This window comes from Metasolibacillus sp. (assembly GCF_025291715.1).
Lineage (GTDB): Bacteria > Bacillota > Bacilli > Bacillales_A > Planococcaceae > Metasolibacillus > Metasolibacillus louembei.
This window is the reverse complement of the sequence record NZ_JAMBIZ010000017.1, coordinates 1-57671: the sequence shown is the minus strand read 5'-3', so window position 1 is coordinate 57671 and position 57671 is coordinate 1. Positions and strand designations below refer to the sequence as shown.

General features: G+C 40.5%; 57 protein-coding genes, 1 pseudogene and 3 riboswitches (1 of these 61 running past the window's edge). Of the genes and pseudogenes, 37 read left to right on the top strand and 21 right to left on the bottom strand.

Annotation, left to right across the window (positions count from 1 at the left end):
• From M3Z76_RS11995 to M3Z76_RS11860, 28 genes are all read left to right on the top strand, one after another.
• Nucleotides 1-518 carry the 3' portion of a hypothetical protein gene (locus tag M3Z76_RS11995; protein ID WP_293927306.1) on the top strand. It extends 328 nt beyond the left edge of the window, so only the last 518 of its 846 coding nucleotides appear in the window; the start codon falls outside the window, past its left edge; its stop codon occupies nt 516-518.
• Nucleotides 519-1001: 483 nt separating this feature from the next.
• Complete coding sequence (locus tag M3Z76_RS11990) at nt 1002-1328, top strand: ArsR/SmtB family transcription factor (protein ID WP_293927304.1); 327 nt, start codon at nt 1002-1004, stop codon at nt 1326-1328.
• On the top strand, nt 1321-2376 hold the full coding sequence (arsB, locus tag M3Z76_RS11985; protein WP_293927302.1) for an ACR3 family arsenite efflux transporter: 1056 nt from the start codon (nt 1321-1323) through the stop codon (nt 2374-2376). Before M3Z76_RS11990 ends, arsB begins: the two co-directional genes overlap by 8 nt.
• A 15-nt stretch (nt 2377-2391) precedes the next feature.
• Nucleotides 2392-2811, top strand: coding sequence for an arsenate reductase (thioredoxin) (gene arsC, locus M3Z76_RS11980; RefSeq protein WP_293927300.1), 420 nt, complete (start codon nt 2392-2394; stop codon nt 2809-2811).
• A gap of 97 nt (nt 2812-2908) precedes the next feature.
• Nucleotides 2909-4270, top strand: a complete 1362-nt coding sequence (locus tag M3Z76_RS11975) for an NAD(P)-binding domain-containing protein (RefSeq protein ID WP_293927297.1) — start codon at nt 2909-2911, stop codon at nt 4268-4270.
• 59 nt (nt 4271-4329) lie between these two features.
• The gene (locus M3Z76_RS11970; RefSeq protein WP_293927295.1) at nt 4330-4815 is read left to right on the top strand and encodes a GNAT family N-acetyltransferase; all 486 of its coding nucleotides are present in this window, start codon (nt 4330-4332) and stop codon (nt 4813-4815) included.
• A gap of 111 nt (nt 4816-4926) precedes the next feature.
• Complete coding sequence (locus M3Z76_RS11965; protein WP_293927292.1) at nt 4927-6243, top strand: IS1380 family transposase; 1317 nt, start codon at nt 4927-4929, stop codon at nt 6241-6243.
• Nucleotides 6244-6455: 212 nt separating this feature from the next.
• Nucleotides 6456-7439, top strand: coding sequence for a zinc-dependent alcohol dehydrogenase family protein (locus M3Z76_RS11960; protein WP_293927289.1), 984 nt, complete (start codon nt 6456-6458; stop codon nt 7437-7439).
• A 158-nt stretch (nt 7440-7597) separates the two neighbouring features.
• Nucleotides 7598-7775: riboswitch (cobalamin riboswitch) on the top strand.
• A gap of 132 nt (nt 7776-7907) precedes the next feature.
• A complete protein-coding gene (cobJ, locus tag M3Z76_RS11955; protein WP_293927286.1) occupies nt 7908-9548 on the top strand; it encodes a precorrin-3B C(17)-methyltransferase in 1641 nt (546 codons plus the stop codon).
• 11 nt (nt 9549-9559) lie between these two features.
• Nucleotides 9560-10333 (top strand): precorrin-6A reductase, encoded by a 774-nt coding sequence (cobK, locus tag M3Z76_RS11950; protein WP_293927283.1) that lies wholly within the window; start codon nt 9560-9562, stop codon nt 10331-10333.
• Entirely contained in the window at nt 10320-10997 is a 678-nt protein-coding gene (locus M3Z76_RS11945) for a precorrin-8X methylmutase (protein WP_293927280.1), read from the top strand. The genes cobK and M3Z76_RS11945 overlap by 14 nt, the downstream gene beginning before the upstream one ends.
• Nucleotides 10984-12114: a cobalt-precorrin-5B (C(1))-methyltransferase gene (locus M3Z76_RS11940; protein WP_293927277.1), complete on the top strand. Its 1131-nt coding sequence runs from the start codon at nt 10984-10986 to the stop codon at nt 12112-12114. Before M3Z76_RS11945 ends, M3Z76_RS11940 begins: the two co-directional genes overlap by 14 nt.
• On the top strand, nt 12089-13276 hold the full coding sequence (cbiE, locus tag M3Z76_RS11935; RefSeq protein WP_293927335.1) for a precorrin-6y C5,15-methyltransferase (decarboxylating) subunit CbiE: 1188 nt from the start codon (nt 12089-12091) through the stop codon (nt 13274-13276). The genes M3Z76_RS11940 and cbiE overlap by 26 nt, the downstream gene beginning before the upstream one ends.
• 1 nt (nt 13277) lies before the next feature.
• The gene (cobI, locus tag M3Z76_RS11930) at nt 13278-13985 is read left to right on the top strand and encodes a precorrin-2 C(20)-methyltransferase (RefSeq protein WP_107839734.1); all 708 of its coding nucleotides are present in this window, start codon (nt 13278-13280) and stop codon (nt 13983-13985) included.
• Entirely contained in the window at nt 13985-14767 is a 783-nt protein-coding gene (gene cobM / locus M3Z76_RS11925) for a precorrin-4 C(11)-methyltransferase (RefSeq protein WP_107839733.1), read from the top strand. Before cobI ends, cobM begins: the two co-directional genes overlap by 1 nt.
• Nucleotides 14760-15881, top strand: coding sequence for a cobalt-precorrin 5A hydrolase (locus tag M3Z76_RS11920; RefSeq protein WP_293927271.1), 1122 nt, complete (start codon nt 14760-14762; stop codon nt 15879-15881). Before cobM ends, M3Z76_RS11920 begins: the two co-directional genes overlap by 8 nt.
• Before the next feature lie 11 nt (nt 15882-15892).
• Complete coding sequence (locus tag M3Z76_RS11915) at nt 15893-17251, top strand: cobyrinic acid a,c-diamide synthase CobB (RefSeq protein ID WP_293927268.1); 1359 nt, start codon at nt 15893-15895, stop codon at nt 17249-17251.
• Complete coding sequence (locus M3Z76_RS11910) at nt 17248-17886, top strand: precorrin-2 dehydrogenase/sirohydrochlorin ferrochelatase family protein (protein WP_293927265.1); 639 nt, start codon at nt 17248-17250, stop codon at nt 17884-17886. Before M3Z76_RS11915 ends, M3Z76_RS11910 begins: the two co-directional genes overlap by 4 nt.
• Complete coding sequence (gene cobA / locus M3Z76_RS11905) at nt 17883-18647, top strand: uroporphyrinogen-III C-methyltransferase (RefSeq protein ID WP_293927262.1); 765 nt, start codon at nt 17883-17885, stop codon at nt 18645-18647. Before M3Z76_RS11910 ends, cobA begins: the two co-directional genes overlap by 4 nt.
• A complete protein-coding gene (locus tag M3Z76_RS11900; RefSeq protein ID WP_293927259.1) occupies nt 18644-19207 on the top strand; it encodes a nitroreductase family protein in 564 nt (187 codons plus the stop codon). The genes cobA and M3Z76_RS11900 overlap by 4 nt, the downstream gene beginning before the upstream one ends.
• 200 nt (nt 19208-19407) lie before the next feature.
• Nucleotides 19408-19947 carry a cob(I)yrinic acid a,c-diamide adenosyltransferase gene (locus M3Z76_RS11895; RefSeq protein WP_293927257.1) on the top strand — a complete coding sequence of 180 codons (540 nt, stop codon included), beginning with the start codon at nt 19408-19410 and terminating at the stop codon, nt 19945-19947.
• Entirely contained in the window at nt 19947-21455 is a 1509-nt protein-coding gene (locus M3Z76_RS11890) for a cobyric acid synthase (protein ID WP_107839726.1), read from the top strand. The genes M3Z76_RS11895 and M3Z76_RS11890 overlap by 1 nt, the downstream gene beginning before the upstream one ends.
• Nucleotides 21451-21632, top strand: a riboswitch (cobalamin riboswitch). Its footprint overlaps the gene before it by 5 nt.
• 250 nt (nt 21633-21882) lie before the next feature.
• Nucleotides 21883-22722, top strand: coding sequence for a class I SAM-dependent methyltransferase (locus M3Z76_RS11885; RefSeq protein ID WP_293927251.1), 840 nt, complete (start codon nt 21883-21885; stop codon nt 22720-22722).
• The gene (locus tag M3Z76_RS11880) at nt 22719-23771 is read left to right on the top strand and encodes a FecCD family ABC transporter permease (RefSeq protein WP_293927248.1); all 1053 of its coding nucleotides are present in this window, start codon (nt 22719-22721) and stop codon (nt 23769-23771) included. Before M3Z76_RS11885 ends, M3Z76_RS11880 begins: the two co-directional genes overlap by 4 nt.
• The gene (locus M3Z76_RS11875) at nt 23771-24556 is read left to right on the top strand and encodes a heme ABC transporter ATP-binding protein (RefSeq protein WP_293927245.1); all 786 of its coding nucleotides are present in this window, start codon (nt 23771-23773) and stop codon (nt 24554-24556) included. The genes M3Z76_RS11880 and M3Z76_RS11875 overlap by 1 nt, the downstream gene beginning before the upstream one ends.
• A 3-nt stretch (nt 24557-24559) precedes the next feature.
• On the top strand, nt 24560-25540 hold the full coding sequence (locus tag M3Z76_RS11870) for an ABC transporter substrate-binding protein (RefSeq protein WP_293927242.1): 981 nt from the start codon (nt 24560-24562) through the stop codon (nt 25538-25540).
• A 21-nt stretch (nt 25541-25561) separates the two neighbouring features.
• Complete coding sequence (locus M3Z76_RS11865) at nt 25562-26251, top strand: precorrin-3B methylase (RefSeq protein ID WP_293927239.1); 690 nt, start codon at nt 25562-25564, stop codon at nt 26249-26251.
• Nucleotides 26248-27459: a CbiX/SirB N-terminal domain-containing protein gene (locus tag M3Z76_RS11860; protein WP_293927236.1), complete on the top strand. Its 1212-nt coding sequence runs from the start codon at nt 26248-26250 to the stop codon at nt 27457-27459. Before M3Z76_RS11865 ends, M3Z76_RS11860 begins: the two co-directional genes overlap by 4 nt.
• A gap of 285 nt (nt 27460-27744) precedes the next feature.
• Here M3Z76_RS11860 and M3Z76_RS11855 read toward each other — a convergent pair whose 3' ends face one another.
• Together M3Z76_RS11855 and M3Z76_RS11850 are read right to left on the bottom strand one after the other, a co-directional pair.
• Nucleotides 27745-28236 (bottom strand): PaaI family thioesterase, encoded by a 492-nt coding sequence (locus tag M3Z76_RS11855; protein ID WP_293927233.1) that lies wholly within the window; start codon nt 28234-28236, stop codon nt 27745-27747.
• 384 nt (nt 28237-28620) lie between these two features.
• Complete coding sequence (locus M3Z76_RS11850; protein ID WP_293927231.1) at nt 28621-28791, bottom strand: DUF2197 domain-containing protein; 171 nt, start codon at nt 28789-28791, stop codon at nt 28621-28623.
• Nucleotides 28792-29356: 565 nt separating this feature from the next.
• Between M3Z76_RS11850 and M3Z76_RS11845 the strand changes: the two genes are divergently transcribed.
• The 6 genes from M3Z76_RS11845 (at nt 29357) to M3Z76_RS11820 (ending at nt 34943) form a co-directional block, all read left to right on the top strand.
• Nucleotides 29357-29686, top strand: a complete 330-nt coding sequence (locus M3Z76_RS11845) for a DUF485 domain-containing protein (protein ID WP_293927228.1) — start codon at nt 29357-29359, stop codon at nt 29684-29686.
• Nucleotides 29683-31233, top strand: a complete 1551-nt coding sequence (locus tag M3Z76_RS11840; protein WP_293927225.1) for a solute symporter family protein — start codon at nt 29683-29685, stop codon at nt 31231-31233. Before M3Z76_RS11845 ends, M3Z76_RS11840 begins: the two co-directional genes overlap by 4 nt.
• 970 nt (nt 31234-32203) lie before the next feature.
• On the top strand, nt 32204-32524 hold the full coding sequence (locus tag M3Z76_RS11835) for a DUF485 domain-containing protein (RefSeq protein WP_293927223.1): 321 nt from the start codon (nt 32204-32206) through the stop codon (nt 32522-32524).
• 8 nt (nt 32525-32532) lie between these two features.
• Nucleotides 32533-34077: a solute symporter family protein gene (locus M3Z76_RS11830; protein ID WP_293927332.1), complete on the top strand. Its 1545-nt coding sequence runs from the start codon at nt 32533-32535 to the stop codon at nt 34075-34077.
• A 156-nt stretch (nt 34078-34233) separates the two neighbouring features.
• A complete protein-coding gene (locus M3Z76_RS11825; RefSeq protein WP_293927221.1) occupies nt 34234-34773 on the top strand; it encodes a ribonuclease FAU-1 family protein in 540 nt (179 codons plus the stop codon).
• On the top strand, nt 34770-34943 hold the full coding sequence (locus tag M3Z76_RS11820; RefSeq protein WP_293927218.1) for a hypothetical protein: 174 nt from the start codon (nt 34770-34772) through the stop codon (nt 34941-34943). Before M3Z76_RS11825 ends, M3Z76_RS11820 begins: the two co-directional genes overlap by 4 nt.
• Before the next feature lie 223 nt (nt 34944-35166).
• Here the strand turns inward: M3Z76_RS11820 and M3Z76_RS11815 are convergent, their stop codons facing one another.
• The 5 genes from M3Z76_RS11815 to parE form a co-directional block, all read right to left on the bottom strand.
• Complete coding sequence (locus M3Z76_RS11815; protein ID WP_293927216.1) at nt 35167-35589, bottom strand: DUF1801 domain-containing protein; 423 nt, start codon at nt 35587-35589, stop codon at nt 35167-35169.
• A gap of 12 nt (nt 35590-35601) precedes the next feature.
• Nucleotides 35602-36504, bottom strand: a complete 903-nt coding sequence (locus M3Z76_RS11810) for a DMT family transporter (protein WP_293927214.1) — start codon at nt 36502-36504, stop codon at nt 35602-35604.
• A 16-nt stretch (nt 36505-36520) separates the two neighbouring features.
• Nucleotides 36521-37708 (bottom strand): MFS transporter, encoded by a 1188-nt coding sequence (locus tag M3Z76_RS11805; protein WP_293927212.1) that lies wholly within the window; start codon nt 37706-37708, stop codon nt 36521-36523.
• Between the two features lie 163 nt (nt 37709-37871).
• Nucleotides 37872-40295: a DNA topoisomerase IV subunit A gene (gene parC, locus M3Z76_RS11800; protein WP_293927209.1), complete on the bottom strand. Its 2424-nt coding sequence runs from the start codon at nt 40293-40295 to the stop codon at nt 37872-37874.
• Nucleotides 40296-40298: 3 nt separating this feature from the next.
• A complete protein-coding gene (gene parE, locus M3Z76_RS11795) occupies nt 40299-42266 on the bottom strand; it encodes a DNA topoisomerase IV subunit B (protein ID WP_293927206.1) in 1968 nt (655 codons plus the stop codon).
• A gap of 270 nt (nt 42267-42536) precedes the next feature.
• Between parE and plsY the strand changes: the two genes are divergently transcribed.
• Nucleotides 42537-43139, top strand: coding sequence for a glycerol-3-phosphate 1-O-acyltransferase PlsY (plsY, locus tag M3Z76_RS11790; protein ID WP_293927203.1), 603 nt, complete (start codon nt 42537-42539; stop codon nt 43137-43139).
• Between the two features lie 118 nt (nt 43140-43257).
• On the top strand, nt 43258-43551 hold the full coding sequence (locus M3Z76_RS11785) for a HesB/YadR/YfhF family protein (protein ID WP_293927200.1): 294 nt from the start codon (nt 43258-43260) through the stop codon (nt 43549-43551).
• 43 nt (nt 43552-43594) lie between these two features.
• Here the strand turns inward: M3Z76_RS11785 and M3Z76_RS11780 are convergent, their stop codons facing one another.
• From M3Z76_RS11780 to M3Z76_RS11770, 3 genes are all read right to left on the bottom strand, one after another.
• Complete coding sequence (locus tag M3Z76_RS11780) at nt 43595-44008, bottom strand: group-specific protein (RefSeq protein ID WP_293927198.1); 414 nt, start codon at nt 44006-44008, stop codon at nt 43595-43597.
• Nucleotides 43992-44930, bottom strand: coding sequence for a homoserine O-acetyltransferase MetA (gene metA / locus M3Z76_RS11775; protein ID WP_293927196.1), 939 nt, complete (start codon nt 44928-44930; stop codon nt 43992-43994). Before metA ends, M3Z76_RS11780 begins: the two co-directional genes overlap by 17 nt.
• A gap of 94 nt (nt 44931-45024) precedes the next feature.
• Nucleotides 45025-45131, bottom strand: a riboswitch (SAM riboswitch).
• 136 nt (nt 45132-45267) lie between these two features.
• Complete coding sequence (locus tag M3Z76_RS11770) at nt 45268-46008, bottom strand: SH3 domain-containing protein (protein ID WP_293927194.1); 741 nt, start codon at nt 46006-46008, stop codon at nt 45268-45270.
• 121 nt (nt 46009-46129) lie between these two features.
• Between M3Z76_RS11770 and M3Z76_RS11765 the strand changes: the two genes are divergently transcribed.
• The gene (locus M3Z76_RS11765; protein WP_293927191.1) at nt 46130-46651 is read left to right on the top strand and encodes a GNAT family N-acetyltransferase; all 522 of its coding nucleotides are present in this window, start codon (nt 46130-46132) and stop codon (nt 46649-46651) included.
• 25 nt (nt 46652-46676) lie between these two features.
• On the opposite strand, the gene M3Z76_RS11760 is transcribed toward M3Z76_RS11765, so the two are convergent.
• The 11 genes and pseudogenes from M3Z76_RS11760 to M3Z76_RS11710 all read right to left on the bottom strand — a co-directional run bounded on the left by M3Z76_RS11760 (nt 46677) and on the right by M3Z76_RS11710 (nt 57551).
• Nucleotides 46677-47678, bottom strand: coding sequence for an LLM class flavin-dependent oxidoreductase (locus M3Z76_RS11760; protein ID WP_293927189.1), 1002 nt, complete (start codon nt 47676-47678; stop codon nt 46677-46679).
• A 93-nt stretch (nt 47679-47771) separates the two neighbouring features.
• The gene (locus M3Z76_RS11755; protein WP_293927186.1) at nt 47772-48617 is read right to left on the bottom strand and encodes a patatin-like phospholipase family protein; all 846 of its coding nucleotides are present in this window, start codon (nt 48615-48617) and stop codon (nt 47772-47774) included.
• Nucleotides 48604-49305, bottom strand: coding sequence for a nucleoside-diphosphate sugar epimerase (locus M3Z76_RS11750; protein WP_293927182.1), 702 nt, complete (start codon nt 49303-49305; stop codon nt 48604-48606). Before M3Z76_RS11750 ends, M3Z76_RS11755 begins: the two co-directional genes overlap by 14 nt.
• A gap of 9 nt (nt 49306-49314) precedes the next feature.
• Nucleotides 49315-53037, bottom strand: a complete 3723-nt coding sequence (locus M3Z76_RS11745; protein ID WP_293927180.1) for a DEAD/DEAH box helicase — start codon at nt 53035-53037, stop codon at nt 49315-49317.
• Between the two features lie 93 nt (nt 53038-53130).
• On the bottom strand, nt 53131-53556 hold the full coding sequence (locus M3Z76_RS11740) for an acyl-CoA thioesterase (protein ID WP_293927178.1): 426 nt from the start codon (nt 53554-53556) through the stop codon (nt 53131-53133).
• Nucleotides 53557-54042: 486 nt separating this feature from the next.
• Nucleotides 54043-54546 (bottom strand): annotated as a pseudogene (locus M3Z76_RS11735) (peptidoglycan recognition protein family protein); the annotation flags it as partial.
• Complete coding sequence (locus tag M3Z76_RS11730) at nt 54543-54947, bottom strand: phage holin family protein (protein WP_293927175.1); 405 nt, start codon at nt 54945-54947, stop codon at nt 54543-54545. The gene M3Z76_RS11730 and the pseudogene M3Z76_RS11735, both read right to left, overlap by 4 nt.
• Nucleotides 54948-55070: 123 nt before the next feature.
• Nucleotides 55071-55265: a hypothetical protein gene (locus M3Z76_RS11725; protein WP_293927173.1), complete on the bottom strand. Its 195-nt coding sequence runs from the start codon at nt 55263-55265 to the stop codon at nt 55071-55073.
• 16 nt (nt 55266-55281) lie between these two features.
• Nucleotides 55282-56994 carry a phage tail protein gene (locus tag M3Z76_RS11720; protein ID WP_293927171.1) on the bottom strand — a complete coding sequence of 571 codons (1713 nt, stop codon included), beginning with the start codon at nt 56992-56994 and terminating at the stop codon, nt 55282-55284.
• Between the two features lie 98 nt (nt 56995-57092).
• Nucleotides 57093-57245, bottom strand: coding sequence for a hypothetical protein (locus M3Z76_RS11715; protein WP_293927168.1), 153 nt, complete (start codon nt 57243-57245; stop codon nt 57093-57095).
• 30 nt (nt 57246-57275) lie between these two features.
• Nucleotides 57276-57551, bottom strand: a complete 276-nt coding sequence (locus M3Z76_RS11710) for a hypothetical protein (RefSeq protein ID WP_293927165.1) — start codon at nt 57549-57551, stop codon at nt 57276-57278.
• Between the last annotated feature and the right edge of the window lie 120 nt (nt 57552-57671).

Here is a 57671-nt window from a genome sequence, read left to right as displayed (position 1 = left end):
CATTGATTATTTGTAATAACAAAGAAAACTATTTGAATAAGATTGAGAACTATACGTATTTTTCAAGATTTTTCAAGCTTCCAGAACTGGTATATCAAGATGATAATAAATATCAATTGATAGAAAAATATATTAATTTTCAAAGGCAAAGTCATCAAGATAATCCATTCATATTGAAAAGCATTTATGATGATTATACTAATTATTTTTCAACTATTAACCGTGAATCACAACCAGCTTATTATACATTGAACGATCTTTTAAAAACCAGCTCTAATGCAATTCATGTAGAACGTTTTAAGCACATAGTTAACAATATAGATACTCAATTATTTGAAGCTGAGTTTCCATTTATCAAACTTCATGGTGATTTATGGACAGCAAATATTCTTTATAAATGTCCGCATCGAGATGTACATTTTTGCTTGTCTAAGCATGTACACTTTCGCTCAAAATGTACTTCTCTATTCATGTGTATGAATAATTACAACTTGACTTGGAGACCTCTACTCGCATGAATCGGCAGCCAAAACCCAGCTACTACAAGGGCTGGCTAGCCGAAAAAGGCTATCATGCTCGCCACTCCAAGTAAAGTTGTAATATACATTGGTGAGCAAAAATGTACATGGTTATACGAGCGTTTTTGTACGTACTTATAAGCGCATTTATAGACAAGAACCTCCCTTTATGGATATTTCAAATTAAACAATGTGATTCTTATCTAACACTGCTGTTCAAAATGGATTTACACAGCCGATAAGATTCATAAAACTATACTCATACATTACAAAGAGATACGATACCATAAGGGAGGCTTTATAGAAAGATTTTGAAGTAGCAAAAAAATAAATTTTCAAAAATGAGGAAATAGTCATTGCATTTATTTTCAAGTTCACATAATATAAGTGTATAGTTATATACAAATGTAATCATCTAAATCAAAAGGTGATTTTATTTTAAATCATATATAAGTAAATACTTATATAAGGAGTGCAGATAGGATGGAAAACACACTAATTGAAAAACAATTAAAAGCAGCAGCTGATTTGAATCGGATTAAATTGCTTGCATGTATGAAAAATGGGGAGGTATGCGTATGTGATTTTGTCGAGGTTTTAGGAATTTCCCAGCCAGCGGTAAGTCAGCATTTACGAAAATTAAAGGAGGCCGGCATTATTACGGAACGAAAGGTTGGCACGTGGAAGCATTATCGTTTAGTGGAGGAGCAAACCCCCTTAATGAAAGGCATTTTAGAGCAAATTCAGCCTTTAACGGGATGCAATTGCGAAACAGATTGTTGCCATGTAGGGGGAAATAGTAATGAGTAATGAATCATTAACAAAACAACTTTCTTTTCTAGATCGTTATCTCACGCTTTGGATATTTGTCGCAATGGGGATTGGTGTTTTATTAAGTGTGACAATGCCTGATATCGGAAAAGCATTAGAGTCCATGTCGATTGGTACAACATTCATACCAATTGCCATAGGGTTAATTGTCATGATGTACCCACCATTAGCGAAAGTAAAATATGAAGAAATGTGGCGCGTGTTTAAGGACTGGAAAGTGCTTTTATTATCGCTTTTTCAGAACTGGTTACTTGGTCCATTCCTAATGTTCTTTTTAGCAATCATCTTCTTGCACGATTATCCAGAGTACATGGCTGGACTCATCATGATTGGTTTAGCCCGATGTATCGCCATGGTCATTGTATGGAATGATTTAGCACGTGGGGATCGTGAATATGTGGCTGGTTTAGTTGCCTTTAACTCCATTTTCCAAATCGTGACATATTCAATCTTTGCTTACTTTTTCTTAAATGTGTTACCTGGGTGGTTTGGTTTAGAGAATTTCCATGTATCGATTTCCATGTGGGAGATTACAAAAAGTGTACTTATTTACTTAGGTATACCATTTGCTGCAGGCTTCCTCACACGTTGGATAGGGATTAAAACAAAAGGGAAAGCGTGGTATGAAGAAAAGTTCTTACCTAAGATTTCACCACTAACTTTAATCGCGCTTCTGTTTACGATTGTCATGATGTTTGCCCTGAAAGGTGAACAATTAGTTGAACTGCCACTTGATGTAGTACGTATAACGATTCCATTGTTTATTTATTTTGTGGTCATGTTTGCTGTTTCATTCTTTTCTTCTCGTAAAGCAGGTGCATCGTATCCCGTTACAGCAGCGCTTTCATTTACAGCTGCAAGTAACAACTTTGAACTAGCGATTGCCGTAGCCGTAGGTGTGTTTGGATTGCACAGTGGTGTGGCATTTGCCGCTGTTATTGGCCCACTTGTCGAAGTACCTGTGCTCATCGGACTTGTATGGGTTGCGTTACGATGGCAGAAAAAATACTTTAAAACTAGTAATTGATAAGGAGTAACTAAGATGACAAAAACACTCTATTTCTTATGTACAGGGAACTCTTGCCGTAGTCAAATGGCTGAAGGATGGGCAAGAAGGTTACTACCTGCTGATTGGGTAGTGAAAAGTGCGGGTATTGAGGCACATGGGGTGAATCCAAAAGCCATTAAAGCGATGGCAGAGCTAAATATTGATATATCGAATCATACATCAGATTTAATTGACGTTGAAACGTTAAACAACGCAACGTTAGTTGTAACGCTATGTGGGGATGCAGCAGATAAATGTCCTATAACACCTCCGCATGTCCGCCGGGAGCATTGGGGCTTTGAAGATCCAGCAAAAGCGTCTGGTACAGAAGAGGAGCAGTGGGCTGTTTTCCAAACCGTACGTGATACCATTGGTAAGCGCATAGAGCGATTTGTGACAGAGGAAACAAACTAAGGAATAAATTGCGCCTAGCTTTATGCTAGGCGTAAAAAATAACTTATATATAAGTAAATGCTTATATTATAATTCAAAGAAAGAAGAGAATTTACTTATGAAAACACTTAAGGTAATTCAACCAACTGGCTCTTGCTGTACCACTGTTAAAACCAAGAGTACCAAAGAGCATATGACTGCAAATGCTAGCAATAAAAATTTACCGATTGCCATCATCGGCGCTGGACCAATCGGGTTAGCCGCGGCTGCTCATCTAGTCGAACAAAAACAGGCATTTATTCTACTAGAAGCAGGAAATGAAGTCGCCTACAATATTCGTAGTTGGGGGCATGTCACATTGTTTTCTCCATGGCGATATAACATTAATAAAGCCGCAAAAGCTTTATTAAATGAGACAAACTGGCAAGAGCCAAACTTAGACGCGTTACCAACAGGGCATGAATTAATTGATTTTTATTTAAAGCCTCTAGCAGAATTAGCACAAATCAAATCGAGCATTCAATTAAACGCAAAGGTAGTTGGCATTTCTAAGCAATTTAATGATAAAATGAAGTCGAAAAATCGAGTAGATCAAGCCTTTCACCTATATGTTGAACAGGGGAATGACCTACATATCATTGAAGCAAGAGCGGTCATTGATGCGACAGGTACATGGGGAAATCCAAACCCAGCAAATACTGCAGGCGTATGGTTAAAAACTGAAAAAGCATTAGCAAACCAGATCGAATATGGTATTCCAGATCTTAATATGAATGTGGAGAAATACGCAAATAAGAAGATTGCCGTCATCGGGGGCGGTCATTCAGCGATAAATACGTTACTATCGCTTGCCGAATTACAAGAAGAAAACCCTTTAACTCAACTCGTTTGGATTATGCGTAAAAAGTCTGTAGAGGAAGCCTATGGTGGTGAGGAAAAAGACGCTTTAGAAGCACGTGGTACATTAGGAATCCGCATTCATGAATTAGTAGACACTGGTAAGGTGGAGGTCATCACGCCTTTTTATGTTTCCCAGGTGAAAAGGGACGAAAATATTCATATTATTGGGACTGTAAATGATGAACAAAACGTATTAACGGGATTCGATGAATTGATTGTCAATGCAGGGAGCCGTCCTGATTTTACAATGAACAGTGAGCTACGTCTTTCGATTGACACAGTAACAGAAAGCGTGCAAGCATTAGCATCGCTTATTGACCCAAATGAACACAGCTGTGGGACAGTACGAGCGCATGGTGAAGAAATACTTCGACAACCCGAAAAGGACTTTTATATAGTTGGTGCAAAGAGCTATGGACGCGCACCTACATTTTTAATGGCAACAGGCTATGAACAAGTCCGTTCCATCACAGCCTACTTAGCTGGCGATAAAGAGGCTTCAAAACGAGTGGAATTGAAGTTACCTGAAACAGGTGTATGTGGAATTAATCTAGCGGACAAATCAAAGTCATGTTGTTAATTCATTGACTGCTAGCGAAAGCTAGCAGTCCTTTTAAAATACGAAAGGGGTAACAAGATATGGATAAACTGATAATTCGCGAAATGGAACAGAAAGACTTAAAAGAGGTATTAGCGATTTATAAAGAAGGAATCGACACAGGAATGGCAACCTTTGAAACGAATGTACCAAGTGAGCCAATATGGGATGAAGGGCATCATGCCGTTTTGCGCTTTGTAGCAGAAGAAAACAATCGAGTGGTTGGTTGGATTGCCATTTCACCCGTTTCTACCCGTGCAGTTTATTCTGGCGTTGGGGAAGTAAGTGTTTATATATCGAGTGAGAGCAAAGGTAAGGGAATTGCTTCCAAGCTATTTCATGTATTAATTAAAGAAAGTGAAAAAGCAGGATTTTGGACACTTCAATCATCCATTTTCGCTGTTAATACTGCAAGCATTGAATTACATAAAAAGATGGACTTTAGGGTTGTGGGAACAAGAGAAAAAATTGCTCAGTTAAATGGAAAATGGCATGATACTGTGATAATGGAAAAACGTAGCCTTTAAAAATAAAGTTGCAATAAAATACTTCATCCTAGATTATTCACCGACCAACACAAAATCCATTCTGATATGGTTAAATCGACTAAGAACTAACCAAAAGAAAGGATTCTTCTCATGATTAGATTACCGCAAACGACGCTTAATTTCAATCACCGACTGAAATTATCCAATGATGGTGGTGAATTATCTTCCGATACAGGCCAATTTTTATTCCGTGAGTTTGACGAAAAAATTGGCTTCTCACAAACAATCGCCAAACATCTTCATTTAAAAGATGAGCGCTCTTTTTGTATTCATCCAAATGAACAGCTACTTCGTCAAAAAATATATCAATTAATCGCTGGCTATCACGAGGATGACGCAGCGGATCAACTCACATATGATCCCGTCTTTACACAAGTTCTTGGTACACCAGCACTTGCCTCACAACCATCCTTATCGCGTTTTTTCAAACGCTTTGACCCGCAGGCACTTGACCAACTTCAAGCGGCAAATCAAGAACTACTTGACCGAGTTCATCATGCCCGACAATCTAAAACGCTGATTTTCGATTTAGATTCGACGCATGCGGATACCTACGGCAATCAAGAAAAGTCCTCTTATAATGCGCATTACCGGACGCTCGGATTTCATCCACTTGTCGCATTCGATGGGCTAACAGGCGATTTTTTAAAAGCTCAGTTACGACCTGGTAGTGTCTATACGTCGAATGGTGTTGTTGAATTTATGCGTCCTTTCATCGAACACTACAACGAAACATTCCCTGAAATCTCTACCCTTGTACGAGGTGACAGTGGTTTTGCGGTGCCTGGGCTTTACGAACTGTGTGAAAAGGAATCGGTTTATTACATCATCCGTTTAAAATCGAATCCCAAACTGAAAGCACTCGCCGAAGAACTTCATCCGACACATGAAATTCGTGATGTGTCCGTGACAGAAAGCTATGTCGAGGATTCTATTTATCAAGCGTCCTCTTGGTCCATGCCACGTCGCATCATCATTCATTCCATAAGACCCGCTGGCGAACTGTTCTTTTCACATGCGTTTTTCGTGACAAATCTCAGTGAAAGTTTCTCGCCACAAGCGATTGTTACATCGTACAAAAAGCGAGGTACGATGGAAAATTTCATCAAAAAGGCGAAGGATGGATTTGGCTTTGATCAAATGAAAAGCCATGATTTCCTCGTAAACGAAGCACGCATGATGTTGAGTCTACTCGCTTACAATTTAACCAATTGGCTACGTACACTTAGTTTTCCAGTCGCAGTGAAAGGTATTCAAATCCAAACGATTCGTACACGTCTGATTAAAGTAGCAAGTAAATTAGTGAAGTCTGGGCGCTCTCTTCATTTCAAATTATCGTCGAGCTTCGTCTACACCGGCTTCTTTTGGGATGTCCTGACCAGGGTGCAACAATTAAAGTTTAACTAAATGGTCCTTTTTAAAAAAAACGAACCCGCACCAAGGGAGGAGTCTGCCCAAAAATCAGTTCTCTCGAGGCGATGACTGAAAAGATTCTACCGTTATTCAATTTTCACCTCAACATGACCTTTATTGGATGAAAACACGTGACATCTTTTAAATTGTCGATAGCTGTGAATAATTCAGGTTCTTATAAAAATATAAAATTACACTAACGTTGCATGATGAATAAATATGCTATATTCCATCAGTTTGGTAAGCCACAAGAGGTATTGGAGATTCACTGTACAGCAGTTAAGCAACTGGCAAGGGATGAAATTTTAGTACGCATGTTAGCAAGACCAATTAATCCTTCTGATTTAATCCCGATTAGAGGCTCTTATGCACATCGTATTTCTTTACCGACGATTCCTGGCTATGAAGGCGTTGGCATCGTAGAGGAGGTTGGTGCTGCCGTTTCTAAAAGCTTAATTGGTCAACGTGTCTTACCATTAAGAGGTGAAGGTACTTGGCAAAAATATGTGAAAGCACCAGCGAATCTCGCCATCCGAGTTCCACAAGCGATTGACAATTTCACAGCAGCGCAAATGTATATTAACCCAGTAACCGCATGGGTCATTTGTACAGACATATTAAACTTAAAGCCGTCAGATGTGTTGGTCGTTAATGCTTGTGGCTCTGCAATCGGACATGTTTTCGCTCAATTATCAAAGGGGCTCGGCTTCCGTTTAATCGCGATTACGCGCAATGCTATACATACGAAGCAGTTACTGGCATTAGGGGCTTCTGACGTCATTTGTTCAGAGGATGCTGTGGGTGAAAAGGTGCTGACTTTAACAAACGGATTAGGGGCAAGTGCTGCAATTGATTCAATCGGTGGCACAGCAGGCACAGAGCTAGCATTTTCTTTACGCCCAGAGGGACAATTTTTAACGATTGGGTTGCTATCAGGCATCCAAGTTGACTGGACAAAGATTGCAAAGGAAGCTCAAGTAAATGCGGCAATTTTCCATTTGCGTCATTGGAATAAAAGGATATCCATCACACATTGGCAAAATACCTTTCAACAGCTCATTACATTAATTGAACGACAACAATTAACATTCATGCCAGCAACTGCCGAGTACAATTTAGTCGATGTAAAAGAAGCAGTACGGCATGTGGAAAGCGTGAAAAATCGACTAGGTAAGGTTTTTTTAGTTTGAGCAGGTAAGTTTTGAATGCGCTCAATGCTTGTTGCTATAAGAAAAGCTTTATAAACAAAAATGATTATGATATAGTTTGAAAATACATAGTAAAAATTAGTTTCAGATTAAAAGGGTAGACAAGCTATTTTACTATATTATTAATATTTAACTAATTTCATATTTGAAACATAGAAAGTGCTCACAATCGTGTGAGGTAAAAGGGAAGCCAGTTAGATTCTGGGACAGCCCCCGCTACTGTAATTGCAGATGAAATCACAAAGCCACCTTTGTCGGGAAGGCGTGAGAGTAAAAGGAAGCATAAGTCAGGAAACCTGCTTTGTATGAAGATACCAACTTTTCGGAGGGAGAAGTTTTGGCGAGACAGGGTTTTTCTGTACTGTCTGTTAAGTGAATTTATATGCCAAAAGCTTTTGCTCTAGAAAGGAGCAGAGGCTTTTTTGTTTGTATAAGAAGGAGGTTAGGGCATTGAAAAAGGGAAAAATCTTTGTTGTAGGCTTTGGACCTGGAGACTATGAGCATATTACGAAGCGTGCAATTGATGCATTGCAGCAGAGCGATTTTATTATTGGTTATAAAACTTATGTGGAGCTAATTGAGCATTTAGTGACGGCGAAATCCATTGTCAGTACAGGGATGACGGAGGAAGTGTCACGTGCACAGGAGGCGGTAAGACAGGCAGAAGCAGGTCATATTGTTTCGGTTATTTCGAGTGGTGATGCAGGAGTTTACGGGATGGCAGGGCTTGTCTATGAGGTATTGATTGAGCTTGGCTGGACAGAAAAAGAGGGAATTGCCGTTGAGGTTGTGCCTGGGATTTCTGCGATTAATTCCTGTGCGAGCTTGCTTGGAGCGCCTGTTATGCATGATGCATGTACGATTAGCTTGAGCGACCATTTAACACCTTGGACAATTATTGAAAAGCGCATAGAGGCAGCTGCGATGGCTGATTTTGTCATTGCCTTTTATAATCCGAAAAGTGGTCGTCGGACGCGTCAAATTGTGGAGGCACAGCGAATTTTATTACAATATCGCAATCCAGCGACACCTGTAGGGCTTGTAAAAAGTGCCTATCGTGAGAAGCAAAATATTGTCATGACCACACTTGCGGAAATGTTAAATCATGATATCGGAATGCTGACAACAGTTGTTGTCGGAAATTCGTCCACATTTTTCTATGATAATAAAATGATTACACCACGTGGCTATCAGCGTAAATATACACTTGGTGAGGAAAAGCAACCACTGCGTCCACATCAACGCTTGAAAAAGGAAGCGGAGCCATGGGCATTGGATCAAGAGACAGGTATTGCAGCAACAGGTTACGAAGAGCTAGAAGTGAAGAAGCAAGTACCAGAGCAAATTGTACCGAAAAAATCATCCTTCGAAATGGCAACATTGGCACTATCACTTGTGACAAAGGAAGTGCAACCAACACCGACATTTATCGAACAAAAAATGGAAGCTATTTTTGAAGTAGCAGTAAGTCCTGGTGTAGCAAATAAGTTTTTCACACCTGAGCAGATGCGGACTTTAGCAGATCTGACAGGTGATGGCACGATGGAGTATACACCTGACCATCAGATTGTCTTAAAAATTCCAACAGACAATCCACAACAAATTGTCGAGCGTTTGGAGGAGGTAGATTTCCTCGTAGCACCAGTTGGGGACGTCCTCAATGTCAAGGCTTGTGATTTTTGTTATGGCGAGAAGGCAGATAGTATCCCCTATGCGGAGGCACTGCAAGCGGAATTTGGCGGAATGAAGCTACCAAAGCAATTGCATGTCGGCTTTAATGGTTGCGGGATGGCTTGTTATAAAGCGGTTTTTGATGATATTGGGATTGTCTACCGTAAAAGCAAGTTTGACTTGTTTATCGGTGCAAAGCCTGTTGGACGGACGGCACATGCGGCACAGCCTGTTGTTGAAGGGCTGGCGCCAGAAGAGCTTGTACCGCTTGTTAGACAGATTGTAGAGGAATATAAGGCCAATGCCCATCCAAATGAGCGTTTATTCAAATACTTTAAACGCGTGAAGAAAATTTTGAATTTTGACTATGTCGATATGGCAACCAAAATTGAAATAGAACCTGCGCCTTGCGGGGATTAGAGGTGGTTTGAATGATTTTATTTTTAGCTGGAACAAGCGATGCACGAGATTTAGCAATCAGGCTTCAACAGGAAGGGCATCAATTGCTGGCAACGGTTGTCACACCTTCAGCGGCAGAAAGCTTGCAACAGGCGAGTATTCCACATCGCATTGGGCGCTTAACAGCCGCGCAAATGGTAGACATCATTAAAACAGAAGGTGTGCATTTACTTGTAGATGCCTCACATCCTTTTGCGGAAGAGGCTTCAAAGCAGGCGATGGTGGCAGCACAAGAAGCGGATGTCCCATATATTCGTTATGAGCGTGCGCGAGAGGACTATGCACACCCTTTGATTACAACAGTGGCGAGCTATGAGGCAGCGGCACAACTAGCGAAAGATAAAGGCGGCACGATTATGCTGACAACGGGAAGTAAAACGTTAGCTACTTTTACAAAGGTTTTGTTACCAGTAGAAGGTATCCGTGTCATTGCCCGTATGTTACCGAATCTTGAAAATATGGAGAAATGTGCAGCATTAGGTGTAGCACAAAAGGATATTGTCGCGATTCAAGGACCCTTTACGAAGGAGCTAAACCATGCACTCTATACGCAGTATGGGGTGACACTCATGGTGACAAAGGCGAGTGGAAAAGTCGGCTCTGTTGATGAAAAAATTAGTTCCGCACTAGAACTAGGTATTGAAATCATTATGATTGATCGCCCGAATATTTCATATGGGCAACAGTTTTCAACATTTGAAGAAATTAGTCAACTTGTAGGAGGAATAGAAGATGACAGGAAATAAAAACTTTAATACGGATTTTACACCGCTAACGGTAGACCCAGATAAAATTTATGATTACAGCTTTTCGATTATTGCTGAGGAAATGGGTGAGCACAATTTCTCAGAAGACCAATGGAAGGTTGTACGCCGCGTTATTCATGCATCTGCGGATTTTGAGCTAGGACGTAGTGTGATGTTTACACCTGATGCGATTGAAGCAGGTGTTCAGTCGATTTTAGCAGGTCGCCATGTGGTAGCAGATGTGCAAATGATTGAAAGTGGTTCAGGTCGCAAGCGATTCCAAAAGCACGGTGGCGATTTGCATTGTTATATCGCAGACCCAGACGTATGGAAAGAGGCGAAGGAACAAAGTACAACGCGTGCAGTTGTGTCGATGCAAAAGGCAGTGCGTGAAAATGAAGGCGGCATTTATGCAATTGGTAATGCGCCAACCGCTTTATTAGAATTAATTCGCCTTATTAAAGAAGGCATTGCGAAGCCTGATTTAATTATCGGGATGCCTGTAGGCTTTGTATCGGCGGCAGAATCCAAAGAGGAGCTTGCTAAATTAGAAGGAATTCCATTTATTACAAATGTCGGACGTAAAGGCGGTAGTACAGTCACAGTGGCGGCATTGAATGCGATTTCCATTTTAGCGGATGAACGAGCGAATGGAAAAGCCTAAAAAAGACCCGAAGGAAATGCGGCATGGCTATACGACAGGAGCTTGTGCAACGGCTGCGACAAAAGCAGCCTTGACCGCCTTGTTAACGAAAGAGGAGCAAGAAACAGCGACAATCCATTTGCCTGTTGGTAAAGATGCCACCTTCACAATGGATGTCTGTGTGTTTGAACAAGAAAGTGTACGCTGTGAGACGATTAAAGATGCAGGGGATGACCCAGATGCAACACATAAGGCACGCATTGTGAGCACAGTCAGATTGGTGGAAAAGCCAGGAATTCATTTAGATGGGGGCGTCGGCGTTGGTCGTGTGACAAAACCAGGGCTGCCTGTTGATGTAGGGCTTGCCGCCATTAACCCTGTGCCGCGTAAGATGATTATAGGCGTTGTCGAAGAACTTATACAGGAGTTTTCGATTACATGCGGTGTCGAAGTGATTATTTCTGTACCAGATGGCGAGGAAATTGCCAAAAAAACGTTGAATGGTCGTCTCGGTATTGTTGGCGGGATTTCCATTTTAGGGACACGTGGAACGGTCGTACCGTTTTCGACTTCTGCCTATATGGCAAGTATTGTACAGGCCATTAGTGTAGCAAAATCCGCTGGCTGTAGGCATGTTGTGATTACAACTGGTGGGCGCAGCGAGAAGTATGGAATGGCAGAGTACCCCGATTTGCCAGAGGAAGCGTTTATTGAGATGGGCGATTTTGTCGGCTTTACTTTAAAGCATTGCAAGCGTCTTGGCATTGAACGTGTCTCACTTGTTGGCATGATGGGGAAGTTTTCAAAAGTCGCACAAGGTGTCATGATGGTGCATTCGAAAAGTGCGCCGATTAATTTTGAATTTCTTGCACAATTAGCAAAAGCAGCGGGGGCAGATGAGGCAACGCTTGCAGAGGTGCTAGAGGCCAATACTGCCTCGCATGTTGGCGATATGATGCTAGAGCGTGGTTTGCATGACTTCTTTTATCAAATGTGTAAATGCTGTTGCTATGCCTCACTTGACCATATTAGAGGAGGCTTAACGCTATCTACCTCATTGTATTCAATGAAGGGTGAACTATTAGGGAGGGCTGAGAATATTGCCACAGTCAATGAAGATGATTGGTATCGGGGATAGCGTCGAAGGATTGCTTCCGCAATACAAAAAATGGATTGAAACATGTGAAGTGCTTGTTGGTGGGGAAAGAGTATTGGATTTCTTCCCTGATGTACAAGCTGAGAAAGTTGTGATTAAAGGTGGCTTATCTGCACTTGTCACACGTCTGCAAAGCGAAACGCGTGAGGTGGTCGTTTTGGCATCAGGTGACCCGCTATTTTACGGGATTGGTAGCTATTTAGCGAAAAAGCTACCGCTTGAAATTTATCCGTATATGAGTTCAGTACAGCTTGCTTTTTCAAAAATGAAGGACAGTTGGCAGGATGCATACATTGTCAGTGTGCACGGTCGCTCTATGAAAGGGTTAGCGCAAAAGATAGATGGCAGACCGAAAGTCGCACTGTTAACGGATAAGGAAAATAGCCCAAATGCTATTGCCCGTTATTTAAAGGAATTTGGCATGCATGAGTATGAGGCATTTGTAGCGGAAAATCTCGGTGGGGAGACGGAGAAATACGGCTTTTACACACTGGATGAATTAGCAGCAGCAACTTTTTCACCGTTAAATGTGGTCATTTTGCGTCAAACAGTGACACCAAAAACATATACGCTCGGCATTGACGATGAGGAATTTGCACAGCGCAAGCCAGAAAAGGGCTTAATTACGAAAAAGGAAATTCGCACATTAAGCATTCAAGCACTTGCCTTACATGAGAAAAGCATTATGTGGGATATTGGCACATGCACAGGCTCTGTTGCCATTGAGGCAGGGAAAATTGCACGAGAAGGTGCGATTTATGCGGTGGAGAAAAATGAAGGCGATCTTGAAAATTGTCTGCAAAACCAGCGTAAATTCCGCGTAGATTTTACGGCGATACATAGTAAAGCGCCAGCAGGATTGGAAGACTTTCCAAGCCCAGACGCTATTTTCATCGGTGGCTCAGGTGGCGAGATGCAGGAGTTACTTGCTCTTTGTGTGGAGAAATTAAAAGCAGATGGTCGTCTTGTGATGAACATTGCAACGATTGAAAATTTATATGAAGCGGTTACAGCGTTGAAACAGAATGGCTGTCAAGTTGAAATTTTACAGGCACAGCTATCACGCAGTAAGCCCATTTTAAATATGACAAGATTTGTACCGCTAAATCCAATTTATATTGTGACGGCGAGAAAAGGAGTTTAACATGACAAAGCTAGGTGTTTTATATGGTTTAGGCGTTGGTCCTGGAGATCCAGAACTTATTACAGTAAAGGCATTTCGTAAAATTCAAGAATCGCCTGTTATTGCCTATCCCAAAAAATTAAAAGGCAGCAAAAGCTACGCACATCGCATTGTCGATGTTTATATTAATCCTGCTGAAAAAGAGATGCTGGGGCTTGTTTTTCCAATGACGAAGGACGAGGCGATATTAGAGCGTGAGTGGACAAAATCAGTCGAGCTTGTCTATGAACAATTACAACAGGGCAAGGATGTTGCGTTTGTAACGGAAGGCGATCCACTGTTGTATAGTACGTTTATTCATATGATGCATTTAATGCAGGACAAGCATCCTGATGTAGACATTCAAGTTGTACCAGGAATTTCTTCGTTAAACGGAGCAGCATCTCGCTTAGGTATTGCGCTGGCAGATGGTGACGATCATGTAGCGATTATTCCAGCACATGATGATTATGAGGCGATGAAAAAAGCCATTGTTGAGCACGATGCCATTATTTTTATTAAAGTAGCGAAAGTTATCGATTTAATGTTGTCGATTTTACGTGAGCTCAACTTATTGGATAAAGCATCTGTTGTCACAAAGGTCACTTCTGATGAGGAAGTCATTTGGGATGTGCAACAGCTCGACGGTGTGGATTTAGAATACTTAACATTAATGGTGGTGCGCAAATAATGAAGAAAATATGGATTATCGGTGCTGGTCCTGGTGACCCTGATTTAATTACGGTCAAAGGGTTACAGCATTTGCAAACGGCTGATGTCGTGATGTATACAGATTCCTTAGTGAATGATGAGCTGATTGCGAAAGCAAAGCCAGATGCTGAAGTGATTCGCACAGCAGGCATGCATTTAGAAGAAATGGTCGAGGTCATGGCATCGCATATTTTAGCTGGGAAAAAGGTTGTGCGTATGCATACAGGTGACCCTGCGATGTATGGAGCAACGATGGAGCAAGTGGCATTATTAAAGGCACGTGGTATTGATTATGAGGTCATTCCAGGGGTAAGCTCGGTGTTTGCTTCTGCTGCGGCTGTTGGTGCAGAGCTAACGATTCCAGATTTAACGCAAACATTGATTTTAACGCGTGCTGAAGGGCGTACACCTGTACCAGAATTCGAAAAATTACGTTTATTAGCAAGCCATCACTGCACAATTGCTTTATTTTTAAGTGCGACCTTAACGAAGAAAATTGTCAAGGAGTTGCAGGAAGCAGGATGGGCAGATGATACACCAGTAGCGGTTGTCCAGCGCGCGACATGGCCAGACCAGAAAATTGTTCGTACAACCTTAGTCGAGCTAGATGAAGCAATGCGCACAAACGGCATCCGCAAGCATGCCATGATTTTAGCAGGGTGGGCTTTGGACCCAGCAATTCATGATAAAGAATACCGCTCGAAATTATATGATGCGACGTTTACACATGGCTTTAGAAAAGGTGTGAAAGCAGATGATTGAGCTACAGGAAGGGGTTATTCCTGAAATTGAGGTGCGCAAGCCCTATGCACTTGTGGCGATTACAAAGCATGGTGTGGCGATGGCACGCGACTTACAGCAAAAGTTTCCACAGGTCGATTTATATTATATGGCGAAATTTGAGCAAGGGGATGAGCAAGACAGAGGCATCCAGCTATTTACAGGAACAGTGCGTCTCCTATTGCCTGCGTTGTTCAAGCAATATAAAGGCTTAATTTTGATTATTTCATTGGGTGCTGTTGTACGAATGATTGCGCCGATTTTAGTTGATAAAAAGACAGATCCAGCCGTTGTTGTTGTCGATGATAAAGGGGAAAATGTCATTAGCGTGCTTTCGGGGCATTTAGGCGGAGCAAATGCTTTAACGCATGAGGTCGCAGAGGCAATGCAAGCACGGGCGATTATTACTACTGCCTCCGATGTACAAAAAACGATTCCTGTCGATTTATTCGGTGCACGCTTCGGCTGGCGCTGGGATGCTGAGGATAAATTAACACCTGTCAGCGCCTCTGTTGTCAATGAGGAGCAAGTGGCAATTATTCAAGAAACGGGCGAGAAAAATTGGTGGATGCATGATACACCTATGCCACCAAGCATAGTCGTCTATCCGTCTATACAACAAGCAATCGATGTGAAACCACAGGCGGCATTAATTATTACAGATCGCCTGTTAACAGAGAGTGAATCGGTCTTACTTGAAAACGGTGTTGTCTACCGCCCGAAATCAATTGTGCTTGGCATGGGCTGTAATCGAGGAACTTCGTTAGAGGAAATCGAGGCAGTGATTGATGAAGCATTGCAGGAGCTTCAGTTATCGAAAAAAAGTGTCAAAGCATTGTGCACGATTTCGATTAAACAAGATGAAGTATGCTTCCAGCAAATCACGAATAAATACGGTTGGGAATTTATTACGTACACACCAGAACAATTAAATGAAATGCCATTACCAAACCCGTCTGAAACGGTATTTAAATTTACAGGAGCGTATGGTGTGAGCGAGCCTGCTGCCATGCGTTATGCGAAAACGACAGACTTGTTATTAACGAAAAAGAAAAGCGGCAATGCGACGATTTCTGTTGCACGTTTAACATTTTAGGAGGTGAGCATATGACAAAGCGTTTTGTTATTGCAGGCACAGGAAGTGGTGTCGGCAAAACGACATTTACAATCGGCTTGATGCAAGCATTAAAAAATAAAGGACTGGTTGTACAAGGCTTTAAATGTGGACCAGATTATATCGATCCGACCTATCATAGTGCTGTCACAGGACGTATTTCACGCAATATCGATAGCTGGATGCTGACACATGACACAGTAACGACGATTGTCAGCCGTGCAAGTCGTGGAGCAGATGTCGCTGTGATTGAAGGCGTCATGGGCTTTTATGATGGTAAAAGTCCACTAAATGATGCAGGCTCAACGGCAGAAATCAGTGTCATTACTCAGTCACCTGTTGTGTTAATTGTCAATGCCGCGAGCATGGCAAGAAGTGTAGCCGCTGTTGTCAAAGGCTTTCAAACATTATCGACAGCGCCAAATATTGTCGCAGTCATCGTCAATCAAGTTGGCAGTGTCAGCCATTTTGAGCTAGTCAAAGCAGCGATTGAGCAAGAATGCCAAATTCCTGTGATTGGCTATTTGAAAAAAGACGCGACACTTTCTATGCCAAGCAGACATCTAGGCTTAGTTCCTGCGGTTGAACGTGGAGAATTAACGACATTTTTTGAGCATTTAGGTGAACTGATTGCGGAAACGGTTGATGTAGAGCGTTTACTTGCTTTAACGGAAGCACCTCAACTTGAGGAAACAAGTCGTTTATTTGAACCAGAACCTGCACAACATGTGACGATTGCTGTGGCGAAGGATGCGGCATTTAATTTTTACTATGAAGAAAATTTAGAATTACTAAGGGCTAAGGGAGCCGAAATTGCGTATTTTTCACCGCTTCGCAATGAACCTGTGCCAAGTGAGGCAGATGGGCTGTATTTAGGTGGTGGCTTCCCTGAGGAGTTTGCTGCACAGCTTGAACAATGCACAGCAACGAAAAAATCAGTTCAAGAGACAATCGCACGTGGTGTGCCAACATTAGCTGAATGCGGCGGTTTTATGTATTTGACTGAAGCCATTACAACAACAACGGGGGCGCGTTATCCAATGTTAGGCATCATTCCTGGTGAAGTCAAAATGCAAACAAAGCTAGCTGCGCTTGGCTATCGTGAAATTACAGGGGCAACGGACAATTTCCTTATTCGTCAAGAAGGCCAAGCGAAGGGACATGAATTTCATTACTCCGTATATGAGGGGCAGCATGATTGTCCTGCCTATAAGACAAAAGGGCGCTTTGGGCAAAAGGAAGAGGGCTACACGACAGGCAATTTAGTAGCAGGCTATACGCATTTCCATTTCGCTTCGAATCCAGCGCTTGTTGAGCAATGGCTTGAAGCATGTAAGAAGGTGAAGGCATGACATATTTTCCAGCATTATTAAACATTGATTACAAAAAAGTAGTCGTTGTAGGAGGTGGCAATGTGGCGGCACAAAAAGTGCGTGCGCTACTACCAACAAAGGCGAACATTCATATTATTAGCCCTGATTTAATAGCAGAACTGGCTTCCTATGTACAAGAAGGGCGTGCCATTTGGCATGAAAAACAATTTGCACCGCATGATGTCGATGATGCTGTTTTAGTTTTTGCGACGACAAATAGCGAGGCAGTCAATGATGCGGTAGAGGAAGCAACACAACACTGGCAGCAATTTTCACGTGCAGATATGAAGGGGCGTGTGGATTTTATTAATCCAGCGGTTGTTAGACGAGGCGAATTGATACTCGCTGTTTCAACATCAGGTGCAAGCCCAGGCTATACACGCAAGTTGAAAGCGGAGCTAGAGGAGCAGTTTGATGAAAGTTACGCACAGTATATTGCTTTTTTAAAGCATTGTCGCCAGCAAATTAATGCAACATTGACGGACAAGACCGCTAAGCGCAAAGCATTGCAGCAAACATTGCGCCCTGAAATTTTTGACTGGCTGCAGCAAGGTGATGTACAACAATGTGAAGTTTTTTTACAAAATTTACTAAACGGAGAACGATCGACATGAGCGGAAAAGTATTTTTAGTCGGTGCAGGGCCTGGTGATCCCAAATTAATTACGGTATATGGCTTACAATGCATTCAGCAGGCAGATGTCATTGCCTATGACCGCCTTGTCAATCAGGAGTTGCTATCACATGCCAAGCCAGAGGCAGAACTTATTTTTTGTGGTAAAAGCCCAGGAAATCATGGCTTAATTCAGGAGCAAATTCATGAATTGCTTGTGCGAGAAGCACAGGCGGGTAAAACTGTCGTACGTTTAAAGGGTGGTGACCCATTTGTTTTTGGGCGTGGTGCAGAGGAAGCAGCCGTTTTAAAAGACGCCAATATTCCATATGAGGTTGTGCCAGGGATAACAGCGGGAATTGCTGCACCTGCCTATGCAGGCATCCCTGTCACACATCGTGATCATGCCGCAAGCTTTGCGATTGTGACGGGGCATGGTCGTGCAGAAAAGGGCAATGACTTTTTACATTGGGCATCCCTTGTACATATTGATACCGTTGCCTTTTATATGAGCGTTGGCAATATCGCCCATATTACAAAGCAATTAATGGCACATGGTCGCAAGCCGTCAACACCTGTTGCGGTGATTGAATGGGGAACGACAGAGGAGCAACGGACATTAATCGGGACATTAGAAACGATTACACAAGATATCCAAGAGCATGGCTACCGCAATCCATCGATGATTTTAGTTGGAGAGGTTGTCCAAGTTCGTGAACAAGTCGCTTGGTTTCAAGAGCGTGTAAGGGAGGAACAGCAATGACTATTTTTGAAGCATTAAAAAATCGACGTGCGGTGCGCAATTATACAACACAGCCTGTCGAACGAGAAAAAATCGAACGTTTATTAGAGGCAGCAACATTTTCGCCAAATGACCGCATGCGTGAACCTTGGCATTTTTATGTGTTGCAAGGACAAGCACTGGCAAATTATGAAACGCTGGCACACGACTATTTAGTAGAGCGTTTTCCGACAAAACCTAATTTAGTGGAAAGCTCGTTAAAGGTTGTGCAAACAACACCCGTTGTCATCGTAGTAACATCTGATATCGTGGACGGAGATGCAGATGCAACGAAAGATAATGTATTCGCTGTCAGCACAGCGATTATGTCGATGTGGCTTGTAGCGGAGGAGCTTGGCTTAGGCTTCGTATGGCGTACACGTGGTGTAGGGCTTGTGCATGATCCAGCAATGCATCAATTTATTCAAGCACCTGCAAACCAACAAGTTGTCGGTACGATTTTCCTTGGCTATCCAGCAGAAGAGAAAGAAACGGAGAAAAAGCGCACGAGCTATACAGAAAAAACAACATGGCTATTATGATTCAGTATTTAGTAGGAGACGCCTATCTCTACAGATAGTGCGATGAATATTTACATTACCATTCATTCAGTAGCGGGACACCTACTGAATCATGATAAAGCCTCCGGCGGATGTCACAGATTTTGAAGCGGAGTTTTCAAGCAAGCTTGAAAAAATCTGGACACAATTACGCCGAGGCGTAATTGATAAGGGGGGATCGCATGGCAGCGAAAAAAGGATTACTGCTTGTCTACACAGGTGATGGCAAAGGAAAAACAACGGCTTCTCTAGGTGTAACACTAAGAGCGATTGGACGAGGGCTCAATGTACGCTTTATGCAGTTTATTAAATCACCAGAAAGAACATATGGAGAGCAAATCGCCCTTCGTAAGCTCGGTGTAGAAACAGAGCAGCTTGGTATTGGCTTTACATGGACAAAAACACCTGAAGAGCACCGCATTGCCTTGAAAACGGCTTGGCTGAAAACAAAGCAAGCACTAAAAGATGAGTCGCTTGATTTGCTCGTATTGGATGAATTAAATAACGCATTAGCCATTACAAAATTTCCAGTGGACGATGTACTACCACTTAGTGAAGTGTTAGAGGCATTGCGTAATCGTCCAGCACATATGCATGTTGTCATTACAGGTAGAAGCGCACATCCTTCAATTGAAGCACTGGCGGATTTAGTGTCAACGATTGCACCGACAAAGCATTATTATGAGGAAGGCATACCTGCTGTAAAGGGGCTTGAATTTTAATGACAAAAGCGAAGGCAATCATGGTGCAAGGGACGGCTTCTGATGTGGGGAAAAGCATGATTTGTACCGCATTATGCCGCATTTTTTCAAATGATGGCTACAAAGTCGTACCGTTTAAATCACAAAATATGGCACTGAATTCGTATATTACGCAAGATGGTGGCGAAATTGGCCGCGCACAAGGTGTACAGGCAGAGGCCGCGCGCATTCAAGCGACGACACATATGAATCCGATTTTGCTCAAACCAAAGCAAGATATGGTGTCCGAGGTCGTGCTACATGGCAAGCATTATTTAGATATGAATGCTAAAACGTATCGCAGTCATTTTGTCGAACAGGTCATGCCAGAGGTAGAAAATTCGGTGCGTTATTTACAGGCAAATTATGAAGTGATTGTGCTAGAAGGTGCGGGGAGCCCCGCTGAAATCAATTTAAAGGCACGCGATATTGCTAATATGCGCATGGCCCATTTAGCGGATGCCGCAGTCATTTTAGTGGCAGATATTGATCGTGGTGGTGTGTTTGCCTCGATTATCGGCACATTAGCTCTACTAGATGATGCAGAACGTGCGCGTGTCAAAGGGTTTGTCATTAATAAATTTCGTGGCATGAAAGAGCTATTAGATGATGGCTTAGAATGGCTGGAGCAGGAAACAGGTATCCCTGTATTAGGCGTTATACCATATTTGGCTATTGAAATCGATGCCGAGGACTCCTTAGCCTTATCCTCTTTACGCTTGAAAAAGCCAAAGCCGGGAGAATTTGCGTTAGATGTTGCGATGATTCAACTGCCGCGCATTTCGAATTTTACAGATATTGACCCATTATTTGAAGAGCCTGGTGTTGGTGTACGCATCGTCAAATCAGTGACAGAGCTAGGCAATCCTGATTTGCTGATTCTACCGGGAACAAAAAATACGATTGACGATTTACAATGGTTGAAGCAAACAGGCTTAGATGCTGCGATTGTTGCACTGTATCAAGCAGGTACGAAAATTGTCGGCATTTGTGGTGGCTATCAAATGCTTGGTGAAGTATTAATTGATACAGAGGGCATCGAAGGTGATGGTAGCACGGCACAAGGTCTTGGTCTTCTACCGATTGAAACCGTGTTTTTCCCTGAAAAGCAAACGGTGCAAGTGGCAGGTATTATTTTGGCGACAAATGAAGAAGTGACAGGCTATGAAATCCATTTAGGACGCACGACGTTAAAGGAAGGGGCAACCCCTTTTGTGAAAATGGCTGATGGGCGACTGGATGGAGCGATAACGGCTGATGGGCAAGTAATTGGCACGTATTTACATGGAATTTTCCATAATCGCCACCTAACACGACGTTTGATTAATGAACTACGCGTGCAAAAAGGATTAGCTCCTTTAGCGTTAGCTATTAAAACAGATGCTGAGCTTCGCGATGAAGCCTACGAGCGACTGGATCAGCATGTGCGCGCACATCTTGATATGGACAAGCTTTATACGATTTTACATGAGACAAATACAATTAAATAAAGAGATATGATGAGGTGCGGCAAGTTGCTTGCTGCTTAAAAGGGAAGTGCGATGCGATTTCGCCACGGTACCCGCCACTGTAATTTGGAGCAAATTAGGATAACTCACTGAGCAATCGGGAAGAGCTAATGCGCGCTGAAGATAAGTCAGGAGACCTGCCTCATCAAGTAAAACAAACACCTACGGGATTATGGGGGGGCTTTGAACAATGGACATGGATTCATTGTGCAAACTTTTCTTTTGATGCAGCAATTGAATCAAAAGAAAGCCTCTGGCGGATGTCACAGATTTTGAAGAGAGGCTTGCACAGCGCTTGTTCGAAAAAAAATCTGGACACAATTATGCCTTAACATAATTACTAGAGGTGTTGGAAAGTTTTTCTTTCTAACACCTTTTTATTTTGAAGAAAAAGAAAGGGGGCATACGAATGAAAGGTCCTTTGGTCATAAATTTTGAGCAATTGTGGCAAGAGGGGATGCATGATTGGCATGGGAAAATGCCTGAGCGCATGGTAGACGATGCGCTAGAGGAAGCCTTTTGGGCAGCATCGATGGCGAAGAAAAAGCCGAAGCAAACCGATACCTATGCTGAAACTATTTTTCAAGCGATGCAAGCACATCTCACACCAGCAGATGAAGTGTTGGAAATAGGGCCAGGCTGGGGCAATTATACGTTTCCTTTAGAACGCTATGTGGCAAGTGTCACATGTGTGGATAGCTCGGAAAGCGTCTTAGCGTATTTAAAGCAGCATACGACGGAGCGCGTCAAGCTATGTCATGGCAAGTTTGAACAACTGGCTTTAGCACAGCATGATGTGGTGCTTGGTGTGAATTGTTTTTATCGCATGTACCATATGAATGCAACATTAGTAAAAATGAATGAGCTTGCTCGCAAAAAAGCAATTATTGGGATGACAACGGGGCCGATTCAACCGCATTACAATATCTTGCATGATACATATGGCTATGCAATTAAGTTTCCACGACGCGATTATATTGAAATTGTCAATATGCTCTACCAGCTAGGGATTTATGCGGATTGTCAAATGATTCCGTTAGAACGCACCTATCGTTATGACAGCAAAGAAGCGTTGTTAACAGCGCAAAGCAAAAAAATATTGGATGCACAATTTAATATGGAACATGTAGAGGCAGCACTAGCGCCATTTATTGTTGAAGAAAACGGCGTATATAGTTATTCGCATACGTTTTATGCGGCGATTATTACATGGACACCTATACAGAAAGTGATGGTAGAAACAAAATGAGGCAACCAAAAAATGTCGCTTTACTTGTTGTGATTTTGCTGTTAGTGCTACTTGCTTCAATGACAGCCGCCGTTATGGTTGGCTCTGTGGCAATTACGCCCACAACGATTTGGCAAGTAATTTTTTCGAAGCTAGGGCTCGATTCCTTTTTCACAAGCAGCTATAGTCGCTCACAAGAAGTAATTATTTGGCAAATACGTGTACCAAGAGTCTTGCTAGCGGCCACTGTCGGAGCAGGCTTGGCAATTAGTGGTGCAGCGATTCAAGCCATCGTACGTAATTCGATTGCAGATCCTTACATACTTGGCGTGTCCTCAGGGGCAACTGTTGGTGCTACCTCTGTGATTTTACTTGGTGCGTTTTCCTTTTTCGGTATTTATGCGCTATCCTTTGCTGCGTTTTTAGGTGCGATGCTATCGGTAGTTGTTGTCTTTTTCCTGGCACGAGTAAATGGGCGCTTATCGGTTATTCGCTTATTGTTGGCAGGTATTGCGGTATCACTCGTTTTATCTGCGATTAGTAATTTTATGCTGATGATGAGTAAGCAAGAAGGTGGCATGAAAGCGGTGTTGCACTGGATGCTTGGCAGTTTAGCTGGTGCAAAATGGAGCAATATTTGGCTGCCGATTCTTGTATTAGCCATCGTCTATACTGTTTTGCGTGTTTATGCACGTTACTTAAATATTTTGCTGCTCGGAGAGGAATCTGCTTCTACATTAGGCATATCCATTGAAAAATTCCGCCTGCTGATTATTGTGATGGTGTCACTGTTAACAGGTGTGTTAGTAGCAGTGAGCGGTTCAATCGGCTTTATCGGCTTAATTGTTCCACATATTGTGCGTATGCTTGTCGGCTCGAATTATCGTCAAGTACTACCAGTGAGCGCTGTGATTGGTGCCATCTTTTTAGTATGGGCAGATGCGTTTGCCCGCATTGTCATTGCACCAGAGGAAATGCCAATTGGGATACTAACAGCACTTTGTGGCTGTCCATTTTTCATTTGGATGTTGCGTAAGCAAAAATATACATTTGGTGAGGGGGGAAGCTAATGGTTTTTCGTTTAGAAGATGTATCTGTTGCAATTGGCGACAAGAAAATTATCGAACAGCTTTCCCTGCAAATGCAAGAAGGGCAACTGATTGGCTTAGTTGGACCAAATGGCAGCGGCAAATCAACGTTGCTCAAAAGCATGTATCGTTTTTTAAAGCCTGCTGGAGGGCAAGTATTGCTATTTGAGCAAGATGTTTGGGCACAAAACGAAAAGCAAATGGCGAAAAAGTTAGCTGTTGTTGGGCAGGAAACCCCTATACTCTTTGAATTCACAGTACAGGATCTTGTCGCAATGGGCAGAACACCACATAAAGGGCTGTTTGAAATGGATACGGCGGAAGATGAACAAATTGTTGAGCAAGCGCTAATGAAAACAGGTATTACCCATTTAGCAGACCGCCAATTTAGCACATTATCAGGAGGTGAGAAAAAGCGCGTTGTCATTGCACGGGCATTGGCACAGCAAGCACAAGTATTAATATTAGACGAACCAACGAATCATTTGGATATTCAGCATCAATTGCAATTAATGGATTTAATCCGTCAATTGCCGATTACCGTCATTGCAGCACTGCACGATTTAAATTTAGCCGCGACCTATTGTGACACCATTTATGTGTTAAAAGATGGAGAATTATGTGCAGTCGGCACACCACAGGACGTATTAACACCTGCACTATTAGCAAAAGTATTTCAAGTAACAGCGGAAATTTCGATTCATCCCGCAACAAAAAAACCACAGTTGTTCTTTTTATCAGAACAATGGCAATCAAAAGGAGAATAAACGATGAAAAAGTTAAAATTATTATGGATAACAGCGATGCTACTTGTGTTAGCAGCATGCGGCACAACCGAGGAAAAACCAGCAACAAAAGAAGAAACACCAAAACAAAATGAACAACAAGTAATTACAATTGAAAATAATGACACAGTACAAGAATATACGGAAGCACCAAAGCGAGCGATTTCGTTAAACCAACATGTAACGGAAGTAATGTTAGCACTTGGCTTAGAAGATTCAATGGTTGGAACAGCTTATTTAGATGATGAAATTTATGCACCATTACAAGAAGCTTATGCCAAAGTGCCTGTATTAGCAGATCAGTATCCATCAAAGGAACAAGTAATCGATGCAGAAGCGGACTTTTTATATGGTGGTTGGAAAAGTGCCTTTGGTGAAAAAGGTGTAGGAACACCAGAGGAGTTATCTGAATTAGGCATTCACACGTATTTACAAACATCTTCTTCAATGTTAGGACCAAAACTAGAAAATATTTTCATCGACATCCGTAACATTGCAAAAATCTTCCGTATTGAAGAACGCGGAGAAGCATTAGTTACACAAATGACAGCAGATGTAGAAGCGATTACAGCACAGCTTCCTACAGACCAAGAGCCATTGAAAGTATTAGTATTTGACAGTGGAGAGCAAGATGTCTTTACAGCAGCACAAAACTTTATGAATGAGCTTGTAACAATTGCTGGTGGAGAAAATATTTTTGGTGATGTTGAAAGTGGTTGGGCAACCGTATCAAAAGAAGATGCGGTAGACCGTCAACCAGAGGTGATTGTCGTGATTGATTATGGCGCAACAACGGCGGAAGAAAAAATCAACTTCTTAAAGCAAGACCCTGCACTTAGCACAACACCAGCTGTACAAAATGAACACTTTGTGATTTTACCATTATCCGCAGCTTCAGAAGGGGTACGTGCTGCAGAAGCAATCGAGATTTTAGCAAAAGGGTTCTATCCAAACAGCTTTAAATAATAAAAATGAGGGGGGAGCTGTATGAATCAAGTCCAAAAGATGTTTACAACGATGCCAACCAAAACCTTTGCTACATTAAAAGAACAAGGTGATTATACTTGTCTATCTGTTGCACCAGGTATTGTCAATAAGCATTTTACCGCGCAACAACTGTTAACGATTGCTCAGCTTGTAGGCGAAACAGGGGCGATTAAATATTCAGCTGCCCATCGCCTCTTGGTGTCTGTGGAAACAGCACGTGTAGAAGAGGTGACGGCGGCATTTCAAGAGGTAGATTTATATATTTACCCAGCAGGCAATGTGGCGACATTCAAATGGTGTGATTTTTGTGATGGTGAGGAATTACATGCCAAAGACCTTGCAGAACAATTGTTTACGGAAGTAGAAGGGCTTGCGACAAAGTATCGCCTACGCATCGGCTTTAATGCCTGTGCATCTGCTTGCTACAATGCGGTATATGATGATATTGCGCTCGTTTATTATCAAGAGCAGGTTGATATTTGGGTAGGAGCAGTACCAATGGGCAGACACGCGAAACCTGGCAAGCTTGTGGCAAAAAAGGTGCCTGCACAAGATATCACAGGCTTGCTCATCGCTTTACTCAATTTTTATAATACAAATGCCAAAGACAATGAAGAATTTTATAAATTTGCCAAGCGTCAGCAATTCTTTCAAGCGTGGCTCGAACAATATAGGGGGAATGCGATATGACAACATGGAATTTACAAAAAACGCAGCGCCATTTGTTGATTTGTAATGGCGCGACATGTCTAAGTGCAGGTGGTGAGGAAGTGACACAGGCCATCCGCCGTGAAATTGCGGAGCACAAGCTAGATGAGGTAATTCATACATCAAGAACGCGCTGTAACGGTCGCTGCAAAGATAAATGTGTTGTCATTTCTTATCCAGATGCAACGTGGTATCATGTGCCAAATGATGAGGTGGCGCGTGCCGTTGTCCATGAGGAAGTCGAGGAAGAAAATATTATTTACCGCCTCGGTGCTGAAGGTACGTTTGAACATAATGACAAGCGTGAAACGATTCAAGGCATCCATAAATATAAACGCAAGAAAAAGGTGGGAGAAAAAGTTAAAAAGGCGATTTTATTCGTTGGGCATGGCAGTAAATTAGAAGCAGGAAACGAAGAAGTACGCCAATTTGTCGAGCGCACACGCTATTTAATTGACCCCAGCTTTTTAGTTGAAACATGCTTTTTAGAGTTTGCTGCACCAGATATTGAGGAAGGCATTGAAAACTGTGTGGAAAAAGGGGCAGAAGAGGTGCATGTTGTGCCAATTATTTTGCTACACGCAGGGCATTCAAAGCTGCATATCCCAGCGGAAATCGAGCATGCGCGCGAGCATTTCCCACATATTACATTCACGTATGGGCAAACAATCGGAATTCACGACAAAATTTTCAAGATTTTATTAGCTCGCTTAGAGGAAATCGGCTTTGATACGGAAGGCCAACATCCTGATACAACTATCTTATTTATTGCACGTGGAAGCAGTGATGCGGGAGCGAAGGCTGATTTTTATAAAATCACCCAGCTATTAGCAGAAAAATTGCATGTCAAATCGGTAGAATGTGCCTTTATGGGCGTTACAACACCTACTGTACCAGATGGGATTGAGCATTGTGTTAAATCAGGAGCGAAACGCATTGTCATGCTACCGTACTTCCTGTTCACAGGTATATTAATGGAGCGAATGAAAAAGATGCGCGAGCAGTTTGGCGAAGTTCATCCAGATGTAGCCATTGACATTGCTGGCTACTTTGGCTATCACCCTGAATTGCAGCATGTATTAGTGGAGCGGGCAGAGCAAGCAATCAATGGCACATCAACAGGCATGCAAGATCTTGAAAACTATCGCGAGTACGCAAGAATTCACGGACCAGTGCATCACCAGCATTAAGGAGGACTGGTTGAGCGAATTCCTGTCTCCGCTGAGCGGAAATTTGGGTTTAATGAGCGCATTTGTGCCTTTGATGAGCGAAAACACAGGTTTGATGAGCGGATAAGGGCTTTGGAACTAGTTTCCATTTCAAAACAGCTCACACATTCGTATGAGAAATTATGGTTTTTCTATTTTCATTGCTTGAATAGGTTCAAATCGCCATGGTTGTGATTATAATTGTTTAATTAAAAAGTAATCACCCATTCATTGTAATAGGTGATTACTTTTTTAGGAGATGGATTACTAATTATCATTCTTTAGAAAAGTACTAGGCATCACAACAAGAACGACTGTCCCTTTCGCACAAAGCGTATCTTCAGCATAAATCTCGGCATCTACCTTCCATTTTTTCGGATGGATTTCTTCAACGGTTCCAACAGCTTTTAATGGAACATGCTGTGGTGTTGGTTTTAGAAATTCGACATTGAGACTAGCCGTTACAAAGCGTGGAGGCTCAGCGCCATCACCAATTTCATTCCCGTTTTTACGGTGCAAAGCAAGGGAGGCAGAGCCTGTGCCATGGCAATCCATCAATGATGCGAGAATTCCACCATATAGAAAGCCAGGAATCCCCATATATTTTGAGTCAGGTGTAAAAATAGTAACAGTCTTTTCTTCTTCCCAGCCTGTTCGAAGGTGATGTCCATCTTTATTTAGTCGACCACAGCCGTAACACCATGCAAAATCATCTGGGTAAATATCTTGAATTGCTTTTTCTACTATAAACTTTTCCATATTCCTTCCTCCTTTAAGTAAGTGCTCTACTATTTTATTATTCGCTTCTTTTTAATAAAAGTCAAAATATTCTAGTAATGTTTTTAACTTCAGTAAAATTTCTTGTCCAAAAAATTTAAAACTTCTTGTCCTTTTACATATGGGTAGTTGAAGTATTCAGGCCCTCTCTCACGCCAAATAACTTTAGTTTACATAATATAAATTATAGGAAGTTATATATCCTTAATAAGTATACTTTTAATATTGAGACGAAACGGAAAATAAAGCATTTCAAATTTAATTATTCACCATTCCAGTTTAAATTATCAAAGTGTTTTTATCATGCACAACTAATTCTCTACTATAAAAAATGCCATTTTGAAATTAAAATGGCATTTTTTATAGCTATCTAAAGAAATTTTTAATGGCGTCCATACGGATTTTGCTATAGCATTCCTCACAGCGAAAAATTTTACTGGTTCTTTCTTTTACTTGTCGAAATCTTAGTGAATCTTCATATACCCTAAATTTGTTTTTACAGCTCGAACACGTTACCTCGTAGTAAAACATCAGCATCCTCCTACATGACATATTACTTTTTAGTTGATTTATCGAAAATTATCATCAGCTCTCTCATATATTCTTGCTAGTTGATTTATTATTTGTACGCATAGTTTTATTTTAGTATGGTCATGCAAATAAATCGAATAAAAAAATCTACTCTGCCAAAATTGGATTGATTTCCGTAGCTTTTCCTGATAATTGGATAATATAATTAACAAATAAAAAAATTTTCACCACAAATTTTTATCATTTCTATTGGTGTTATATAACAATTTCTATTTCAGCCCCTTTTTTAATATTTAGCCTGCCGAAATATAATTTTGTACTTCATGTATAAATTTTCTGCGCTCACATAAAAAATATTGTCATTATTATAGCATTATAGAGTATAAGAAAGTGATTACTTATTCTGGATATCTCTTATAAGCCTTGGTAATTCTATTGTTATTTACGATATTTAAAATTCTGAATATTATAAAAATGGTATTGCAAATAAAATAATTTTCTCCTAAAATGACATCTAACATGAATTTGCTTCACGCTAATTCATCCAAATTAACAATTTAGGGGGATATTTATGCGTAGTGCTTCACTAGAAAAAAATGCAATTAACTTTGAAAAAATTAATCAAATGAAGTCCTTTAATACGTTTGTCAAAAAGAAAAATAAGCTATTATTCACAATTACCGCAGCATTTTTAACATTTTATATCTTTTTACCGATTTTAGCGTTTACAACTGTTCTACAACAGAGTGCAATTGGTTCCATTACTTGGGTATGGGTATACTCTGCTGCTCTCTTTGTGATGACGGTTATATTATGTACCGTTTATGGCAAATTGGCAGCAAAGCTGGATAAAGAAGTACAGGCAATTTTAGCAGAATATGAAGGAGGTCAATCATTATGAATTTAGTATCAGCGGGTTTTTTCCTTGGGATTGTTGGGTTAACATTAATCGTGACATATATCGCAGCGAAGCGAACGTCTTCTGCAAGTGATTTTTACACTGCTGGTGGCGGTTTGACAGGCTGGCAAAATGGCTTTGCGATTGCAGGTGACTATTTGTCTGCCGCAGCATTTTTAGGTGTATCGGGTGCAATTGCGTTAACAGGCTTTGATGGATTCTTTTTTTCTGTTGGCTATGTTGTAGCCAATTTAGTTCTTTTATATGTCATTGCAGAGCCAATGCGTAATTTAGGACGTTATACATTAGCGGATATGCTGACAGCTCGCTTCAATGAAAAGCGGATACGTGGTGTAGCAGCAACAGGCACAATTATTATCGTTATTTTTTATATGATTGCACAACTCGTTGGTGCAGGTGCATTAATTAAACTATTATTTGGGATTGAGTATTGGATTGCCGTGCTAATTGTTGGTGTGATGATGACAACATACGTATTATTTGGTGGCATGACGGCAACAAGCTGGGTACAAATTATTAAAGCAGGCTTACTATTATTCGGTACTGCCCTTCTTGCGATTTTAGTGTTCTATAAATTTGATTTTAATTTAGTGAAAATGTTTGATACAATCGCGGCAGATCATGGCAAAGAGTATTTAGTGCCAGGAATAAAATATACATCGACGATTGATTCTGTCTCAATGATGATGGCGCTTGTATTAGGAACGTCGGGATTACCACATATTTTAATGCGCTTCTTTACGGTAAAGGATGCGCGTACAGCTCGAACATCGATTTCATATGCGACTTGGATTACAGCGATTTTCTTTGCTTTAACAATTTTCTTAGGGTTCGGCGCGATGCATTTTGTTGGATTGGATGCGATTAAAGCATCGAGCGCTGCTGGCAACACGGCTGCCCCGCTTTTAGCCGAGTTTTTAGGTGGTAATATTTTATTATCGTTTATTAGTGCAGTAGCGTTTGCAACGATTCTAGCAGTTGTCTCAGGTTTAGTATTAACAGGTGCTTCAGCGATTTCACATGATATTTATGGTGAGATTTTGAAGGATGGAAAATTGACAGAGAAACAGCAAGTAATGGCGGCTCGCTTAGGCTCTATTTCTATTGCAATTGTTTCTATTATTTTGGCATTATTTGCTCAAAGCTTGAATGTATCGTTTTTAGTATCATTTGCCTTTTGTTTAGGGGCTTCAGCGAATTTACCTGTTATTTTGTACACAATTTACTGGAAAAAATTCAACTCAACTGGCGTTGTGGCAGCGATTATAACAGGCTTAGTTTCTTGCTTAGTACTTGGGGCATTAGGTCCAAACATTTGGAGTGAGACAGGATCAACAATTTTTGTTGGAAAACCTTTAGTAAACTTATCAGTACCAGCTATTATTACGATCCCATTAGGCTTCCTTGCTGGTTATTTAGGAACTGTTTTATCATCAAACAAGCAAACTACCCAACAATCAGAAGAAATTTTCAAAGAAATACGTGTAAAGGCAAATACAGGTATTTCTGTATCTGATGTATCACATTAATTTATCAAACATACGCACAAACCATGGCCATGCTTTGTGCGTATGTTTTGTATCTAGGGAAATTCTGATTAATCGAATTACTTATTCTGCTTATCATCAATCAACCCTTTAAAATATACGGTTTCTATTTTAAGACCATTGCTAGTTTTCTTAAAAACAAAAATGTGCCGAGATACTCCATTTACATAAAACTCTGAAGTCGATTGTTTCTGCCTCATTAGCGTTAGTGAAAAATACTTTTGACGTAAATATTGTCAAGATGGTTACTAATAAAATAAGGAAAAATGATAATATTGATTTCTTCACATATTCACCTTCTCTTTCTATTGTATTTAACAGCTAGCATACTTAAATCAACATCAATAATTCCCCTTTGTTATATAGCAATTATAACAACAACTCGAAAATATGATTTGTATTTTGTTTAAAATAAGAAAATATAGCAAACGAAAAATCGGTAATAGCTTTATCTGATTATCTATTTACAGTTTTAATATTGTTATAACACAAAATATCAGTTTTTGTATTTGTTATATCATATTAACTTGTCAAGGATACTGTTTGAAGTGAAGATCTAATTACTATTCTTCACACCCTAAAAATATTATAATAATATATTAATTTCTTGCGAAACACTTTTAAAAACATCATTTTTAAAAGACAAAAAAATCCGTCGAAAATAACAAAATTTTCTCTTTCAGGAACTAAAATTGTTTATCGTCATCGTTTTATACATTGATATATCAATATTTAGTAAAATAATTTCGTCTTCAAAAATACCTACTTCTCCTCTTTTACCCTATCATTTTTCTCGCTTAAGTTACTTTTCTAAAAATTTTTTTCACATAATTTTCTTGAAAACTATTGCAATTTTGTGAACGGTCAAATAGAATGAAAATTGTAAATTCTTGATAGAGCAATTTACGTACAAAATGCAGTAATTTTAGACAAAAATGGGGGGATAAGATTTATGGGGAATCAACAAAAGCATATTGACTATGACAAAATTGCGCAACTTGACTCTTTTAAACAACTAGTAAAGAAAAAGAACTCATTCTTATGGACGTTAACAGCTATTTTCTTAATTGCGTACATGTTGTTACCTGTGCTAACTTCTTACACAAAAATCTTACATGCCAAGGCAATTGGCGACATTACATGGGTTTGGATTTATTCAGCGGGCTTGTTTATTATGACTTGGAGCTTAGCACACCTGTATGTAGCGAAAGCTGGCAAGTATGACAAAGAAGCAAAAGCCATTATCGCAGAATATGAAAGGGGGCAACGTTAATGAATGGTATGAGCTTTACAGCGGTGTTTTTCTTCGTTGCCATCGTAGGTTTAACATTAGTTATTACTTGGTGGGCATCAAAGCGCACATCTTCAGCAAGTGATTTCTATACAGCAGGCGGAGGCTTAACAGGCTGGCAAAACGGTCTTGCGATCGCTGGTGACTATTTATCAGCAGCATCATTTTTAGGGATTGCAGGTGCAGTTGCCCTATTCGGCTTTGACGGCTTCTTCTTCTCTTTAGGTTATTTAGTAGCTTACTTAGTGGTACTTTATATCGTAGCAGAGCCATTACGTAACTTAGGCCGCTTCACATTAGCGGATATGATTACAGCGCGCTTTGATACAGCAAAAGTACGTGGTACAGCTGCATTAAGTACAATTACAATCGTTTTATTCTACATGATTGCACAGCTTGTAGGGGCAGGTGCATTAATCCAGTTATTACTTGGTATTGAATATTGGATGGCTGTTCTTTTAGTAGGTGTTATGATGACAGTCTATGTACTATTCGGTGGTATGACAGCAACAAGCTGGGTACAAATTATTAAAGCTTGTTTATTAATGTTAGGTACTGTTATTATTTCATTCTTAGTTTTAGCAAAGTTCGACTTTAGCATTGCTAACATGTTCACACAAATGGTAACGGTTACAGAGCATGGTGAAGATTATTTAAATCCAGGTTTACGTTATACAGATGGTCTTGATACTATTTCAATGCTGATTGCATTAGTATTAGGTACTGCTGGCTTACCGCATATTTTAATGCGTTTCTTCACAGTAAAAGATGCACAAACAGCGCGCTCTTCAGTTATTTGGGCAACTTGGATTGTAGGTATTTTCTATATTTTAACAATCTTCTTAGGCTTCGGTGCAGCAGCATTTGTAGGTAAAGAAGAAATCGTAACAGCGAATGCCGCAGGTAATATGGCTGCGCCACTTCTTGCAAAGGCCCTAGGTGGCGACATTTTATTCTCGTTCGTCTGTGCCGTAGCATTTGCAACAATTTTAGCGGTAGTAGCAGGTCTAGTGCTTTCAGGTGCATCTGCCCTATCACATGATATTTACGGTCAAATTATTAAAAAGGGTAAGATTTCTGAAAAAGAGCAAGTTATGGCTGCTCGTATCGGTTCAATTACAATTTCAATTATTTCAATCGTTTTAGCTTTAGGTGCACAAACATTGAATGTAGCCTTCTTGGTATCGTTAGCGTTCTGTATTGCGGCTTCTGCTAACTTGCCAGTAATTATTTACACAATTTATTGGAAACGCTTTAATACAGCAGGTGCAGTAACAGCAATGTTAACAGGTTTAATATCTGCATTAATTCTTGTAGCTGTATCTCCAAACGTTTGGGGTCCAGAAGGAAAAGCAATTTTTGTAGGTGAGCCATTATTCATGCTTTCAAACCCTGCATTAGTTTCTGTTCCACTTGGCTTCCTTGGCGGTTGGATTGGTACATTGTTATCAAAAGAAAAAGCAGACGAAGCGAAATATCGCGAAGTAGACGTAAAAGCAAATACAGGTATTTCTGTACAGGATGTTTCTCACTAAAAGCAAAAAGAGGTCATACAGAGCATATTCTGTATGACTTCTTTGCTTTTTTAATTAATATCCCCTACATATTATAGATGTACTTTTCCTGCTTTTATAAAGGCAGTTGTTTTTTCATCTTCTTTTATGTAAAATTTTTCTTAAAGAGGTGGTAGGATGAAAAGGCGTTATTTACAGCGTGGTGATTGGCAACGCATCGTTCATAGGGATTATCGACAATTACCTATTGAGGATGATTTTACAGACTATATCGCACTCCTTCAGATGCATGAAGTGACGGAGCCACTTAAGAAAAAATATGGCGACAAAGAGCTTTGTATCGTGGATGCGCACTATTCTTGGTTACAGCAGCTCCCTTTCAATGAGCATTTTGCGGTGACAACTATGTTTGATCAAAATGGAGAGGTTATTCAATGGTATATTGATATTACCAATGAGAACGGTGTCGAAAACGGCATGCCTTACATGGATGATTTATTTTTAGATATTGTCGTACTGCCAACAGGTGAAGTCATTCAAAAGGATAAAGATGAACTAGCTTGGGCACTTGATAAACAGCTCATCACCCAGCAACAATATGAGCTTGCTTATCGCACCTTCCATGAGGTGCTAGCGCTTATTGAAGAAGGCAGCTTCCCCTATTTTGATATGAGCTTAGTACACCGCAATCGTCTAGCAAATGAGGTGATAACATGACACAATCAAAAGCAAAGAAAAAACGTTTAGCGAAGCAGCGTGCAGGCGGTACGGACGTTACAAAACAACGCGGCACTGCCTCCTTCTCTACACATGAACGTAAAACAAAGACGAAGCAGGAAACGATTGACCAGACGTATAAAAAATACAAAAGACATTTTCAGGAATAAATTATGATGAAATTTAGATTAATTTTTATAGAGGTGAAAATATGTCATTGATTTGTTTAGAAGGAGCAAGTGCAGTAGGAAAAACATCAACTTCTAGGGAATTTGCCAAAACAACTAACACTTATACGCTCAAATGGTTAGAAAATAACAAGGCATAATCTTCAACTACTGATGAATCATAATAAAAATAACCCCAATCTTAATAAAGATAGGGTTACACTATTTATTCATTTGGATAAAGCTTTTGATAAGTTTCCATTGTATGTTGAATTAAATTCTTTAAAACATCGATATTAATATCAGCTAGTTTATTTACATAAATGCAGGCTTTACTTTTCGTATGCTTACCAAAGCCCTCTAATAGCGCATCTCTTTCCTCACCTTCATAGACTAAATAAAGACTGATTTTCGCCTTTCTTGGTGAAAAAGCAACTAAAGGGGCATCACCTTCACGTCCTGATGCATATTTATAGTGATAGCTACCAAAGCCGATAATACTAGGTCCCCACATTTTTGCCGGATAGCCTGTGACCTCTTCAAAAATTTCGAGTAATTGATAGGCATCTGCCTTTTTTTTATCACTTTCCACACTTTCAATAAACTCCACTACACTATTGTCGTTTTCTTTCATCTTCGGTTCACTCATATTCTGCATCTCCTAACTAGGTTTCTTTTTCTGTATCGCTAAAACGCCGATTGTTGCTAAAATGAAAAATGTACCTAACCAATCAATCCAGCCGAATGCTACACCTAAAAAGAGCACCGAGGTGCCTGCAGCAGATAATGGCTCTGCACAGGCGAGTAAGCTCGTCTCAGTTGGTGTTAAGTACTTGATGCTTTCTAAATAGCTGTAAAAAGCAAAGACTGTACCGAATAAAATGACAAAGGCTAAGGCAAACAGCCCCGAAATATGCCATTCCCCTTCGAATTTCCATGGTGCATGAACGAAGCTGAAGGCAATTCCACCTACGAGCATCCCCCATCCAACAACTAGCATAGACCCCCAGCGGCGCAACAAGGAAATGGGTTGGATTGTATAAAATGCTAAGCCGAATGCGGATAATATTCCCCAAATAAACGCTTCTTTTGAAATCGACAAGGAATTCACATTACCATGTGTAACAAGTAAAAATGTGCCGAACAAGGCGAATCCTACAGCTAAAAGCTCCTTCACTGTTGGCAAGCGCTTTGCTAAAGCAATAAAATAAGCTGTAACAATAGCTGGCCCTAAATATTGTAATACTGTTGCTGTTGCAGCATTGCCGTAATTAATTGCAGCTAAATATGTATATTGTACACCAATCATCCCGATAATGCCGAAAATAAGCAGTGATAAAATATCTACTTTTTGCCGCCAAATGTGAAAAATATGTGAGCCCTGTTGGCGATAAGCAACGGTTAATAAAATGAGCCCGCCAGCTAATAAACGCATCGTCGTTACCCATTCTGTGCTCATGTGTAACGTTTGGAATAAATATTGGGATACCGTACCAGAAATGCCCCAAAACAGTGCAGCAAGGAGAACAAGCACAATCCCCTTTCTGCGATTTTCTACTGCCATTGCTATCGTGCCTCCTTTACATCGCCATTTCAAGCTTGCGACGACGAATAATGAATAAGAAATAAGAGCTTAATAGCAAGCTAAACACACCGAATGTAACCCCCATCCACTGCAAACCAATTAAATCAAGCAATGCTCCAGTCGATAATAAAACAATTTGGAACAGCACTTGGTCTAGCATATTGCGAAAGGAGAAAAAGCGTCCATGATATTCCTTCGGCACTTGACGCTGGAAGATCGTCATGGTTGTTGGGAAGAAACAGCCTACCGTAAAGCCAAATAACGCAAAGGTTAATAATGCAAATAATTGAATATCTGATAAAAAGAGCATTAGCTCCATCAAGCCAATAATAAAGACTGACATAAATAAAATCGTGCCTGTTTTGGCGATTTTCGTTAAATGCTTAATAAATACTGCCCCTAGCATAAAGGCGGTTCCTTCTACCGCATAAATCATACCTGACAAGCTTTGTGATTGATGGATTTCGGTAATTTTCATAATGACAAGATTAAATGAGCCTAAAAATAAAATCGGAATAACCATTAACACCAGTGTCATTAACACAACTGGCTGCTCTTTTAGCATTGGGTAAACTTCTTTAAAGCTACCCTTGCTCTTTTCTTTTGTCTGCCTCTCTTTTGTCTGCTCCTGTAAATCCAGCGTAAAGGTAATGCCTAGCATTACAATATACATGACCATCGAGGCAATATATAACCATTTTACATCAAAATAGCTTAGTACTAAACCTGCCGCTGCAGTCCCAATAATACGTGAAATGGTGCGGGCATTCATATGCCAGCCATTTAGGGTAATTAAATCGCGATCTTTCACAACCATTGGAATAACAGCCTGTAATGCAGGCATATAAAAGGCTGCTGCCAATTGCAGGCTTACTAAAAAGCAGAGCATCCAGATAACCGAGTTCGTTGCCAAAGCGACAAACATAAAAAGCACCGAGACAACTCGCCCTGCGCTCGCTACAATTAATACTTTCTTTTTACTTGATGAATCAATGATACGACCTGCTAATGGACCGACCGCAACACCTGCAATCATGCCGAGTGCTAATATAAGCGACTTATGAAAATCAGACGGTACCGTTTCCTGCATAAATGCTAAGTTACCGATAATGCCTGCCCACAAGCCTAAGCCGACGACAAATTCCCCTATTAATACAATCCATACATTTTTATTTTTCCACATGAATGAGCTTCCCTTCTATGATATAACGACTTCCGAAATAAATTGAATGATATAGTATTATGGGAGAAATGTCAATATAGCAAAAACGTCACCCTAGGATAAGTATATAAGCAAAGACTGCCTGAAAAGATATCCTCCTTTCAGACAGCCCTTTGAGTTACTGTTAGTCTTTCGGCAGTAACACGGCTCTTACTAATGCGCCGTCTACAGCTGTATCCACTTTTAGCGAGCCATTTGAATAACGGTCCGCTCTTGATAGGTTCAACACGTGAATCGTTTCCTGCACGCCACGCTCTGTTTCTAACAGCACATGATCCTGCGCTGTTGCAAGTAACACCGCATACACACGATGCGGATTCGATTTTAATTCTTTTAAAATGACGACACCACGTTTTGCACGATTGCCTACCTCAATTTCAGATAGCAGCATTCGCTTGATCGCTCCGCGCTGTGTCACAACGACAAGCTCCTGATTGCTCTCAGGGCTGATTAAATTAGCAGCGGCTAAGTATTCACCATCTTTTAAAACAATGCCTTTAACGCCACCTGTCTTCACACCTGTAACAGGTAATTCTTCTGCTGTAAAACGAATTGTATAGCTCGTATTGCTTGTTAATAAAATTTCCTGTGTAGGTGTTAACAACGAGGCATAAATCATCTCGTCAGTACCTTTGACATTCATTGTTTTAATAGGCTTCGAATAACGAGTGACCACATAATCTGCTAATGGCGAGCGCTTAATTTGCCCTTCCTTCGTTGCCGTAAAGATAAAAGTATCCTCTTTGTCAAATGACTCAATGCCAATCACTTCAATAATATATTCCTCTGCATCAAGCGGTACGATGCTTGAAATATGCTGCCCAAGGTCCTTCCAGCGAATATCAGGTAGCTCATGTACAGGCTGATAAATATAATTGCCTTTATTCGTAAATAACAATACATAGTGCTGCGTATTAAGTGTTGCTTCATATAATAAATAATCTGATTCCTTCATGGCAAAATCTTGTCCGTTCGACGCACTGTGAGAGCGTAGGCTTGTGCGCTTGACATAGCCATCCTTCGTTACTGTTACCACAACTTCCTCACTTGGTACAAGCACATCGAGCGTTAGCTTAATTTCCTCGATTTCTGCTTGGATAACAGAGCGACGTGGCTGCGCAAAGCGCTTGCGCACATCAAGCAGCTCCTGCTTAATAACACGGATTAGCTTTTTTTCATCATTTAAAATATTTGTTAGCTTATCAATTAATTGAATAAGCTCCTCTTCCTCTGTACGCAATTCGGTAATATCGGTATTTGTTAAGCGATATAGTTGCAAGCTTACAATTGCCTCTGATTGTATTTCTGTGAAATGGAATTTTTCCTGTAAATTATTTTTGGCATCGCGCTTATCACTAGAAGAGCGAATTGTTTGAATCACCTCATCTAAAATAGATAAGGCCTTCATTAAGCCTTCTACAATATGTAAACGATCCTTAGCCTTTGTCAAATCATAAGCAGTTCGCTTGCTAACGACTTCCTTTTGGTGCGCAATATATGCATCGAGCATAAGCGGCAACGTCATTAATGTTGGACGACGGTTATGAATCGCAATCATATTGAAGCTATACGTAATTTGTAAATCTGTAGATTTTAATAAATAATTTAAAATGCCCTGTGCCTGCACATCTTTTTTCATTTCAATAACGATACGTAAGCCAGTGCGATCCGATTCATCTCTTACATCTGCAATACCTTCTAAGCGTTTATCAGCGCGTTGTTCATCAATCTTTTTAATTAAATTCGCTTTATTAACATCGTATGGCAGCTCTGTAATCACGATTTGCTCTTTATTGCCTTTAATTTCTTCAATCGTTGCAGCCGCACGAATAATAATTTTCCCCTTACCGGTTTCATACGCTTTTTTAATGCCTTCCACACCTTGAATAATACCACCTGTTGGGAAATCAGGTCCTTTAATGACCGTCATTAATTCATCAACGGAACACCCTGGCTTGTCTAAACGCATTAATACAGCATCCAATGCTTCCTGTAAATTATGTGGGGGAATATCTGTCGCATAGCCTGCCGAAATCCCTGTGGAGCCGTTCACAAGCAGGTTCGGGAAACGAGCAGGTAAAACAACTGGCTCCATATCCTGATCATCAAAGTTTGGCACAAAATCAACTGTGCGTTTGTTAATATCACGCAGCATTTCCGCCGCCACCTGTGATAAACGTGCCTCTGTATAACGCATTGCAGCTGGTGGGTCTCCATCAACTGAGCCATTATTACCATGCATTTCAATGAGCATATGACGTGCCTTCCAATCCTGACTCATACGCACCATCGCGTCATAAACAGAGGAGTCGCCGTGCGGGTGGAAGTTACCGATTACGTTTCCGACTGTTTTTGCCGATTTACGGAACGGCTTATCGTGTGTATTGCCCTCATTAAACATCGCATATAAAATACGGCGCTGTACAGGCTTCAACCCGTCGCGTGCATCTGGCAACGCGCGGTCTTGAATAATATATTTTGAATAGCGACCAAAGCGGTCACCCATTACTTCTTCTAAAGGTAAATCTTGAAATTTTTCCGTTGTCATTCCTTAGTCCTCCTCATGATGGATGAATTCATTTTCTAAAATATTGACCTCATCCTCCATTCCGAAGTTAACATGTGTCTCAATCCATTTACGACGAGGCTCTACTTTATCACCCATTAATGTTGTTACACGGCGCTCTGCACGTGCACCATCTTCAATCGTTACACGAATTAATGTACGCGTTTCCGGGTTCATTGTCGTATCCCAAAGCTGATCCGCATTCATCTCACCTAATCCTTTATAACGCTGAATAATATAGCCTTTGCCAATTTTCTTTATAGCAGCATCTAGTTCATTTTCCGTCCAAGCATATTCAATTACTTCCTTTTTGCCTGCGCCTTTCGATACTTTATAAAGTGGCGGCAAAGCAATATATACTTTCCCTGCTTCCACAAGCGGCTTCATATAGCGGTAGAAGAACGTTAAGAGCAAAACTTGAATATGTGCACCATCGGTATCGGCATCAGTCATAATCACCACTTTATCGTATGCGGCATCCTCTACGGCAAAATCAGAGCCGACACCCGCACCAATCGCATGAATAATCGTAGCGATTTCCTCGTTTTTCATAATATCCTGTAGCTTTGCTTTTTCAGTATTGATAACTTTTCCGCGCAATGGCAAAATGGCTTGAAACGAACGGTCACGGCCTTGCTTTGCAGAGCCACCTGCTGAGTCACCTTCGACTAAATATAGCTCATTTTTCGCTGCATTGCGTGATTGAGCAGGAGTTAGCTTTCCAGACAACAGCGTACTGCCTTTTTTACTTTTCTTGCCGTTACGTGCATCCTCCCGTGCTTTTCGAGCCGCCTCACGTACTTGCTGTGCACGAATCGCTTTACGCACCAAGGATGCTGATAGTTCAGCATTTTCTTCTAATACATATAAGAGCTGCTCCGATACGACGGCATCGACGGCTGAACGCGCTTCGCTTGTTCCAAGCTTGCCCTTTGTTTGCCCTTCAAATTGCAATAAATGCTCAGGGATACGAACCGATACAATGGCCGTCAAGCCTTCTCGCACATCTGTGCCCTCTAAGTTTTTCTCCTTTTCCTTTAACAATCCAATTTTACGTGCATAGTCATTGAATACACGCGTCATGGCAGCCTTTGCTCCTGTTTCATGCGTGCCACCGTCACGTGTGCGTACATTATTAACGAATGATAGCATTGTTTCTGAATAGCCATCATTAAACTGGAATGCGAACTCCACTTCGATTTCTTGCTGCATGCCCTCTACATATTTAACTGGATGTAAAACATCCTTCTCTTCATTCAAATACGAAACAAATGCTTCAATCCCATTTTCATAATAAAATACTTCATGTATTCCTTCAGGACGTTCATCAATTAATTCAATTTTTAATCCTTTTAATAAAAAGGCAGATTCACGTAAACGCTCTGCTAACGTATCATAATTAAATTTCGTCACAGAAAAAATCGTTGCATCTGGTAAAAAATGAACGAGCGTTCCTGTTTCTTTTGTTTTTCCGATAATTTCAAGCGATGTTACAGGCTTTCCACCATCCTCAAAACGCTGACGATAAATTTGTCCATCGCGATGAATCGATACTTCTAAAAAGCTGCTTAAAGCGTTGACGACAGATGAACCGACACCGTGTAATCCACCACTTGTTTTATAGCCGCCTTGTCCAAATTTTCCTCCGGCATGTAAAACAGTGAAAATGATTTCAGGTGTTGGTTTCCCCATTTTATGCATTCCTGTCGGCATTCCTCGTCCAAAGTCACGCACGCTAATGCTGTTATCTTCATGTATGTTGACAATAATATGCGCTCCGAAACCTGCAAGTGCTTCGTCGACTGCATTATCTACTATTTCATAAACTAAGTGATGAAGCCCACGTCCATCCGTTGACCCGATATACATACCTGGTCTTTTACGAACAGCTTCTAAGCCTTCTAACACTTGAATCGCATCGTCATTGTATGCGATTGGTTGTTCTTTCACCAAAAAAATACCCCCTAAAAATACAAACAAACGTTCTTTTCTTTTATCGTACTAAAGAATAAGCTTAGCTGTCAATACGCTAAAGCCCTACACAAATAGATATTCTACCACAATTTTTCAATAAGTGCTTTACTTCTCTTATTCATATGAGCCGTGTATTTATTCATACATTACAAAAAATAATCAATCTACTATTCAATCAATAGGTAATCAGTGTATAATCATTATTACAACCTATTAGTACCAACTATCAATTTTGAAAGGAGCGTATATATGTCAATTGCTATAATTGTTATTTGCGCTTATTTAATCGGCTCCATCCCCTCTGCTTTATGGATTGGTAAGATTTTTTATCATACAGATGTTAGACAGCAAGGCAGTGGTAATTTAGGTGCAACCAATACCTTCCGTGTCCTTGGCAAAAAGGCAGGGATAATTGTCACAATTATGGATGTGTTAAAAGGAACTGCGGCTGTATTGCTACCGCTATTACCATTTTTTGCGGATGTGCAAATTCATGCATTAATTTTAGGTGTTGTGGCTGTCATAGGACATATCTTCCCTATTTTCGCCAGCTTCCGAGGTGGCAAAGCAGTAGCTACTTCTGCAGGTGTTGTACTAGGCTACGCATGGCCATTATTTTTGCTTTTATTTGTTGCCTTTTTCATTACATTGAAATTAACAAAAATGGTGAGCTTAACATCGATGATGGTTGCACTCATCGCCCTTATTTATAGCATAATCTATCTTGTATTAACAGGTGATTTCGCCTTATTTATTTTAATTGTCATTTTATTTACGTTTATCGTTTATCGCCATCGAGAAAATATTAAACGTATTAAAGCTGGCACAGAACCGAAAGTGAAATGGATTTAACTTTAAAATGCCAAGGTCTTAATTAGCAGCACTTTGGCATCTAACTAAGCAATTTGCTGTTCCTCATTTAGGAAATCCGCTAAAATAACATTATTAATGTATGTCGGGAGAGGTCTTCATGAAAATTATTTTGACGGATGCAGCTTTAAATTGGTTTCACACAGAAATGGAAGTACAGCAGGGTGATTATGTACGCTTTTATGCCAGATACGGTGGGTCATCGCCATTCCATGAAGGCTTTTCACTTGGTATGAATCGCGAATTACCACATGAAATTGGCGTAGAAACGATTGTGGATGGCGTTCATTTTTACATAGAGCGCAATGATGAATGGTTTTTCAATGAGCATGATTTGCATGTAGGTGTGAATGAAAAGCTAGATGAATTAGCATATGCGTACAAACAGGCATAAAAAAGCGATGCAACAGGCTCTTGTGGAGTCGTTGCATCGCTTTTTATTGTTCATTTATGAAAATATTTTCAAGAAGCTGCTGATGTGTGCCAACAATGATGCGGACATTGTCCAAATGATAAAATGTACTCGTAAAATTCATATCATATACATCCTCATTGGGCGAATATAAATAAATGGTTATATCATTCGCTAAAGCAAGTCCGAACTCAATATGACTGCCCTTCCCAGCAGGTAATAAAATGATTAAAAAATCAGCATGTTGAACCGCTTCTTTTTCTGCATTGCCAATACGTTGCAATTCCTCTAAATTGGCAGCACGGCTGTTTTGTGTCCAATCATACGTATGCTGAAAGCCTTTCGCTATTAATTGATCTTTTACATAACGGACATCCTCTATATTTTGAAAGCTGGAGGCAATGTAAAATTTTTTCGGTGTGCTAAATATGATATTCAATCTCCTCTTCAACAAAATCCCATTTGTATGGCGTTTCTTGGTATACGTAATAATTCAACCAGTTGTAGAACAGCAAATGCGAATGGGCACGCCATGTATTTTTTGGTGCTTTCGTTGGATCATCATTTGGGAAGTAGTTCACAGGCACTTCTACATTATCTGCCTTGGCGATATCTCGCTCGTATTCATCAGCAAGCGTTGTGGCATCATACTCTAAATGTCCTGTAATCATAATTTGCTTATTGTCCTTCGATTGTACAATAAAGACACCCGCATCGTCTGAATAGCTCAGCAAGCGTAAATCTGGATGTGCACGCACTTCATCAATTGATACAGATGTATGTCTTGAATGTGGTGCTACATATTCATCGCTAAAGCCGCGTACTAAATCTACCGTTAAATCCGTAATAACATGCGAGTATACGCCTGAGCATTTTTTCAGCAGCTCAAATTTACCAATGCCGTAATGATGATATAAAGCCGCTTGAGCGCCCCAACAAATATTCATGATGGATGTGACATTTAGCTTTGCCCAATCCATAATATCCGTAATTTCCTTCCAATAGATAACGTCCTCAAATTCCATGCGTTCAATTGGCGCACCTGTAATAATCATGCCATCATAGCGGCGGTGTTTAATCTCAGCAAATGTCGTATAGAACGTTTGCAAATGTGATTTTGAGACATTTTTCGATTCATAGGTTGCTGTATTCAAAAATGTGACATTTACTTGTAAAGGTGTGTTCCCTAATAAGCGTAATAATTGCAGCTCTGTTTTCTCTTTTTCTGGCATTAGGTTACAAACTAAAATGTTTAATGGACGGATTTGCTGTGTTCTCGCACGGTCCTCCTCCATCACGAAGATTTTCTCTTTTCTTAGTAGCTCGCCTGCTGGCAACTGCTTCGGAATATTAATTGGCATTGCTTTTCCCCCATTTCTTGAAATAACAAATCAATACAAAAAACCCTCACATTCCAGCATAGAGAATGTGAGGGTTTTGTAAGCAATCCGTTCACTCTTATCTCTCGGGAGTTCCCCCGCTGGAATTAGCACCTTTCTAATCAATGTTAGAGGTTGCTGAAGCGTCAACGGGCCATATCCCTCGGCTTCTCTTGATAAGTGTTTTTTTAATTTTGTTTATTGTAGCATTATTGAAAGCGTTTGACAATAGGGTTTAAAATACTATTGTCAATACACTACACTTCTTAAATCAAATTCCATACAATTTTTACAATCCCTTTTATATGAATCATGTTTTTTACTGATAATATATTAAAGTCGCCATCGTATAGCCGTCTATACGATTAACATCTAACATAACGTAATAAGAGCCTTTATCCCACAAGCTTGAAATATAATAACTACCGTCTGAACGTGTTTCCACATTACGTCCTAGCTCCTTAAGACCTTCTTTATAAAGAGTGTCATGGATAAGTTGTATTTCCGACCAATCACTATAACGGTCTCTATTAGGGAAGAAATCAAATCCAATCGCACCAAGCTTTTTATCCTCATAATAATATATCAATTCTGTTGAGTAACCATATTTCATTGCTGAGTAAACTAAAGTAGACACATTTCCCTTTTGTGATTTTCTAAGTAACTTTGCTGTTTCTGCTTTCTCAACTTGATTTATACTCATAGAAAAATCAATTTTTCGATTTTTATTTTGAGTGTTCTGTTCTTGCACTACTAAATAAGCATCCTTTACATACCCCTTGACATTTCCTTGTTTGATGTGTGACCAACCGTTGCTGTCCGTTGTATATACAAAAACTTTTGAGCCATTTTTCAGCATCGTTACTTTAGCACCTTTCGAATGTGCTTCTTTTCTGACAATTAATCCTCCTTCTGATTTCACATATTTTATTTGATTCACAGTTTGCTTTGATACTTTCGTTTCAGAGGTACTAGCTGATGCTTGAGCATCCCCATAATCCATAGCCGTTAGTGCAATAAAACATAACGATACTGCAATGACCCATTTGACGAACTTCATCCAACGCACTCCCTTCATAATATATTAGTTAAATTGTATCATAGGAGGAAACACTATCCTATTATTGAAATGTAAGTTACACTATTATTTTTAGTTAATAAAAAAACAAAGGGGTTTAGCCATGTTTCCAACATTAACAACAGAACGACTAATTTTACGAGAGATTGTACACGAAGATGCTGGCGATATTTTTGCCTATTTTTCAAACGAGGATGTCACAAAGCATTACGGTATGCAAGCATTGGAGGATATTGAACAAGCCGAACAATTAATCGAAGGGTTTACAAAAGGCTTTCAAGGAAAAAGAAGTATGCGTTGGGGTATTACAATTAAGGGGAATAATCGTTTAATTGGAACGATTGGCTTTAATTTATGGGTACCTGTTCATAGACGAGCTGAGGTAGGCTACGAAATACATCCTGATTTTTGGCGTAAGGGCTATGCATCCGAGGCGCTGGAGAAAATAGTAGAATACGGCTTTCAGGAGCTGGAGTTAACACGCATTGGAGCGACTGTTTATATTGAAAATACAGCGTCTAATGAAATGTTGTTGAAGCAGGGCTTTGAACAAGAAGGCACTTTGCGCAATTATATGTATCAAGATGGTTACGCACATGATGTCAATATATATGCGAAGATATAAAAAAGACAGGGGTGATTTCCCTGTCTTATTCAAAAAGCTCCTTCAATAACGTAAATGACTTGGCTCTCGCCTCTTCATCATAAATTGAAGCAGTGACCATCAATTCATCTACCTGTGTATCAGCAACAAATTTTTCAAGCTGTTCTTTAACCGTTTGTTGATTGCCGACAAACATATATTGACGCTGCTGTAGCACCGCTTGTTTTTCAAACGGTGTCCAAATTTCATCCATATCGTCAACTGGTGGCTGTAGCAAATCATGTGTACGGCGAATAATGCTTAAGAAAAGCTGATAATGCGTTGTCGCTAATTTTTGTGCTTCCTCATCTGTCTCTGCAATAATGACATTGACACATGCCAGCATTCTTGGTTTTTCCAATACTTCTGATGGACGGAATTGTGTACGGTAAATATCAATCGCCTGCATTAAATAATCTGGTGCAAAATGGCTCGCAAAGGCATATGGCATGCCGCGACGTGCCGCCAACTCTGCGCTGAATAAGCTAGAGCCTAACAGCCAGAGCGGAATATTGGCACCAAAGCCTGGATATGCTTTAATATGGTCTGTTTCTTTCGCATGTATTAAATAGCGCTCTAATTCTTCTATATTATGTTCAAAATCCTCAGCATCACGACGGCGCAATGCTCTTGCAGTGAACGGATCTGTACCTGGTGCACGGCCTAAGCCTAAATCAATACGATTTGGAAACATTGCATCAAGTGTGCCAAATTGCTCGGCAACAATGAGCGGTGCATGGTTTGGTAGCATAATACCACCTGAGCCAAGACGAATTTTTTTCGTTGCATTCGCTAAATAGCTAATAACGACCGCTGTTGCAGAGCTAGCAATCGCTCGGCTATTATGGTGCTCCGCTACCCAATAACGCTCATAGCCTAACTCATCTGCTAAAACCGCTAAGTTGCGTGAGCGTTGAAACGCCTCAGTTGTTGTCTGTCCCTCCGCAATCGTCACTAAATCTAGAACAGACACGGGAATATTTTTTAACAATGGAATCACCTCACACATTACTATAACGAAATTTGGAAATAGATGCTTGCAATATGCTTATATGCTAAAGTAAATCAAGGTTAAGTCATTAACCTTTTGGCTTTTTCTAGTTTACTTTGTTAAAAACTGCTGCAATGCTGCCATCTGCTCCTGTGCATGCTGATAGCCCATATTATAATTGCTATGGATTTGCGTTAAATTCTTTTCAAAGCTGTTCATCGCATAGTTCGGACGGAATAAAAATGCTTTGCCTTCTTCCTCAAGTTGCTCGCAATAAGCGAGTGTTTCGTTGTAACGCGCAGCACGCTGTAGCATGCGCTTTGCTAATGCGGGATAGCGTTTACCAAGCATTTTAATGGCAAATTTCGTTTGACGATCCAATGATTTTTGATAGCCATGTGGGCGTGTCAAGACAATGACATGCTTTTCGAAGCCCTTTTCCTCTGCTCTTGTAATAGGAATCGGGTCCGCTAGCCCACCATCATAATATGGAATGTTCTCCAATTTGATTTCAGGAAATAAAATCGGAATGGCACAGGTTGCTCGCAGCATCGTGCAAGCCTTATCCATTTGCAGCGCATCTAAATATTCAACTTCCCCTGTATAAGCATTTGTCACACCAATTTCAAACTGCCCTTCAAATTGCTCATATGTCGCCCAATCAAACAACTCTAGCTCATTTGGAATGGTATCATAGGCAAAATTCAGCCCGAACAAACTGCGCTCCTTTAAAAAGTTGTGCCAGCCGATATAACGTTTATCATGGCGATAGTTGGTAAATACGCGCAATGTACGCTCCTTTTGCTTCGATACGTAGGAGCAGCCGTTAATCGCACCAGCTGAAATGCCAATTATGTAAGGCATATGTAGCTTGTGCTCTAAAAAGGCATCTAACACGCCGCTCGTATAAATCGTGCGAAATGTCCCACCCTCTAAAATTAAACTAGTTTTTGTCATTTTGCTCACTCGCCTTTATCAATTGCTCAAGCTGTGCATCCCATGCATTGGTGAATGTGTTAAAAATGCGGATATCAAATGTATTTTTGTTTGTATCATGTAAAACATATTGAAAGCATGGCACATCGTGGATTTGTAATTCCTCTGCGCTATTGATAGATGTAATAAATGTCTCCTCATCATCATTTGACAAGGCAGCAACAATTTGCTCCTCTGTCCATACAGCCATTTTTTCGTGCGAAAGCTCGTCAGGAAATTCATCAAATTCCGCTAGCTCCCCTTGTAAAAACGCTTCGTGCAATGGGCTATAATACAATTCTTGCTCCATTTCCTCTAGCTGTTCCTCGAAAATACCCGCTGCTAGCTGTGTTCTGCCCTTTTCTGTCAATTGAATGGTTTCTTCCACTGTAATTAGCTCTGTTTTCTTCATTTTTTGCAGTAAATCTTCAATAAATAAAGCCTCTACTAAGAGCACATCCGCAACCATTTCAACATCTTGAAAACGCCCTGTTTGAAAGGTTAGGAGCATCATTTTCATTAAAATATCCATTGGGATGCGACGAATCGGCGTGTATTTCGCTAAAATTGTCTGAATGGGTATCGAAAATTGCTTTGTTTCTACAATTTCCACACCATTAGGACGCGGTAATTGCTTTTGAATTTGTCGTTCCAACTGTTGTAATTCCATAAGTCACTCCTATGCGCGGTAGCCATCCTGCGCTTTCACAACATCAAGCACATGCTGATACATTTGGCGCGTTTCTTGTTTCTTTGGACGTTTTGTAAACATTTCCGTGCTACCGACCATAATTAATAATTCGCGTGCGCGTGATAATGCGACATTTAAGCGGCGGTAATCTTGCGCAAAGCCGATGCTGCCTTGCCCATCATGATTTCGCACCATGCTAACGATAATGACATCCATCTCCATCCCTTGGAACTTATCGACAGAGCCTGTACGAATATGCAAATGCGGATACCCTTGCTCCACCATCTCATTAATGCGTTTTACCTGCTCCGCATAAAAGCTAATGACACCAACAGATTTCTGTGCATCCTGTGGCAATAAGCCTTGCTCCTTTGCCTGCTTTGTTGCCTCATTAATGGATGTTAACAATTCTTTTACCTTTTCTAGCTCTGCTCGGTTAAACAAGCTTGCCCCTTCCTTCATACGTTCTTCAAAATGGGCTTGGTCATGCGGGATATCAAGCCATAGCAAATGATTTTGGCGGTTAAATAAAGGTGTTTCAAGCAAATGGTCACGCGCTTTGTCTGAATCAGGTAAGCCACATTGCAGGGCATCATGCTCATTTTTATAAAATGGCACAATTGTCTCCATAATCTTTTCATGCATGCGGTATTGAATTGCTAGCATCGTTTTATTCGACTGTGGCAAGTTTTTATACAAGCGCTCAAACAATGATTCTTCTAACATTTTTTCAAGCTCACGCTTTTCCTCAAATGTATCGCTATTTTTAATGACTTGCTCTAGCGTTTCCTCGAAAGTTTCGTCCCCAATCAATGGTGGTAGCTGATGATGGTCACCAACTAAAATGATTTTCTTGCCCTTTAACATTGGCAGCAATAGCTCTGGCGGCGTTGCCTTCGATACTTCATCGATAATAACCACATCAAATGTTGGATAATTGTCCATAAATTCTTTGTTCGCCGATGCAACACAAGTTGTCCCAATAACGTTCGCATGCTTCACATACAGCTTGCGAATTTCCTCTAAATCATGCTCGCTTGCATTTGCCAGCATCGTTTGCCATTCGCTTTGAAGTTGCTGTGTGACAGGTAATAGCTCAAGCCTTTGCTCAGTTTTTGCGATTTCTGCTTGCATCGCTGTTATGCGTTGTTCGACTCCGGATAATGCTGCCTCCGGGTTTTGCTTTGTTAGTTGCTCAAGCTCTTCCCGTTCTTTTTCTAATGCAAGACCCGTGCTATTGATTTCTTTAAGCTGTTCCTTTAATGATTGGATAAGCTCATTGCCATGTGTAAGCTGCTCGTTGACTTGCTGTAGCTCCGCTGTTTTTGCTTCGTAAGTCGCTGTCAGCGTTGCCTGCTTCGTTTTTTGGTGTGCAAGCTGCTGCTTGCTGTGCTCTAAGTCGGTGCGCTGCTGCTGTAGTTCTTCAACAGTCACATCTATTGCTGGTACGTCTTTCAATTGTTGGAGCTTTTGCTGCAATTGCTGCTCTGTACTGCGCAGCTGTTGTACTTGTGTTTCACTCTGACCAAGCTGCTCTTTATATAAATCTACAAGCTCCTCTTTCAGCTTCGTAAAAATAAGCATAACTTCACGTAATAAATCCTGATATTTCACCTGTAGCTGCTCTACATATGCTTTACGCAATAGCACACCTTGAATTGAACGTGCGCCATTTTGAGCATTAATTTTTCGCTCTGCAAAGGCATGGCTGAGCTTCGTTAAAAATTCCTGCACCTCATTAATTGAGTACGTATGATTTGGTGGCAATGGTGGTGCTGTAACATGAATTTGTAATGTTTTTTCACTGTAAGCTAAGGCTTTTTCCAGCCGTTCACTTAAATCCTTAATCGGCTTATATGCCGCAATTTCAGGCTGCAGCTTGGATAAAGAGGCAAGAAGACGATCGATAACAAAGCTGCGACGTATTTGATGCGCCACAATGAAATCCTCTACATCCTGCACCTTTTTTAGCTCCGTAATTTGCGTTGTTAATCGCTCCATTGCCCCGTCATCTGGTGACAAGTGTTGTAGCTGACCGGTTACGCTTGCGAGCTGCTGCTCAAGCTGTTGCTTTGCTGAGCTTATTTCGGCAGCTTGAATCGCCTCGCTAAGCTGTGTGAGCTGCTCCGTATTCGATTGTTCTAACGCTTCTAGCTCTTGCACTGTTGGAAGCTCAACAAGCTGCTCTTGATAGGTAGTGATGCTTGCTGTTAGCTCCGCCTTTGATGCTTCTAGCCTTTCGAGCTGCTCCTCTGCTTGCTCACGCTCTTTTTTTAATGGGACAAGCTGTTTTTTCAGCGCGATGATTTTTTCTGTCAGTGCTTTAAGCTGCTCCTCTGCCTGCTTTTTGCGTTCAATGTCCTGCTGAAGCTTGATTTTTTCTTCCTGTAGCTGTGTGAGCTGTGCTTCATAATCAATAATTTCCTGCTCTAATAGCTGCTTTTTGTCCTGCTGCTGCGACACTTCAAGGCTAATCGCCTCATACGTTTGCTGCTGCCAATAGGTCGCAACATTTTCCTCAATAAACTTTTTGCCTTCCTCTTCGATGCTTTCCGTACGCCCGTAACGTAAAATGCGGATATCTTTGTTGGAAAGCAAGCGGCTTAGTGCATTATCAACCGCTAAATTCGACTGTGAGGCCACTAGCGTTTTCAAGCCTGCCTTGGCATTTTGATAACAAATTTCTGAAATAACGGTTGTTTTCCCGGTTCCAGGAGGCCCTTGAATCACATATAAATCTTCCGCACTCATTGCCCCTGTTACCGCTTTGCGTTGGAATTCATTTAATTGGTTATGAAAATCAAGTGTAACATCTGCATTGTGTGCGGCAATTACAGGCTTATCCTCAAATAAAATATTTTCTAAATTGGCATTTGCTGCAAGCCCTTCTTTTAAACGATCAAAGCCTTTTAACAGACGATTGAGCTGCGATTTTGTCGAGGCATTGCTGAAATCGATTGTATTCATCTCAAAATGCAGCTCATTTTTCCTCGCAAGACGCACCGCATCAGGCTTTAATGCAATTTCAACAGCACGTGCCCCGCGATTCACTTTGACAACCTCACCTAAATCAAGCTTTAAGCCACGTACACGAGCACTTAACCCTTTCAATTGCTTCCACTCTTTATCATTCATCTCACTACAAATGAATGTAATATGTGTGAAATCAGCATTCAGTGTATGCGTCGTAAATTTCGCTTCGATATCCTCTATATCCGCATTTTGATTCAGCACCTTCAAATAGCCTTCCCATGAGGTGATGCGTTTATTGACATAATCAAAGCGCTCCTGGGCAACAGGAAGCGCAGCAAGCGTTTCAATAAATTTATCCGGATATGTATGTCCACTAATGCGTGATGGTACAAAATGAATTAACAGCCTTTCACGGCGATTTGTTGCAACGGGTGTCCCCTTCCCCCTTGTACGGAAGCTTTTCGCAACAAGCCCATTTTTCAAATCAAATACGCAATCCATAATCACGACACGCTCTTGAAATTTTTCCTTTAAAACGCGGTTTTTTTCATTGTCAAAATATAGTGTTAACGCGAGCTGTGTTTGCTCAATCGCTAATTTTTCAATATAAACAATAAAGTTTTTTTGCAAACGAAAAAAGGCCTGTTCATCTTGAACATGCTGCTGAATGGCTTCACGTGCCGTATTCGTCAACAATATATGACATCGCACCGTTTCAACGGCAACCTTCTGTACCATGAACACCCCTCCCTTGCAAATTTGACACAAACATCATTATATCAAGAAACTCTATGTTATTAAATAAAAAAAGATGCGCTAAAACTAGCACATCTACTCCTGCACGCGCATATTTTCAATATATGCCGCATCCCACGCTGGATCAACCTTACTTAAGGAAATCGGACGGAAATTATCTTTTCGCACTAATGTATGTACTGTTTTCGCAGTCGCCGCTACAGTCCCATCCTCATGCAATACCTCATAGCCATATGTTGTACGCAAGCGTGAATGTGACTCAATCCACGTACGAACCGTCGCAACCTGTCCATAGCGGAGCGCCGCCTTATATTGAATCGACACATCGATGACAGGTGATAAATAGCCTTCATCCTCTAATTTCGTATAAGCAAACCCTAAATCATGAATAAGCTGTGCACGCCCGATTTCTAGCCAGATGATATAATTTGCGTGGTACACCACGCCCATCTGGTCTGTTTCTGCGTAACGAATTTCAATTTGTTTTTCTGATATATGCATTTTTGTCACCTCATGGTTTATCATACCGCGATTGGTGGGGGTTTGTCAGTTGGAAGGTGTTATGTTGAGATGATTATTTTTTGGAGGATTTTAGGTTGTGGTTTAGTGGTGCATCTTGGATATTTTTTCCTTTCTGTGTATAGAAGTGTATAGAAATGTTTTGATTTGGGGTACAAGTGGGGTACGGGTGGGGTACAAAATTAAAAATGGCGGCAGGCGTTAAAGGTTGTTTTGAACAAGTATTTCTCTCTTTTTGTTGACATCGCCCCTATATGCCTCTTATCTGCATATAGGGGCAATGTGTTATTTATATGTGCGATTAATAACAGCAGCTTGATAACTCAGCAGCTGCATGTCGTCGTATTTTTCGATGGCTTGATCCGTATGAACATCTGCACTGATAATGCCTTGATTACGTGCTTTTTTAAGTAGTGCTCTGATTTCTGCACGTCCTGTGTTCGTCAAAAACTCCACCCATACCATCTCCTTTTTCGGCTTATTTAGTGCCTCTAGCGCTTTTTGTACACGCCCCTTAAAGCTACCCCAACGCTTTTCATCTAAAATGCGGTGCGGGCAGTATTTGCCGCTCCAATCTTGATGCTTTTTGATACGTTCAACGCCCCAGCCAAATTGCTTTAGCAATGAAGCGATATATTGTACAGCATTTTCCTCCGCCGCCACATAACGTGGTCCACCACTTTTGCTGTAGCAAATTTCAATACCGATGGACTTGCGATTTCCTGCCCCCTGACCATCTCCACAATGCCAGGCGTTACGATTGAACGGCAAGCATTGGATGACCTCTTTATCATCCACAGCAACATGAAAGCTGACCTCATTATTGTTGTGGTTGTGGTAAGCTATTTCATTGGCAGCTGATGCATCGTTTGCTGTGTTATGAACTGTAATATATTCGGCAGTCATAGTAAAAGGAGATTTCAACGGATACTTACTACTGGACAGTAAATTCTGTTTGAATACATAGCTCATTTCGCATTGCCCTCCCCTGCTTTGTCTTTAACAATTGCCAGTAAATCTTGAATAAATTTCGGCATCCACAGACCCATTTTTGTACCATTTTCAGTGATACTGATAAATTCAAGTACGCAAAAGGCGATGGCAGCACCATCACCGGCATAACCGATACCAGGTATCACAAGCGCAATTAAATACACCGATGCAACCATCATTAAATAATAAATTTTGCGAATAAACCCATTGAATCCGACACGAGAGTTTAATTCTCGATTAATAGCAGCTTGCATTAACCCAGTAGCATAATCAAGTGCCATAAGCGCAATTAGCACCGTTACGGCCATACCTAAGCCACCTACTAAATAAGATATAACTGCTCCCACCGCACCACTCACTAAAGCTATGTTTTTTTCCATTTGAACACTTCCTTTTTACATAATAAAAAGGACGCATCGTATGACACGCCCTTCAAAATCCCAAACGCTTGGGATTTCTTTAAATTAAAGTCCAGTCTTCGGCCAACATGTCCGTTTGTGACGCTAGTCGTTTGACTGTGTTTCCATAGCATTTGTAGGTAAGACACTAACGATAATATGCTTATTAATGATTGCCCCACCGATATTAACAAAATTAATTTTTTGATCATTTAATGTCGCTGTAAAAGTTTCAACATTAAACTCTGCATTTTTTAAAGCAATTGCTTGTCCGTTGTTTAATTGTACTTGATAATCCATGTTACTCATGCTCCTTTTAGTTAATTTCTACTTGGCCCAGGTAGGAGCCGTTTTGTCTGAAAGTAATAAATTTTTTCCCGCCACTTGTGCTGTAAGCCATTGTATATCCATTTACACTCTCAGCATTATTAACCGATAGTCCTACTGTATATGCTGCCGAAAAATCGACTTGCCCGTGAAATCTTGTGAATGCACCAAGCGACGTTCTGCTACCTATCGCTATTTCTCCACTCGTTAATTCCATTATTTGATTTTGCCCAAAAACAATTGACCTATTACCACTGCCTCTTAAATACAAATTGTTACCTATCAATACATCTCTATTTACGTTAATAGTAGTTGCGCCACTTATATCCCCATTAACCATGACTGCTCCATTTAGATTGATTTTGTTTGCGTTGATTGTCACTGAGCCGGGGTCTAAATTAATATCTGTTATACTTCCACCTTTATCAACTTTTAAATTGATATTGTTTGACAGTTGAGTAATAGCGCTACTTGTACTATTAGATAAATTAGTAACTGATAGCTCAATAGCATTAGCACGCACATTTATAGCGGCTACTTCATTTGTAATGCGATTATTCACGCTTATGTTGATGTTATCTGCTTTAATATCTATAGCCGCAATGGATGTGTTTAATTGCTCAACTTCTAAAGTTATACGTTCGTTTGTATGAGTAATGGCGCTCCTAAACTCTCCGCCAACTTCCTCAATTTTTTCGCTTAATTCTTCTTTTGTTTCATCCACATAATCATTTGTATCACCTATTTTTTCTTCATGATTTGCGAATATATCTTCTGCACTTTTAGGCAATGAGTTACCAAAGATAACCGATGACGTAATCAGTTCATCATCGTGTAACACTTTTGTTTGCTTTAATATACGTGTACTCATTTCAATGTTTAGAGGCTCATAAATAAGCCATACACGTTCACCTATTTCACGTCCTACCAATTCGGGTATTGTTGTTTCAATGGCAAGCTGCGGTTCGTCCTGCAGCTTGCTTTTAGCATAATTTAACAATGCTTGTGAATCTGTAAAACGTTCGTCTTTGACTGGAGTTTCCTCGCGTATACCAAAAATCGCCGAGTTTGGAGATGTATACTCAACTGTTAAACTGTCCTTGCCAAAACCTCGTATAAACGTTGCTAGGTTGGTCGTATCCTCCTGTAGGACAATTGACGAGATATTATGATTATAACGATACTGATAGTCGTTATTGCCACCAATCTCTTTCGCAAAATGCAATTTTTTATTTGGCAGAATTTCGAACTCACATTCATGCGCTTTGCATATTTTTTGGACCAAGCGCACTACATTGTCATCGCCAAAGCTACGTATATAATTTGTGACGTTTGCTATAGCTGCATCTACTGTAAACGTCCATCCTGTACCACCTAACGCAAAATTCAGATGATTATTGAGTGTATGGCTACCCTCAAATGTACCATGTCGAAATGTTTTTAAATGGTCATAAAAAATACTTAATGCTGTAATCGATTTGCTGTGTACATTATCATTAAGCACCTTTACTCTAAAATCATTGCCATCTATAGTAACAACAGATTCTACCTTTAATAAATCGTATCCAGCATTATTTGTACTTGGATAACAAGTAAATGACACTGTAAAGGTGCCGTCTACGGATTGCTCCATTTTAAAATCATTGCCAATGTTTACTAAAGGCTCTGTTTGTGAGGTATCTAGTGATGTGACATAAAACAATTTATCACCGCCTTTACAAAGAATAGCCCTCCACTTAAAATGGAAGGCTGATAAATATTTGATATTAAGTTGTTAGTTACTTGCTCCACATAATGGGACTATTGAGCAGTCACTAGATTAACTAACTCGTTATATTGCGCCTCTGTGATGCGATCTCCCGCAAAAAAGACATCCAGCTTAAACTGCATGTCCTCTTTGTCTTTGTATGATTTACGATTAATCATTGATAAACATAATGTGTAAGTTGTCATATTGTTTCAAACTCCTTTTTAATTAGTGTTTTATAAACCTAGCTCTAACATCGTTACTCTTAGTTCTAAATCTAGTAAAAAATCATCCTGCGTTGGCTCTGTGGGTACATTTGTAATTTCGTCAATTTCCTCTTGTGTTGCTCCCTCGACCCACTCTGTACCATTCCAACGAGGTTTAAAATAGCCTTGTTCACTAGTGTCTAAATAAGTAGACACGTAGCCTTCTGGTATTTCCTCACCGTCAATGAGTATTTTATCCTCTCCAAATACAACAAAGCCGTTATCGTCAATTTTATATAATTTCATTTGTCACACCCCCACATAAAAGCTTCCATTTATACGTATTGTCCCTGTATGTGTTAAAGGGCCAATAAAAATACTGCCATCGTTACTTACTTGCAACGAAAATGTATTTCCATCGTCCGC

Coding starts and splice junctions, on each gene's coding strand:
- M3Z76_RS11855 (WP_293927233.1), bottom strand. CDS start 28,236: ATGGAAAAGTTTATAGTAGAAAAAGCAATTCAAGATATTTACCCAGAT.
- M3Z76_RS11810 (WP_293927214.1), bottom strand. CDS start 36,504: ATGGCAGTAGAAAATCGCAGAAAGGGGATTGTGCTTGTTCTCCTTGCT.
- M3Z76_RS11850 (WP_293927231.1), bottom strand. CDS start 28,791: ATGCTGATGTTTTACTACGAGGTAACGTGTTCGAGCTGTAAAAACAAA.
- M3Z76_RS11740 (WP_293927178.1), bottom strand. CDS start 53,556: ATGCATATATCAGAAAAACAAATTGAAATTCGTTACGCAGAAACAGAC.
- plsY (WP_293927203.1), top strand. CDS start 42,537: ATGTCAATTGCTATAATTGTTATTTGCGCTTATTTAATCGGCTCCATC.
- arsC (WP_293927300.1), top strand. CDS start 2,392: ATGACAAAAACACTCTATTTCTTATGTACAGGGAACTCTTGCCGTAGT.
- M3Z76_RS11710 (WP_293927165.1), bottom strand. CDS start 57,551: ATGAAATTATATAAAATTGACGATAACGGCTTTGTTGTATTTGGAGAG.
- M3Z76_RS11830 (WP_293927332.1), top strand. CDS start 32,533: ATGAGCTTTACAGCGGTGTTTTTCTTCGTTGCCATCGTAGGTTTAACA.
- M3Z76_RS11900 (WP_293927259.1), top strand. CDS start 18,644: ATGACTATTTTTGAAGCATTAAAAAATCGACGTGCGGTGCGCAATTAT.
- M3Z76_RS11785 (WP_293927200.1), top strand. CDS start 43,258: ATGAAAATTATTTTGACGGATGCAGCTTTAAATTGGTTTCACACAGAA.
- M3Z76_RS11940 (WP_293927277.1), top strand. CDS start 10,984: ATGGAAAAGCCTAAAAAAGACCCGAAGGAAATGCGGCATGGCTATACG.
- M3Z76_RS11990 (WP_293927304.1), top strand. CDS start 1,002: ATGGAAAACACACTAATTGAAAAACAATTAAAAGCAGCAGCTGATTTG.
- metA (WP_293927196.1), bottom strand. CDS start 44,930: ATGCCAATTAATATTCCGAAGCAGTTGCCAGCAGGCGAGCTACTAAGA.
- parC (WP_293927209.1), bottom strand. CDS start 40,295: ATGACAACGGAAAAATTTCAAGATTTACCTTTAGAAGAAGTAATGGGT.
- M3Z76_RS11895 (WP_293927257.1), top strand. CDS start 19,408: ATGGCAGCGAAAAAAGGATTACTGCTTGTCTACACAGGTGATGGCAAA.
- M3Z76_RS11745 (WP_293927180.1), bottom strand. CDS start 53,037: ATGGTACAGAAGGTTGCCGTTGAAACGGTGCGATGTCATATATTGTTG.
- M3Z76_RS11970 (WP_293927295.1), top strand. CDS start 4,330: ATGGATAAACTGATAATTCGCGAAATGGAACAGAAAGACTTAAAAGAG.
- M3Z76_RS11860 (WP_293927236.1), top strand. CDS start 26,248: ATGACAACATGGAATTTACAAAAAACGCAGCGCCATTTGTTGATTTGT.
- M3Z76_RS11755 (WP_293927186.1), bottom strand. CDS start 48,617: ATGACAAAAACTAGTTTAATTTTAGAGGGTGGGACATTTCGCACGATT.
- M3Z76_RS11865 (WP_293927239.1), top strand. CDS start 25,562: ATGAATCAAGTCCAAAAGATGTTTACAACGATGCCAACCAAAACCTTT.
- M3Z76_RS11960 (WP_293927289.1), top strand. CDS start 6,456: ATGATGAATAAATATGCTATATTCCATCAGTTTGGTAAGCCACAAGAG.
- M3Z76_RS11920 (WP_293927271.1), top strand. CDS start 14,760: ATGATTGAGCTACAGGAAGGGGTTATTCCTGAAATTGAGGTGCGCAAG.
- arsB (WP_293927302.1), top strand. CDS start 1,321: ATGAGTAATGAATCATTAACAAAACAACTTTCTTTTCTAGATCGTTAT.
- cbiE (WP_293927335.1), top strand. CDS start 12,089: ATGAAGATGATTGGTATCGGGGATAGCGTCGAAGGATTGCTTCCGCAA.
- M3Z76_RS11885 (WP_293927251.1), top strand. CDS start 21,883: ATGAAAGGTCCTTTGGTCATAAATTTTGAGCAATTGTGGCAAGAGGGG.
- cobK (WP_293927283.1), top strand. CDS start 9,560: ATGATTTTATTTTTAGCTGGAACAAGCGATGCACGAGATTTAGCAATC.
- M3Z76_RS11825 (WP_293927221.1), top strand. CDS start 34,234: ATGAAAAGGCGTTATTTACAGCGTGGTGATTGGCAACGCATCGTTCAT.
- M3Z76_RS11765 (WP_293927191.1), top strand. CDS start 46,130: ATGTTTCCAACATTAACAACAGAACGACTAATTTTACGAGAGATTGTA.
- M3Z76_RS11750 (WP_293927182.1), bottom strand. CDS start 49,305: ATGGAATTACAACAGTTGGAACGACAAATTCAAAAGCAATTACCGCGT.
- M3Z76_RS11770 (WP_293927194.1), bottom strand. CDS start 46,008: ATGAAGTTCGTCAAATGGGTCATTGCAGTATCGTTATGTTTTATTGCA.
- M3Z76_RS11975 (WP_293927297.1), top strand. CDS start 2,909: ATGAAAACACTTAAGGTAATTCAACCAACTGGCTCTTGCTGTACCACT.
- M3Z76_RS11845 (WP_293927228.1), top strand. CDS start 29,357: ATGCGTAGTGCTTCACTAGAAAAAAATGCAATTAACTTTGAAAAAATT.
- M3Z76_RS11715 (WP_293927168.1), bottom strand. CDS start 57,245: ATGACAACTTACACATTATGTTTATCAATGATTAATCGTAAATCATAC.
- M3Z76_RS11730 (WP_293927175.1), bottom strand. CDS start 54,947: ATGGAAAAAAACATAGCTTTAGTGAGTGGTGCGGTGGGAGCAGTTATA.
- M3Z76_RS11760 (WP_293927189.1), bottom strand. CDS start 47,678: ATGTGTGAGGTGATTCCATTGTTAAAAAATATTCCCGTGTCTGTTCTA.
- M3Z76_RS11725 (WP_293927173.1), bottom strand. CDS start 55,265: ATGGATTATCAAGTACAATTAAACAACGGACAAGCAATTGCTTTAAAA.
- M3Z76_RS11945 (WP_293927280.1), top strand. CDS start 10,320: ATGACAGGAAATAAAAACTTTAATACGGATTTTACACCGCTAACGGTA.
- M3Z76_RS11835 (WP_293927223.1), top strand. CDS start 32,204: ATGGGGAATCAACAAAAGCATATTGACTATGACAAAATTGCGCAACTT.
- M3Z76_RS11805 (WP_293927212.1), bottom strand. CDS start 37,708: ATGTGGAAAAATAAAAATGTATGGATTGTATTAATAGGGGAATTTGTC.
- M3Z76_RS11840 (WP_293927225.1), top strand. CDS start 29,683: ATGAATTTAGTATCAGCGGGTTTTTTCCTTGGGATTGTTGGGTTAACA.
- M3Z76_RS11870 (WP_293927242.1), top strand. CDS start 24,560: ATGAAAAAGTTAAAATTATTATGGATAACAGCGATGCTACTTGTGTTA.
- M3Z76_RS11890 (WP_107839726.1), top strand. CDS start 19,947: ATGACAAAAGCGAAGGCAATCATGGTGCAAGGGACGGCTTCTGATGTG.
- cobM (WP_107839733.1), top strand. CDS start 13,985: ATGAAGAAAATATGGATTATCGGTGCTGGTCCTGGTGACCCTGATTTA.
- M3Z76_RS11910 (WP_293927265.1), top strand. CDS start 17,248: ATGACATATTTTCCAGCATTATTAAACATTGATTACAAAAAAGTAGTC.
- M3Z76_RS11875 (WP_293927245.1), top strand. CDS start 23,771: ATGGTTTTTCGTTTAGAAGATGTATCTGTTGCAATTGGCGACAAGAAA.
- M3Z76_RS11965 (WP_293927292.1), top strand. CDS start 4,927: ATGATTAGATTACCGCAAACGACGCTTAATTTCAATCACCGACTGAAA.
- cobA (WP_293927262.1), top strand. CDS start 17,883: ATGAGCGGAAAAGTATTTTTAGTCGGTGCAGGGCCTGGTGATCCCAAA.
- cobI (WP_107839734.1), top strand. CDS start 13,278: ATGACAAAGCTAGGTGTTTTATATGGTTTAGGCGTTGGTCCTGGAGAT.
- M3Z76_RS11880 (WP_293927248.1), top strand. CDS start 22,719: ATGAGGCAACCAAAAAATGTCGCTTTACTTGTTGTGATTTTGCTGTTA.
- M3Z76_RS11815 (WP_293927216.1), bottom strand. CDS start 35,589: ATGAGTGAACCGAAGATGAAAGAAAACGACAATAGTGTAGTGGAGTTT.
- M3Z76_RS11915 (WP_293927268.1), top strand. CDS start 15,893: ATGACAAAGCGTTTTGTTATTGCAGGCACAGGAAGTGGTGTCGGCAAA.
- M3Z76_RS11820 (WP_293927218.1), top strand. CDS start 34,770: ATGACACAATCAAAAGCAAAGAAAAAACGTTTAGCGAAGCAGCGTGCA.